The organism is Streptomyces hebeiensis (assembly GCF_052983195.1).
In genome coordinates, this window is record NZ_CM129812.1 from 3,506,009 (window position 1) to 3,563,679 (window position 57,671).

The 57,671-nt window shown below is 69.2% G+C and carries 39 protein-coding genes and 2 pseudogenes (2 of these 41 running past the window's edge); 18 read left to right on the forward strand and 23 right to left on the reverse strand.

Features of this window, described 5'->3' with window-relative positions:
• The 3 genes from ACU6P3_RS15330 to ACU6P3_RS15340 form a co-directional block, all read left to right on the forward strand.
• Positions 1–9, forward strand: the end of a protein-coding gene (locus ACU6P3_RS15330) for a helix-turn-helix domain-containing protein (protein ID WP_447197591.1). The gene continues 1,212 nt to the left of window position 1, outside the view; only the last 9 of its 1,221 coding nucleotides appear in the window; its start codon lies off the left edge, out of view; its stop codon occupies positions 7–9.
• 10 nt (positions 10–19) lie between these two features.
• Complete coding sequence (locus ACU6P3_RS15335; protein ID WP_447197592.1) at positions 20–502, forward strand: NUDIX domain-containing protein; 483 nt, start codon at positions 20–22, stop codon at positions 500–502.
• Between the two features lie 625 nt (positions 503–1,127).
• A complete protein-coding gene (locus tag ACU6P3_RS15340) occupies positions 1,128–3,716 on the forward strand; it encodes a GmrSD restriction endonuclease domain-containing protein (protein ID WP_447197593.1) in 2,589 nt (862 codons plus the stop codon).
• Between the two features lie 105 nt (positions 3,717–3,821).
• Here ACU6P3_RS15340 and ACU6P3_RS15345 read toward each other — a convergent pair whose 3' ends face one another.
• The 6 genes from ACU6P3_RS15345 to ACU6P3_RS15370 form a co-directional block, all read right to left on the reverse strand.
• Entirely contained in the window at positions 3,822–5,972 is a 2,151-nt protein-coding gene (locus ACU6P3_RS15345; protein ID WP_447197594.1) for a UvrD-helicase domain-containing protein, read from the reverse strand.
• Between the two features lie 116 nt (positions 5,973–6,088).
• Positions 6,089–7,441, reverse strand: coding sequence for a hypothetical protein (locus tag ACU6P3_RS15350; RefSeq protein WP_447197595.1), 1,353 nt, complete (start codon positions 7,439–7,441; stop codon positions 6,089–6,091).
• A gap of 119 nt (positions 7,442–7,560) precedes the next feature.
• Positions 7,561–8,331 carry a DISARM system phospholipase D-like protein DrmC gene (drmC, locus tag ACU6P3_RS15355; protein ID WP_447197596.1) on the reverse strand — a complete coding sequence of 257 codons (771 nt, stop codon included), beginning with the start codon at positions 8,329–8,331 and terminating at the stop codon, positions 7,561–7,563.
• A gap of 13 nt (positions 8,332–8,344) precedes the next feature.
• A complete protein-coding gene (gene drmB, locus ACU6P3_RS15360) occupies positions 8,345–10,279 on the reverse strand; it encodes a DrmB family protein (RefSeq protein ID WP_447197597.1) in 1,935 nt (644 codons plus the stop codon).
• Positions 10,276–14,118 carry a DISARM system helicase DrmA gene (gene drmA, locus ACU6P3_RS15365; RefSeq protein WP_447197598.1) on the reverse strand — a complete coding sequence of 1,281 codons (3,843 nt, stop codon included), beginning with the start codon at positions 14,116–14,118 and terminating at the stop codon, positions 10,276–10,278. Before drmA ends, drmB begins: the two co-directional genes overlap by 4 nt.
• A 353-nt stretch (positions 14,119–14,471) precedes the next feature.
• Complete coding sequence (locus ACU6P3_RS15370; RefSeq protein WP_447197599.1) at positions 14,472–15,251, reverse strand: site-specific integrase; 780 nt, start codon at positions 15,249–15,251, stop codon at positions 14,472–14,474.
• Between ACU6P3_RS15370 and ACU6P3_RS15375 the strand changes: the two genes are divergently transcribed.
• Positions 15,186–16,244: a type IIL restriction-modification enzyme MmeI gene (locus tag ACU6P3_RS15375; protein ID WP_447197600.1), complete on the forward strand. Its 1,059-nt coding sequence runs from the start codon at positions 15,186–15,188 to the stop codon at positions 16,242–16,244. The two genes, ACU6P3_RS15370 and ACU6P3_RS15375, sit on opposite strands and share 66 nt — an antisense overlap.
• Positions 16,245–16,251: 7 nt before the next feature.
• On the opposite strand, the gene ACU6P3_RS15380 is transcribed toward ACU6P3_RS15375, so the two are convergent.
• The 3 genes from ACU6P3_RS15380 to ACU6P3_RS15390 all read right to left on the reverse strand — a co-directional run bounded on the left by ACU6P3_RS15380 (position 16,252) and on the right by ACU6P3_RS15390 (position 25,584).
• The gene (locus ACU6P3_RS15380; protein WP_447197601.1) at positions 16,252–20,550 is read right to left on the reverse strand and encodes an Eco57I restriction-modification methylase domain-containing protein; all 4,299 of its coding nucleotides are present in this window, start codon (positions 20,548–20,550) and stop codon (positions 16,252–16,254) included.
• Positions 20,550–23,798 (reverse strand): DISARM system SNF2-like helicase DrmD, encoded by a 3,249-nt coding sequence (gene drmD, locus ACU6P3_RS15385; RefSeq protein ID WP_447197602.1) that lies wholly within the window; start codon positions 23,796–23,798, stop codon positions 20,550–20,552. Before drmD ends, ACU6P3_RS15380 begins: the two co-directional genes overlap by 1 nt.
• Before the next feature lie 130 nt (positions 23,799–23,928).
• Complete coding sequence (locus ACU6P3_RS15390; protein ID WP_447197603.1) at positions 23,929–25,584, reverse strand: serine/threonine-protein kinase; 1,656 nt, start codon at positions 25,582–25,584, stop codon at positions 23,929–23,931.
• 594 nt (positions 25,585–26,178) lie between these two features.
• On the opposite strand from ACU6P3_RS15390, the gene ACU6P3_RS15395 reads away from it, so the two are divergent.
• Positions 26,179–26,934, forward strand: a complete 756-nt coding sequence (locus ACU6P3_RS15395) for a hypothetical protein (RefSeq protein WP_447197604.1) — start codon at positions 26,179–26,181, stop codon at positions 26,932–26,934.
• A gap of 84 nt (positions 26,935–27,018) precedes the next feature.
• Here the strand turns inward: ACU6P3_RS15395 and ACU6P3_RS15400 are convergent, their stop codons facing one another.
• Positions 27,019–27,489, reverse strand: a complete 471-nt coding sequence (locus ACU6P3_RS15400) for a DUF5615 family PIN-like protein (protein WP_447197605.1) — start codon at positions 27,487–27,489, stop codon at positions 27,019–27,021.
• Entirely contained in the window at positions 27,486–28,130 is a 645-nt protein-coding gene (locus ACU6P3_RS15405) for a DUF433 domain-containing protein (RefSeq protein WP_097251353.1), read from the reverse strand. The genes ACU6P3_RS15400 and ACU6P3_RS15405 overlap by 4 nt, the downstream gene beginning before the upstream one ends.
• Before the next feature lie 233 nt (positions 28,131–28,363).
• On the opposite strand from ACU6P3_RS15405, the gene ACU6P3_RS15410 reads away from it, so the two are divergent.
• The 5 genes from ACU6P3_RS15410 to ACU6P3_RS15430 all read left to right on the forward strand — a co-directional run bounded on the left by ACU6P3_RS15410 (position 28,364) and on the right by ACU6P3_RS15430 (position 38,085).
• Positions 28,364–29,998: a TIGR02677 family protein gene (locus ACU6P3_RS15410; RefSeq protein ID WP_447197606.1), complete on the forward strand. Its 1,635-nt coding sequence runs from the start codon at positions 28,364–28,366 to the stop codon at positions 29,996–29,998.
• Positions 29,995–31,320 (forward strand): TIGR02678 family protein, encoded by a 1,326-nt coding sequence (locus ACU6P3_RS15415; RefSeq protein WP_447197607.1) that lies wholly within the window; start codon positions 29,995–29,997, stop codon positions 31,318–31,320. The genes ACU6P3_RS15410 and ACU6P3_RS15415 overlap by 4 nt, the downstream gene beginning before the upstream one ends.
• On the forward strand, positions 31,317–35,555 hold the full coding sequence (locus ACU6P3_RS15420) for a TIGR02680 family protein (RefSeq protein WP_447197608.1): 4,239 nt from the start codon (positions 31,317–31,319) through the stop codon (positions 35,553–35,555). The genes ACU6P3_RS15415 and ACU6P3_RS15420 overlap by 4 nt, the downstream gene beginning before the upstream one ends.
• Entirely contained in the window at positions 35,552–36,832 is a 1,281-nt protein-coding gene (locus ACU6P3_RS15425) for a TIGR02679 family protein (protein ID WP_447197609.1), read from the forward strand. The genes ACU6P3_RS15420 and ACU6P3_RS15425 overlap by 4 nt, the downstream gene beginning before the upstream one ends.
• A 650-nt stretch (positions 36,833–37,482) precedes the next feature.
• Positions 37,483–38,085: a hypothetical protein gene (locus tag ACU6P3_RS15430; RefSeq protein ID WP_447197610.1), complete on the forward strand. Its 603-nt coding sequence runs from the start codon at positions 37,483–37,485 to the stop codon at positions 38,083–38,085.
• Between the two features lie 45 nt (positions 38,086–38,130).
• On the opposite strand, the gene ACU6P3_RS15435 is transcribed toward ACU6P3_RS15430, so the two are convergent.
• Positions 38,131–38,784 (reverse strand): DUF4232 domain-containing protein, encoded by a 654-nt coding sequence (locus tag ACU6P3_RS15435; RefSeq protein WP_447197611.1) that lies wholly within the window; start codon positions 38,782–38,784, stop codon positions 38,131–38,133.
• Positions 38,785–39,098: 314 nt separating this feature from the next.
• On the opposite strand from ACU6P3_RS15435, the gene ACU6P3_RS15440 reads away from it, so the two are divergent.
• Positions 39,099–40,241: a PQQ-dependent sugar dehydrogenase gene (locus ACU6P3_RS15440; protein ID WP_447197612.1), complete on the forward strand. Its 1,143-nt coding sequence runs from the start codon at positions 39,099–39,101 to the stop codon at positions 40,239–40,241.
• A gap of 224 nt (positions 40,242–40,465) precedes the next feature.
• Here the strand turns inward: ACU6P3_RS15440 and ACU6P3_RS15445 are convergent, their stop codons facing one another.
• Positions 40,466–41,005 (reverse strand): ATP-binding protein, encoded by a 540-nt coding sequence (locus ACU6P3_RS15445; protein WP_447197613.1) that lies wholly within the window; start codon positions 41,003–41,005, stop codon positions 40,466–40,468.
• A gap of 180 nt (positions 41,006–41,185) precedes the next feature.
• Between ACU6P3_RS15445 and ACU6P3_RS15450 the strand changes: the two genes are divergently transcribed.
• The 3 genes from ACU6P3_RS15450 (at position 41,186) to ACU6P3_RS15460 (ending at position 43,402) form a co-directional block, all read left to right on the forward strand.
• The gene (locus ACU6P3_RS15450) at positions 41,186–42,100 is read left to right on the forward strand and encodes a helix-turn-helix domain-containing protein (protein WP_447197901.1); all 915 of its coding nucleotides are present in this window, start codon (positions 41,186–41,188) and stop codon (positions 42,098–42,100) included.
• On the forward strand, positions 42,057–42,194 hold the full coding sequence (locus ACU6P3_RS15455; protein WP_447197614.1) for a DUF397 domain-containing protein: 138 nt from the start codon (positions 42,057–42,059) through the stop codon (positions 42,192–42,194). Before ACU6P3_RS15450 ends, ACU6P3_RS15455 begins: the two co-directional genes overlap by 44 nt.
• A 284-nt stretch (positions 42,195–42,478) precedes the next feature.
• Positions 42,479–43,402, forward strand: a complete 924-nt coding sequence (locus tag ACU6P3_RS15460) for a hypothetical protein (protein WP_447197615.1) — start codon at positions 42,479–42,481, stop codon at positions 43,400–43,402.
• Positions 43,403–43,421: 19 nt separating this feature from the next.
• Here ACU6P3_RS15460 and ACU6P3_RS15465 read toward each other — a convergent pair whose 3' ends face one another.
• The 5 genes and pseudogenes from ACU6P3_RS15465 to ACU6P3_RS15485 all read right to left on the reverse strand — a co-directional run bounded on the left by ACU6P3_RS15465 (position 43,422) and on the right by ACU6P3_RS15485 (position 47,385).
• Entirely contained in the window at positions 43,422–44,078 is a 657-nt protein-coding gene (locus ACU6P3_RS15465; protein WP_447197616.1) for a class I SAM-dependent methyltransferase, read from the reverse strand.
• Positions 44,079–44,148: 70 nt separating this feature from the next.
• Positions 44,149–44,379 (reverse strand): annotated as a pseudogene (locus ACU6P3_RS15470) (hypothetical protein); the annotation flags it as partial.
• A 173-nt stretch (positions 44,380–44,552) separates the two neighbouring features.
• The gene (locus tag ACU6P3_RS15475) at positions 44,553–45,584 is read right to left on the reverse strand and encodes an ABC transporter substrate-binding protein (RefSeq protein ID WP_447197617.1); all 1,032 of its coding nucleotides are present in this window, start codon (positions 45,582–45,584) and stop codon (positions 44,553–44,555) included.
• Between the two features lie 8 nt (positions 45,585–45,592).
• Positions 45,593–46,360, reverse strand: a complete 768-nt coding sequence (locus ACU6P3_RS15480; RefSeq protein WP_447197618.1) for an ABC transporter ATP-binding protein — start codon at positions 46,358–46,360, stop codon at positions 45,593–45,595.
• A 2-nt stretch (positions 46,361–46,362) separates the two neighbouring features.
• Positions 46,363–47,385 carry a FecCD family ABC transporter permease gene (locus tag ACU6P3_RS15485; RefSeq protein ID WP_447197619.1) on the reverse strand — a complete coding sequence of 341 codons (1,023 nt, stop codon included), beginning with the start codon at positions 47,383–47,385 and terminating at the stop codon, positions 46,363–46,365.
• Between the two features lie 636 nt (positions 47,386–48,021).
• Between ACU6P3_RS15485 and ACU6P3_RS15490 the strand changes: the two genes are divergently transcribed.
• Positions 48,022–48,231: a hypothetical protein gene (locus ACU6P3_RS15490; protein WP_447197902.1), complete on the forward strand. Its 210-nt coding sequence runs from the start codon at positions 48,022–48,024 to the stop codon at positions 48,229–48,231.
• A 39-nt stretch (positions 48,232–48,270) separates the two neighbouring features.
• On the opposite strand, the gene tatA is transcribed toward ACU6P3_RS15490, so the two are convergent.
• Positions 48,271–48,549, reverse strand: a complete 279-nt coding sequence (tatA, locus tag ACU6P3_RS15495) for a Sec-independent protein translocase subunit TatA (RefSeq protein WP_447197620.1) — start codon at positions 48,547–48,549, stop codon at positions 48,271–48,273.
• A 155-nt stretch (positions 48,550–48,704) separates the two neighbouring features.
• On the opposite strand from tatA, the gene ACU6P3_RS15500 reads away from it, so the two are divergent.
• Complete coding sequence (locus tag ACU6P3_RS15500) at positions 48,705–50,267, forward strand: LCP family protein (RefSeq protein ID WP_447197621.1); 1,563 nt, start codon at positions 48,705–48,707, stop codon at positions 50,265–50,267.
• Here ACU6P3_RS15500 and ACU6P3_RS15505 read toward each other — a convergent pair.
• The 4 genes and pseudogenes from ACU6P3_RS15505 to ACU6P3_RS15520 all read right to left on the reverse strand — a co-directional run bounded on the left by ACU6P3_RS15505 (position 50,178) and on the right by ACU6P3_RS15520 (position 55,078).
• Positions 50,178–53,141 (reverse strand): HAD-IC family P-type ATPase, encoded by a 2,964-nt coding sequence (locus tag ACU6P3_RS15505; RefSeq protein ID WP_447197622.1) that lies wholly within the window; start codon positions 53,139–53,141, stop codon positions 50,178–50,180. The genes ACU6P3_RS15500 and ACU6P3_RS15505 overlap by 90 nt on opposite strands.
• Before the next feature lie 175 nt (positions 53,142–53,316).
• Positions 53,317–53,628: pseudogene (locus ACU6P3_RS15510) on the reverse strand (ArsR/SmtB family transcription factor); the annotation flags it as partial.
• Positions 53,629–53,867: 239 nt separating this feature from the next.
• Entirely contained in the window at positions 53,868–54,128 is a 261-nt protein-coding gene (locus tag ACU6P3_RS15515; RefSeq protein WP_447197623.1) for a twin-arginine translocase TatA/TatE family subunit, read from the reverse strand.
• Between the two features lie 248 nt (positions 54,129–54,376).
• Positions 54,377–55,078 (reverse strand): hemerythrin domain-containing protein, encoded by a 702-nt coding sequence (locus ACU6P3_RS15520; RefSeq protein ID WP_447197624.1) that lies wholly within the window; start codon positions 55,076–55,078, stop codon positions 54,377–54,379.
• A gap of 232 nt (positions 55,079–55,310) precedes the next feature.
• Here ACU6P3_RS15520 and ACU6P3_RS15525 point away from each other — a divergent pair, with 232 nt between their 5' ends.
• Both ACU6P3_RS15525 and ACU6P3_RS15530 read left to right on the forward strand, forming a co-directional pair.
• A complete protein-coding gene (locus ACU6P3_RS15525; RefSeq protein ID WP_447197625.1) occupies positions 55,311–57,215 on the forward strand; it encodes a prolyl oligopeptidase family serine peptidase in 1,905 nt (634 codons plus the stop codon).
• 120 nt (positions 57,216–57,335) lie between these two features.
• Positions 57,336–57,671, forward strand: the 5' portion of a protein-coding gene (locus ACU6P3_RS15530) for an SURF1 family protein (RefSeq protein WP_447197626.1). It continues 417 nt past the right edge of the window; the window shows 336 of its 753 coding nt (coding positions 1–336); the start codon lies at positions 57,336–57,338; its stop codon lies off the right edge, out of view.

Consider the following 57,671-nt stretch of genomic DNA (forward strand, 5'->3'; position numbering starts at 1 on the left):
GCCGGTTAGAGTCCGTCCCGTGAGCGAGAACGAGCACGAAGCGAAGATGGCCCACCCGCGCATGGCAGCCGGCGCACTCTTCTTTGACGACGCCGACCGGGTCCTGCTCGTCGAACCCTCGTACAAGGACTACCGCGACATCCCCGGCGGATACGTCGAGCAAGGGGAGTCCCCCCGACAAGCCTGCGTGCGCGAAGTCGAAGAGGAGCTGGGCATCAAGCCCCACATCGGCCGCCTGCTCGTCGTGGACTGGGCGCCGAATCCAGGGGAGGGAGACAAGGTCCTCTACCTCTTCGACGGCGGCCGTCTCAGCGCGGACCAGCGCCAGAAGATCGCGCTGCAAGCCGACGAGCTCCGCAGCTACGACTTTCACCCCGCCGAGCAGCTGCCAGAGCTCACCATCCCCCGCCTCGTACGCCGGATCACCGCCGGGATCCAGGCCCACGCAGCCGGCCTGACTGCCTACCTGGAACAAGGGGTGTCGCCAGAAACGGGGGCTTGACCAGGTGGCGCCTGGCCCGCGCCAGCATCCGGGAAGGTGCGGGCGATCGGCTGGGAGAAAGCGCTGGTGCTGGTCGATGGGGAAGGCGCCGAAGGCGCTTACTTCCAACCGAAGTTGGCGCTCGGGAAAGAGCTCCGCGTTCAAGGACAGGACATGGGCAGCCGTTACCGAATGCGGACCACGTCAAACGTAGACAGATAGGCCCGCTCTGCCACCATGCTCAGGACGTATGCCTGACCCTCGTCTGCCAGACGGTGCCGGTCAGTGAACTCGGCGGCCCGGTCCGCGAGCGTTCCCCGCCGGTCTACGAGTGTGTTGTCGAGGTCGAAGAAGACCAGGAGCGCCGCACATCTCGCACCGTAATGCTGCAGCGCGTTAGTTCGTCGAGGTCATGTCTCCTGTAGTGACGTAGTCGCGCCTTCTACGGCTAAATCGGCCGGTCATGTGGCTTTTGCGGAGTCCTGCTTCGAGCCCGAAAATGTGTGGCAGCGAGCCCTTGCGCAGCAGGGAGGCCCGGCTCCCGAGAGACACGTAACCGCTACTGATGCAGTCTAGGACGAAGACACTCCCACCCTCGATAGTGGAAAATAGGTCGTCCGGGACTCGGCGGGGGGGAAAGACGCGCGTGCACGCTCAGGAGACCACATTCAACGAGCTCGTCCAGGGAGAGAAGCAGTACCAAGTGCCGCTCTATCAGCGCACCTACAGCTGGCAGCGGGATGAGCTACGGCAACTCTGGGACGATGTTCAGGAGTTGGTCGAGGAGCACCTGGAAGGACGGCCCCCCGCGGCGCACTTCCTCGGCTCCGTTGTGCTGGCCCCGGGACGGATCACCGCCGGCGGCATGCAGCGTTGGCTCGTAGTCGACGGCCAGCAGCGGCTCACCACTCTCATGCTGGCCTTCACGGCGTTGCGCGACCGCCACCGGGAACGCGGCGCGGAGCAGAAGGCCGAGCGCATCCACGACCTCGTCCTCGTCAACAAATACCGAAGCGGCGACGACCACTACCGGCTTCTGCCCACGCAGGCGGACCGCGACGCCTTCACTGCCTGTGTCGAGAGCTCACCCAGGGCGGGCGGCCCCGGCAACGTGGGCGCCGCCTACCGGTTCTTCCTGGGCGCCCTCTCAGAAGGCGAGGAGAACGCCGGTGAGACGTGGACGGACGCGGTGGAGACCGTGCTGAGCGGTCTGCTGTCGATCGTGGAGATTACCGCGTCGGAGGGCGACAACGTCTACCGGATCTTCGAGTCGATCAACAACACGGGGGTCGGACTCAGCCAGAGCGACCTCCTGCGCAACTACCTCTTCATGTGTCTGCCGACCCGGGGCGAGTCTGTCTACCAGAATCTGTGGCTGCCCATGCAGGAACGGCTGGGCCCCGCCAACCTCGAACTCCTCGTCTGGCTTGACCTGGTGGTGGCCGGCAACAGCCGGGCGAAGCAGAGCGAGATCTACCGGGACCAGAAGAAGCGCCTGGAGCCCCTGAGTTCCGACGAAGCGGCCCTGGAGGCCGAGATCGCCTCCCTGGCCCGCCGGGCGGAGCGTCTGATGCGGATCCTGGAACCCGAGCGGGAGCCCGACCCGGAGCTGCGCGAAGTTCTGGAGAGGCTCTCCCGGTGGGGTGGCCAGACCCACTACCCGCTGGCACTCCATCTGCTCGACCGCGTGGACGACGGGCAAGCCACACCGCACCAGGCCGCCCGCGCACTGGTATACGCCGAGAGCTACATGGTGCGGCGCCTGTTCACCGGGCACTCCACCACGGGCAGCAACCGGGTGTTCATGGAGATGGCCAAGGAGATGGAGAAGGACGACGACCCGGCCGAGGCCGTAAGCCGCTTCCTGTCGAAGAGCAAGACGGGTGCCCGCGTCTGGCCCGACGACAACGCCGTCCGCGAGGCGATCCGCACCCGGCCCTTCTACAAGGCGGGCCGCAGCAACCAGCGGTTCCAGGTGCTGCGCAGACTGGAGGAGAGCTACGGAGCCAGCGAACCAGTCGACTACGCCAAGGCGCACCTGACCGTCGAACACGTGCTGCCGCAGAGACCCGCACACCAGTGGCTGGACCTGCTGGCCGAGGAGACCGAGGACGGACAGGGCCCCGAGGAACTCCACGCCCTACTGGTCCACACCCTGGGCAACCTGACCCTCTCGGCCGACAACGCGAAGCTCTCGAACCATCCGTTCCGCCGCAAACAGGAGATCCTGGACTTCAGCTCCCTGCGGATGAACCAGGAGATCGCGGGGCGGGAGCGCTGGGGCAAGGCGGAGATCCTTGATCGTGCCGCTGCCCTCGCCGACCGGGTGGTACGGCTGTGGCCCGGACCCGTCGCGGGCACGGTCCCGCTGGACGACGAGTGGTCCGGCTGGAAGGAGCTGCGGGCTGCGCTTCTCGCCATGCCGGCCGGGACGTGGACGACGTACGGTGATGTCGCGGCGCTGATCGGCACCCACGCCGTCCCGGTCGGCCAGCATCTGGCGTCCAAGGTGGGCCTGCACGGCGCCTACCGGGTGCTGACGGCGGACGGCCGCGTCTCGGCGGGCTTCAGGTGGCCGGATGGCCAGGACCTCGGTGATGTGCGAACCCGTCTGGAGGCCGAGGGAGTTTCCTTCGACGACGCGGGCCGGGCCCGCCGATCCCACCGGCTGACGACCTCCGACCTGGCGGCCCTGCTTGGCAAGGACGTCGCCGATGATGAGGCCGAGCCGTCACCGCAGGCCGACGGTGACGAGCAGCTGTCAGCTTCCGGCCGGTTCGAAACGCAGCTGCGCGACAACCAGACCGAGGAGACCGTCGACGGCGTCCTGGACGCCCTGCGCTTCTGGGAGCAGCAGGGCGGTCATCTCGCTTACGGCCGAGCGAGCGAGACCAGTTGCTTCCCCACAGTGCGTTTCGGCAACGCCCCCGCTTCCCGAGAGCTGTGGCCCCTGGCTCTCTACCCAGTCTCCGGCACCGTCGAGGTCGTGTTCCAGTATCTGAAGAAGCGTCCCCCGTTCGATGACGAGCCGCTGCGGCGCGAGTTGATGAACCGCCTGAACGGGATCGATGGCATCGACCTGGCCGAGGCGAAACTGGACCTTCGCCCGTCCTTCGCGGTGGAGGTCTTCGCCGCGCACAGCGAGGAGATCTGCGCGGTGCTGGAGTGGTTCGCGCATACAGCGGCCCTGGCAGAGGCCCGCCGTATGGTGGACGAGAACCCGGGCACTCCCTGACACCCTCCGTGCCCCCTCAAGTGGGGTGTGGGGCGACGACACCCTCCTGGCCCCACGCACGTCATGCATGGGGCCGGCAGCCATGGCGTGCGGGATCTACGAACACTACGGGCGCGGGTTGACGACCGGCGCCAGGAACGGGCTCGGCGCCCCGTGCCAGGACACCCGCAGCGCCTCGCGCGCCCGCGTGCACGCCACGAACAGCAGGTTCAGCTCGCCGTTCAGGTCCTCCTGGTGCTGCTGGGCGTCGACCTCGACCGCGGTGACGGCCGACTTCATCGGCACGGTGCCGTCATTCACCCCGGCGACGGCGACGCAACGGAACTCCAGCCCCTTCATCCGGTGCATAGTGCCGATCCGGACACCGGCGCCACTGCGCCCGGCACCGAGCAGGCACGCGGCAAGTCCGGCCTGCTCCAGGGCCAGGGCGATGTCCCGCCCCAGATGGACGTAGCGCACTGCCACCCCGATGTCCTCCGCCTGCACCCCTGCGCCGGTCCAATCCCGCACACGGGCCACCAGCGCCTCGATCTCCTCAGGCTTTGTGGCATACCTGACCGTCTCCGGCCGCTCTCCGTGCATGGTGGAGCGGTATCCCGCCAGCGTCTCGCTCCCGCCGTCCATGTCGTCCGGTTCCTCACCGGTCAGCAGTGAGGCCGACCAGGCCAGGATCTCCTGCGTGGTGCGGTAGTTGATCCGGAGTCGGTGCGAGCGGCCGACGACCTGGACGCCGAGCGAGCGCAGCGACACCCGGTTCCCGTAGATCCGCTGGTAAGTGTCACCAGCGAGGAACAGATCGTCCTGACCGGGAGCGACCAGGGCCCGCAGGAACCGCCACTGCGCGGGGTGTAGGTCTTGCGCCTCGTCGATCACGACATGGTGGTACGGCCTCTGTTCCCGGCCGTCCAGGAGACGTGCCGCCTCCGCACACACCTGAAGGAACGTCCACTCGCCGGCCTGGCGCAATTGCTCCTCGAACGCGGTGACAGCCCGCCATACTTGAAGGCGTTTCAGCGGCGGGAGCGCGGTGCCACGGCCGGTGCGCGGCGCCTTCAGGTACTCCTCCGGTTCGGTCAGGGCCTGCGCGAGGACGATCTGACGCCACTCCTGGTCGAGAAAGACGTCCGTGAAGTCGATCCCCAACCGCTGCGCGATGCGCGTCCAGCGGGCGGTGATCTCCTTCTGGTCGGAGACCAGTTTCAGTGGGGCGCCGCCGCGCTCCGCCCGGACGATCTCGTTGGCCAGGGCGTCGACGTTGACCACCCGGATCTTCGCTCGGACGTTCTCCTCCTCGACCAGCAGCGTCAGACAGCGCTCCAGCTCGGCCGCAAGATCCCTGGTGAAGGTGGTGAGCAGAACGCATCCGTCGGGGGCCTCCTCGGGCAGTTGCCGGGCCAGGTGGTACGCCCGGTGCAGGGCGACCACCGTCTTGCCCGTGCCAGGCCCGCCGGTGACCCGGGCCGGCCCGGCGTAGCCCTCGTGGTACGCCACCCGGTACTGGCTCGGGTGCAGAAAGACCCGCCAGGCGTCGAACGGCCGCTCCAGGATTCCCTGCAGTTCGACGGGGCCCGACACGAGCGCGACCCTGCCGCGGGAACGGGCCATCGCGGTGCCCAGCTCGTCACCGTCGTCGGCCGCGGGGGCCCGCGCAGCGGTCCGGGCGTACGCCTGCACCAGTTCCCGGTCGATCGCCTCGGGCTTCATGCCGGTCGCGAGCCCCAGCAGTACGTCGTACTGATGCTCCGGCAGCACCTTGTGCAATGCCTCCAGATGATCCTCGTCCGGGATCAGCCGGATGATCGGCAGGATCTCCTCGTCCACACCGAGGCTGCGCAGCACCTTGTCCGGGTAGTCGGAGGCGGGGAACAGGCGGGTCGGTTCCTCGACGGCCAGCGCTCGCAGCCCCGCCGTGGCCCGTTCCAGGGCCACGTCGTTGCGTATCTCGATGCCTTGCGTCGCCTCGTTCACCGACGCGCGGTGCTTGGCGGCCCAGTCGTTGGCCTTGTCATGGGGAAGCACCTTGAGCAGCAGGTAACTGTCGCCCGACTCGCCCCTGAGGACGACGCCGCGCCAGAAGCCGGTGATGCGGATGGTCCGCAGCCGCGGATCTTTCTGGTGAGTCAGCTTCTCCAGGTGCAGCCCAGTGTGCGTGGCTGCCGCGAACTTCTCGAACACCTCGAAGACCCGCTTCTGGACTGGTTTCTCCAACGCCGCGAACTCCAGCAGGAAGTCCCGGTGCATCCCCAGCGTCGCCATCCGCGCCCCCTCCAGAAGACTACGATCACCTTACTGACCGGCTCCGATTCGCGAGACCGGTCCGTACGTGCCAGGGCAGCCGGATCGCCTCGATCGCCGTCCGCCTGCGGCGCGGGTCAGTTGACTCGGCGGTTGCCTGGCGGAACCTCGCTCCGGTGCATCCCCACGACGACGGAGCCCGGCCCGTTGGCGGACAGGCTCTCGCGTATTAGGTCGATGACGTAGTCCCAGCCGGTGCCGCGCGTGCCGATCCATCCGTCCCTGAGCAGCGTGGTGAAGGTGGTGTTGTTCAGGTACCGGGGAACCGACTCCTCGACGATGCGTGTCCCGCCGGACGGCCCGTCGGCCTCGGGGCGTTGAAGCAGTTCCTGGAAGTGCTCCCGCGTCAGATACATGCCGGGGATGAGGGCGGCGGAGTTCATCATGAAGGGAGTGGTTCGGCACAGTTTGACCATGCTGGGCGTGGGGACCAGGCGTGGATCCCCCAGCGTCGTCGGCCCCTCCTGGCTGGTCCGAGCCCACTCGTCCTCGGCCTTGCACTGGTCGTCGACGGTCTCCATCCGCTTCAACTCCCGCTCGCCGGTGGCGTCGTGCCAGTACACCCAGCCGGGCCCGCTCTGACGCATCCGCTTGTACTGGACCATGGCCACGCTTCGGGCGTGCTCGTTCACGTAGATCATGTCGACGCCCATGACGGTCTCGGCGTTCGTGCGGTTGGCGTTGTACACGAACAGCCGATGGTGGGACTCGGAGCTGCGGCGGTAGATCCGCCAGCCGACCTGCACGGCGTCTTCACCCTCCATGCCAGGAAAGCGAAGGTAGTCGTGGACGATCTGCTGGTCCTCGATCTGTCGGAGGGCGGGCATCCCTTCGATGAAGGGGACGGACCGGGAGCGAGGATCGTCCCCGCCGAGCGGCTGCTGCCACGCTTCGAGTGGATCGCGGTCCGCGCCGAACGTCTCCATGACGGTACCCAGCGCGTCCTTCTCAAAGCTTCGCTGTTCTCCTTCCCGCCCTGTCGGAGGATTGGCACCCAGGCTGTTCTCCAGGTCGTCCAACGTCTCGTTCAGTTCCGGCCGCAGGTGCCGGATGGCGGCGAGCAGATTGTCGCCGGCCGCGGGTGACAAACGACCGTCGTCCTTGAGAAATCGGCGGCTGGCCCCCATCGCGCCCTCAAGGTCGACGAGCGGCAGCGGAACACGGAGTGCGGTGAAGTCGCGCGCGAGCAGGGCGCGTTCGTAGGTACCCGACCGCCTGCCCGGGAAGACGCCGCCCACCCCGATGATCCTGCGCTGCTCATAGCGGGCGTGACGGTCCGTGAAGAAGGCGAGGCACCAGACGCGCGGCTTCCTCCAGTCTTTGTACGGATACGCGAAGGTCCGCTCACCGCGGGTCAGCCATGCCGGAGGCTTTTCGGGGAGCCGCTCCGTCATCAGCGCGGTGCTGTGCACCAGAGCGACGGCGACCATTTGTGACCTCCTGCATCATGTGAAACCGGAGGCTCAATTGTTGGCCAGGTTCCGGCCTTCAGGGCTAAGTGGCCGTCAACCGGCCATGCAAATGGCGGTGATTCGCCGGTGACGGAACTTCATCGGGTGCCTGGCCACCGTGCGAGAACCCCTCGGCGCTGCAACTCCCTTATGTGTTCCGCCATCCGTCCTGGCATGGGGCCACCGTTCAGCAGGACGCCCGCCTCGATGTTGCGCTCGGCGCCGGCCGCAGTGAGGTTGGCGCTGGAGAGGAAGAGGATCCGGTCGTCGGCCACCGCCAGTTTCGCGTGCAACCGGCTTCCGGGAGTGGGGCGTTGACCAGTCGGCCAGTGCCAGAGCCGCAGGCCCGGTACGCGGGAGAAGGCATCGGCCGGCTCACGCCCGGAGAGTAGCCCGCCCGCGCCTTCCAGCGTCTCCACGACGATGTCCACTGTGACGCCCCGGGCCACGGCCTCGGACAGCGCTGCGGTCAGCGGTGCGTACGAGCGGGCCGAGTAGGTCACGGCGACGAGCCGGTGCTCTGCGGCGCCGACCACCTCCGTCAGCACCTGGGCGGTGGCGCGGCTGGGTGTCCCAGGCGTGGAAGGGCCACTCCACACCGCACGGGCCTCGGTGTCCTCGCGCTGTCGGGTCCAGGCCGCTGCGTAACCCCGCAGATACGCCGCCGTCTCCGCCGAGGGAACGCCGTCCTCGGTCATCGACGCCAGCAACGCCGATACGGCTTCCAGCGCGGCCGGCGTCTGGAGCCTGCCGAGGATGTACGCCGGGGAGCGGCCCTGGGAGAGGAGCGTGGCCAGCGCCTTAGTCCGTGTGGGCCCGAGCGAGGCGGCGGCCGTCGCTGCCGCCGCCTCGAAGCGTCTGCGGCTCACCGAGTCGATCCGCTCACCCGAAGTCCGGGATGAGGGCCAGCGTTTTCGGGTCGCCTGCCAGGTGGGTGATGAACCGCCGGTCCAGGAACCGGTTGCCGCGCTCGCACGTCGTCTCGGACACGAACAGGCAGGAGTGGCAGGCGGCACCGTGCAGGAAGTCCTCCGGCGCCTTGGGAAGACGCTCGCCGCACAGCGGGTCCGAGGAGCACCGCCCCGCCTTGTACAGCGCCGTCCGCACGATCCTGGCCAGCCGGTTCTCACCGGTGCTCGGGTCCTGATCGGCGAGGGAGACCAGCCCGCCGAGCGTGCCCTCCGAGTCCGGGACGGCCGTGTAGATGAGGATTCCGGTCCGCCGTTCCTCGGCGTCGCCGCTGTAGATCCGCTCGGCCAGACTCGCCGAGTTGTAGCCGCACTCCATCGCGATGGTGCGGATGAGCAGATGGGAGAGCGTGTGAAGGGCGATGTAACGACTGCCCGGCCAGCCTTGCATCAGGTCGGAGGCGTCCTGGATCCGTTCCGACCTGCGGTGCTCACGGAACCGACCGAATGCCGCGGCGTGTGCGGCGAGGGCGTCGCTCGACGCGACCCGCTGCTCCCACTGCTCGATCAGGTGATCGTCCACCCGCAGAAACAGCCCCTCGCCACGCACCTCGCTGGCTGGCACCCAGTCACGTTCGCGCCGCCCCAGGTCGACGCGGGTGACCAGGCCGGGGTCCTCGGGATCGGGGGCGTCCAGCCGAGTGAAGCCGATGAGGGCCCGCACCTCGCGTAGCCGCTCCACCTGCCGCACCTGGGAGAAGACGGTGGACAGCGGCCCACTGAGCGAGGCGTCCACGAGCGCGAAGTCCTCGGTCGGATCGGCGGTCTTCGCCGCGGACAGCACCTGCCACTCGGGGGTCAGCAGGTCCGGAGGGCCCGGCGGCTGCTCGGTGTCGCCCGCATCACCCGACAGGGCCGCGCGGTAGGCGGAGATGGCCTGCCAGACCTGTGCCGGCTCGTAGTCGCGAAGGTAGCGGTGGTGCTTCGACTTCTTGGCGAACATGGCGATCTCCGCCTCGTCCTCGAAGTCCTCCAGATCCGGCCAGCGTTCCTCGACGAGCTTGCGCAGCGAGTCGGTCCCGGTGTCGGGCAGTGCCAGTGCGCTGAGCGTCACGGGGAACCACTGGTTGGACGCGCCCACGACCAGCAGATACGGCGTCTCGTCGCAGGTGTCGTAGACGCCGTCCCACTGCGGGTGCCGGCCACGGCAGCGGGGCAGGTTCTCTCGGCCCTTGTCGCCCATCGCGTCCCGGATGTTGCGTTTGGCCTTCTTGCACACGAGGCATTCGAGGGAGACGTTGGCCGCGAGGTTGCCTCCGTTGTCGCGCATCCTCAGCGTCGGGTACGTCGTGTCGGGGCAGGCGCGGCCCTCGTGCACGAACTCCGTGTACGGGAACTCGTCGAGGTGGCCCTTGGTGCAGGCGAGCGCGAAGCGGGCGGCCACGGCGAGGGGCTTGCGGCCCTTCTTCTTCCGGTAGCAGGTCTCGTGGTAGAACCGCGCCTCGTCAGGGCGGCGGGCGTTGTTGTTCTCGAACCCCCACTTGCCCGAACCCAGGGAGGCCAGCTCATTGCACGCCGTACAGCGCAGCCACTGCGGGAAAGGGGTCACGGGCACGCCGATCCGTGCCGCGTTCCCCTTCGGGTCTGTGTCGGTGCCGGGGATCCACGGGGCGGCGCGCAGTTCGCCCACCTGGTTCGGGCCGTAGCGTCGCAGGGCCCGGTTGACGGCCCCGCGGAGCCGGGGCTCCTCGATTACCGGATCGGGCACACCGGCGTAACTCCAATGGTCGAGGCCCTTGACCATGACGGAGAAGTTGGGCAGGTCGACGAGGGCGCCGACGCCGCCGGTGAACATGAGGTGGCTCGGCCGTACCGCCCCCACCCGCCTGAAGTATCCACCGCTGCTCATGACCGCCGCCCCCTGGCCGTGCCGTTGTCGTCGCCGTTCCCGTCCGGGTCCGGCACCTCGCCGAGTTCGTCGCCGCTCGCCGTATCTGGGCCGTCGCCGTTCTCGGCGGGTGGTCCGAACTCCCAGGCGTTGCCGGCCGGGGCCGACAGCACGGTGTCGGCGGACAACAGCATGTTGATCTCGTTCTCCGTCTCGCGCATCGACTGCGGGACGGTGAGCACGTCCCATCCGCTGCCGTCCGCGTTGCGCAGCAGGCCCAGCACCGTCTGCTTCTGCCGGGTCTGGCCCCGGTAGCCGAGCCTGCCCTGCTCACCCTTCTTGGCCGTCCAGGCGTCACGCAGGGCGTCTATGCGTTCGGCAAGGTAGCCGCGCGCCCGGTCCCCGTCCACGGCCTCCGCGCGAGCAAGCAGCCGCCGCTCGACGTCCTGCACCCGAGGGTCGTCGAGGTCCACCCCCTCCGCGTCCACGTTGTCGGAGAACTCGTCGCACGCCTGCCGCACGGCGGAGACGTACGTGGCGGTGGTGCCCCGGTCGAGCGCCCGCCGCGTGAACGGGGTCACCGACAGCGCTTCGACCTGCCGGTAGAACGTCGCGTGGTAGTGCTCGAAGTCCTCGAAGTGGGCAAGATCCCGGGGCCGTGCCCAGTTGTAGAGCGTGATCACGATGCCCGGTCGCTCGGCCTGACGTCCGACACGGGAGGACGCCTGAATGTATTCGGCGGTGTTCTTCGGCTGCCCGGTGACGACCATCAGGCCGAAGCGGGAGACGTCCACGCCCACCTGGAGCATCGACGTGGCCAGCACGTGGTCGACCGGCCTGCGGTGCAGCGGGGCGGGCAGGACCCGCGGCTCACGGGCCCTCCCGGCATCCCTGAGCTCGTCGACAATCGCCTTCTTACGCACCGACGTGTCGTGCTCCGGGTTGAACCCGATCTCCAGCCGCTTGAGGGTGGCGCTGATCTCCGCCGACGAGATACGGGAGGTCAGCTCCTGGAGGTTGAGCATGTCGGTGTCGCGCAGCAGACGGTTGGCGATGCCCCGGCGGCGTCCGTTGGCCCGCAGACGGCTCGGCACGTCGTCGTCCAGGACCCGCCGCATACCGGCGAGTTCCTTGGTCGCGTTGAAGTACCCGACCACCGTCATGTACGGATCGGCGGGAGCGCCGTAGAGGTCGAACATGTGCTGCCCGGCGAGCAGGAGGATCTCTGCGACACGGATCTCGGCGGCCTTCATACGCACCCCGTGCGCGCAGACGCCGTAGTAACGCCTCCCGGGGTTGTCACGGGTGACGTCGACCTGTTGGGAAAAGAAGGTGTCGCCGACGTCGACCACCTGCGGCGGGAAGATCGCCAGGTCCCGGGCGAACACGCCAAGCACCTGCGCACGGGCATTGCGAGTGGTGGCTGTCGACGCGACGATCTTCGGCCCGGTGTCCCTGAGCTGCCCGTGGGAGTCCTTCGCCCGCCAGGTGCACAGCTGGTCGACGGCCGACTCGAACAGCCCCACTGTGGTTCCCAGCGCCCCGGAGATCAGGTGCAGCTCGTCCTGGATGATGAGATCCGGGGGCCGCAGCCGCCGCGGCATCGGTCGGCTGGTCACGGCCTTGTGCCGGTCCTTGGCGTTGTGCCGGGACCCGCAGCCGATCTCCTCGTCGAGGTCGTCGTGGCGGTAGCCATGCCGATCGCAGTAGGCACTCACGCGCCCGAACAACATGCCCGCATAGCCGCGCCACGGCAGCTGGGCGAGCTTGTCCACAGTCGCGATCAGCAGGCTAGGCACCAGCCGGTAGATCTCCTCGTCGACTGTGAGGATCGGCAGCCCCTCACCCCGCGCCCGCATCCGGGAGAACGGACAGGGTTCCGCGTCCTCCCCACGCGGGCAGTACACGATTACGCGCCGCCGTACGTCGTCCGGTGCCACGTCACGCCACGCGCGCAGTTCCTCGCCGCACCATGGGCAGGACAACACCTGGAGGACGTTCGCATGACGCCCTGAGGCGGACTCGTTGGCCTCGGCGATCTGCTGCGCCGCGTCCCCGTACCAGTTTGGCGAGACACCGGCACCAACCCACAGCCCGATACGGAACGGCCTGCGGCCCCAGATCTCCTCGTCCTCCCTGCGGAGCACCTCCGTCGCACACACCAGGGCGGAGGCCCGCTGGAACTGCTGGGCCGTCAGCAGCCGCAGCGTGTAGCGCATCAGTACGGCAACGCCGTCCCGCCCCTCGCGGGCGTCCTCGCCCTCCCCGACGACCTTCTGTAGCCGCCGGATAGCGAACGTGTAGGCCGTGAGACCGAGATACGCCTCCGTCTTGCCGCCACCGGTCGGGAAGAACAGCAGGTCAACCGTGGCGGTGCTGTCCGCCCTGCGCTCCTTGTGCGCGGGGGCGGTGAGGGAGCACAGGTTGAGCAGCACGAACGCCAGCTGGAAGGGGTACCAACTCGCGGCCACAGGACCGCGCGCATCGACCTCAGCGTAGGCCGCAGCGTAGGTGGGCGGCTTCTCACCGCCCTCGGCCCGCAGCGCGGCCGTCGCCGTGGCCCGCCGCTGCATGGCCATGGCCCGGTTGGCGAACCGGAAGGCCCGCAGCGCGTCGCGGTCGGTGTGCAGCAGCTCGATGCCGAGGGCGATCCGGCCGCACGCGTCGCGGGCCTCCTCGACCGCCCGCAGCGCGGTGGTCCGCAGTTCGCCCGACAGCGACTCCGCCTTGGCGGCCTGCTGTTGCAACCAGCCGTCGTAGCCGTCGGCCAGCGGCTGCAGGGCCTTCAACAGCTCGTCGCGCCGCTCCCAGACGGCCAGTTCGGCGAGCTTGTCCATGCTCACCTCAAGACCGGCGAGCAGCGGCTGCCGAGCCGTGTTCGGCGCGACCGTGGCCGGCACGTCCTTTACCGGCAGCCAGGTCGTCTCCAACCTGACCGCGCGCCGCCCCTTCGGCAGAACACTCGCGTGCACGGCGACGTTCCGCCCGTGCGCGTGTTTCAACTCCTGCCGGTACAGCAGCCGCAGATGCTGTTCCTCGGGGTTCTCCAGGATGTGGCCGGGCTCGTCGGACAACGGGTCGTCGATCGGCAGGAAGACGCTGGACTGCCCGTCGAAGGAGGTGACTTCCAACTTCGTCTGGAACAGCCACTGCCCGTCCCGCAGTTCGCGGGACTCCTCCAGCGCATTGATCAGCGATACGTCGACGAAACGCAGGTTGTCCGCGCCGTCGACGGTGCCGGGGCGCTCCCGTACGTGAACGCTCAGTCGGATGCAGGGAAGGTCGGGGTCGCTGTCGTCGACGCCCTCCAGAACCTTGTGGACGGTGCCCGGCGAGTCGACGGGAATGTCCACCTCGTACCGGACTGGCTCCCGCGACCACGCTCGCACCGGTTTGCCGTCGTCGGTCTTGCTGTCGCTCTGCCGGTACCGGCCCCAAGAGGCGATGACACTGAGCATGCCCACATCGGCCGGCACCAGGAAGCTCAGCCCCATGGACGACGCCCACAGCCGTCCGGCGGCCTGCGGGGTGAGCCGCTCTGCGAGCTCCGGGTCCCGCCCGTCCCCCTCAGCGCTGACCTCGGTCTCCGCCTGACCCGCCGCGACCTTCACGGGAGCGTCGGTCGGCGCGGGCCGGGGCCCTAGAAGCCCGACGAGGTACCGGTCACGGGGCCCCGCACTGTGCGGCGCCAGCGCCTCGGTCTCGTCCCCCCACGGCCCCAGCAGATCCCGCGAGATCAGCCCGCCGAGTTCCTCCCGGACGTCGTACGACGTCCGGGACTGGAAGGTCTGCGGGACCTCGTCCACGGGGTGGGGAACGCCCGGCTCCGGAACGGGGGCGTTCTGTGGTGACGACGGCATGCGCGTATCCCTCCCTGGGTGCGGACCGGCAACCGCGAACAACGATAGAGCGGTCCACTGACAGAGAGGGGTCACGGCAGAGAAGGCAGCCCAGTATGACGCGCTACGCACGCAGTGCCGGAGCTACTCAGAGACGACCGTGCTCTTTCAGCTACACCCCAGCACACTCCGCTGAGAGTTGAGGAACTCAGACTAGGGGACAAGCGATCAGCGGTTGGGTTCGTGAGCGCATTGAGCGGTACGGCGTGAGCGGGAGCAGACGATCGCGTTGCTTGCCCCAAAGGCACGCGACAGCGTTCTCGTTCCCCAGTGACGGCTGCAAAGGCTCCTCGTATTGCGGCCAGGTGGGACGCTCAGGCTCGTGCTTCCTGTCGGCACGACAGGCACTGCTTCGTTGTCTTCCGCCCCTTGGGCCGTGATGCGCCAGGGTCAGCTCCTGGAAGGTCATGTACGACCACGTGAACACGATCGTCCCCGATGGCCGCGTACCCGGCTGTGGTCGCTGGAGAGGCGTGGCGCATCAAGCGCTGAGTCATGAGCAGATCTCTGCCGGACGAGCGGTAAACCATCGTTCCGTATCGGTGTCTCAGCTGGTGGTACCGCATGCGGATGCCGATCTTGGCTGCGATACCGGCAACAGTACGGGAGACTGATTCAGGACGTGTACCTTCCCAGAATCTGCCGTTTCCTGTCATATCGAGTGCCTTCATAACGACCGGCGGTACAGGGATAGTGTCCGTGCGTCCACCCTTTCCTGTGACGCGGAGAATTGCTGTGCCATCATCGAGGACAGAGATGTCGCCCCGGGCAAGCTTGGCTGTTTCGTGCGCACGAAGCCCGCAGAAGGCTCCCAGCAGCACCCACACCTTGGGCACACCTTGTGTGTAGCTCATGATCCGGGTGAGATCTTCCTCCGGTAGCGGATGCGGCGTAGATCGCGGAATGGCAGGTTTTCGTATTCCTGCTATCAGATCAGCCCCGAGCCATTTCCCGAATGCCTGGAGGTGGTTCAGATAGGTTCTACGCGACCACGGACGCAATGGGCGTGTTGCGAAGTAGGCGATGACGTGATCGACCTTCAACAGCTCGACGGCTACGCCGGCGAAGCGAGCGATGGCCTTGATGCATCGCACACGGGCCCCGATGGTGCTGGCCGAATAGCCGTCTGCACGCTGCGCCTCGATGAACCTGTCGAGTGTCATGTAGAGATTTGTTCTGCCGGAGGCGCTACCGCTAACGTGGCGAGTAGAGCTTGGCTGATTTTATTCGAGAGCCGTCCAGAATCACCTTCTTTCCAAATTCCCCGCTCGCCTGATATGGCGCAACTTTCGTCCTTATTGGGTCGAAATGTCGAGAAAATCGGCTACTCGGAAGTTTTTGCCATCGTCGAGAGAGACGTCAAGCCCGAACGACTCAAGAACAACCGCAAGACCTATCGTGACTATTGGTGGCAATATGCAGAAAAGCGACCTGCCATGGTCGGCGCAATCAAGGGGCTTGACCGTGTTCTGGTGGTAGCGCGGGTGAGCAAGACTGGGTTGCCGCTCTTCGTGCCCACTGGTCAAGTCATGAGCGAACAAACCGTGGTCTTTGCAACTGATCGGACTGCGCACCTAGCGCTACTCAGCAGCGGTATCCACTACGCCTGGGCGATTGCACGAGCGTCAAGCCTCAAGGGAGATCTTCGGTACACCCCATCTGATGTGTATGAAACGTTGCCACAACCGCAGGCGACGGAGCGCATGGAGGGTGCGGGCGAGACATTGGAAAATTTCCGTGGTGCGACCATGATGGAGCGACAGACGGGCCTGACAAAACTGTACAGTCTAGTCCATGACGCATCTGTCCATGACAGCGACATTGTCGCGTTGAGGCATGTGCATCGCGAGATCGACGAAGCGGTACTGGAAGCGTACGGCTGGCAAGATCTCAATCCCTCACACGGCTTCTACTCGACACGGCAAGGTGAACGGTTCACGGTCGCTTCTCCCGTTCGGTCGGAAATTTTGGATAGAGTGCTGGAACTCAATCACGCATTCCATCGCTCTGAATCTCCCGCGCGCCCCACAACGGTCACAGCATCAAAAAATGCAGGCCAGGGGAGCGCGAGTGACACTTTGTTCTAATGAAGACTCAGAACAATGCATCCGAAATCGATTCCGGCGCTACCCCTTTTTGTGCAGATTTCTTCTGGCGGTTACTCCCTACTTTTGTTCCTCCCTGCATCATTTCATGATTCAGGGAGAGCAGGAAATCGAGCGCTTCAACGGACCATGCCGGTGCAATAGTGTAGCGGACACCCTGTCGGGTTTCGTAAAATCCATGAATAAGATTCACGTCAGGGATTCCGTAGGTTTCAGCGACCGCTTCATCAATAGTCCGATGGATTTGACGAATGCTTTCGATGTCGCCATCCCTCACGTTTGGGTCATGAATCAGGTTGTAAAGCTTGGTTAGCCCTAGATGGCGCGTCTCCATAGCTAGCGAGCGGCCCTTGTTGAGCTCCTCTCCGAGATTCCCCAGGCTGGAGAATTCTTCCGGAATCGGAAATGTCTCAAAGCAATCGGAAGGAGTGTATTGCAAATCAGATTTCAGTGTCGCTGAATACTTCCATGCCCATTGGGTGTGAATGTTCGAGTTCAGCAAGGCCAGCCATTTGAAATCGTCGGTCGCGAACACCACGATCTTCTCGTTCAGTACCTGACCTGCGGGAACCATAGTCGCAACAGCGGTTCGGCTCACCCGCGCTACCACCAGAACACGGTCCATGTCTGCGATGGCCTGGTACAGCCTGGGAGCTCGCTCGGCATATTGCCACCATCTCTCACGTCGCACCTTGCGGTTGTTCTTGAGTCGTTCGGGCTTGACGTCTCTCTCGACGATGGCAAAAACTTCCGAGTAACTCCGGGCCCGCTCCTCGCTCCAGTCATGGAAGTTGATCACCCAGCGGCTGGCTGAGCAGTCTGGGCGGGAGTTGAGGTCCTCGCCGTTGAGGTAAGGGAAGAGGACGTCCTTGTTGCGTGGGTCGCGTTGGATGAGGTCGTGGGCCTGTTCGGGGGTGAGGACGAACCCCTTCCCCAGGACGTTGGCTCCCTGGAACGACTTGCCCTTGTTGGCTAGCAGACGGTACGGCCGCCCCGAAACCCGAGACCGCGGATCAAGCGACGAAGTGATACCCCGGACCACGACATCGTCCAGTACCCGAGTGGCCTCAGCGCCCAACCCCGGCCTGGTAGTCCAGACAGCGCAGTACTCCAGTGCCGCAGACCGCGAAGGCCAACGCGCGCTCTTCACCGCTCGGCGAACCTCGATGCCGTCGTCGAGTAGTTGGTCGAGTCCGACCTCCCGAGTGTCGCCCTGGGCAAGGGTGTTGGTAGCGATCAGGCCCGTCTGACCGCGCTCGCTCAGCAACTGGTGGGCTCGGAGCTCGAAGTACGCGACGAGGTCCGCGCTACCCCGCTGCCCACGCCCCAGCCCAAGCACGAGGTACTCGCGGTATGCCTGACCCAGAGTCCCCGTCAGTTTCTGGCCTCCGAGGAAAGGAGGGTTGCCGATGATCGCGTCGAAGCCGCCCTGCTCGGCCTCAAAGACCTCGGGGAACACGAGAGGCCAGTGCACGGGCAGACGGACGAAGCCGTCCGCGGGGAGGTCCTTGCTCAGCCAGTTGAGAGCCCGCGTCCGAGCATCGTGGATCACGGGGTCGGAGTCACGGACCGATTCAGAGGCGACCATGCCGGCCAACTCCGCAGCCTGGATGTAGGTAGCGCTCTGCAACGAATCGCCGCCACCCGCAGAGGCGAGGCCCGCCCCCGTCGTCAGGTCACCGATCAGCCGCAGGCGTTGCAGGTGCTCGTTGGTGGCCGCGAGCAGGCGTCGCTTCTCATCGAGGTCGGCGATGGAGTCGCTGTGGATGCCAGCGATGGCCTGCCGGTTGTCTGCCGCGCCGTGGACACGAGCGCGCGCCCGCTCGGTCCACCCCTCTTCGAAGGTTCCCCGGTGGAGTTTGCGCCCCGCCGCCGGATCGAGATGCACGCTCTCGATTTGCTCCAGGTTGGCGATCCCAAGCAGCGAGTCCCCCGCCACCAACCGGTCGTCCAGAAACGTGAACGGGCGTTCCGGGTCCATGGAGATCAGCCACAGCGACAGCTTGGCCATCTCCACTGCCATGGGGTTGATGTCCACCCCGTACAGGCAGTGTTCGATGATCAGGCGCCGGGCGCGGACCATCACCGGGTCGCTCTCCGCGTCCGCCGCCGTCATGGCGCCCGTCTGGTCGCGGTGGCTGCCACGGAAGGCCAGGGCCTCCTCGTCCTCCGCCTCGACCCAGGCGTCGACCAGACGGTCGGCAAGGTAGCGACAGGCGGCGACCAGGAAGGCGGCCGACCCCATCGCGATGTCGGCGACCTTGAGCTTCAGGATGTCGTCTGCGCCGATGAGCTTCCACTGCTTGTCGTCCGCCGTCTGGAGCGGGCCCGGGCGGTAGACGAGTGGCTCCAGTGCTCCCACGGCGACCTGCTGGGCCAGGACACGCGGCGTGTAGTGGGTGCCGGTGTTCTTGCGGAGGCGGGATTCTGTGACGTACAGGCCGTCCTCCGGGATCACCACCGGCAGGCCGCGCAGGTCGTCGCGGAGGAGACCGTGGAAGGGAAGGATGCGCTCGGCGAGGTCGCGGTCGTTCTCGGTGACCGCGAGCAGGCGGTGGACGGCCTTGCCCCGCGCCTGGTCGTCGCCGGGAGCGAGCAGCTTCTCCATCTTCGACGCCGCTGCCGGCGGCTTGGGGTCCTTGAGGTGCTCGTACAGCTTCTTCGACAAGCCCGGGAGGTTGGGCTTTTGGCCGAGGACCGCGCGTGCGCCCACTCCGAACGGGGCGGCCAATTCCTCCAGTTCGGTCAGGCTCACCTCGTGTTCCAGGCCAGGCTTGCCCATGAGCCCGAGCACGGTGTCCTGGGCGCGCTTGCCGTCGTACGAGAGGAGGCCCTCGTACACGTAGCCGATTTGCTCGACGTCGAGGGCGCGGAAGGTCAGCCGGCGCCGCTCCCTGTTGACGACGACGAACTGCACCGAGTCGAGGACGTGCAGGACGGTGCGGTCATCGATCGGGAGGAGGGAGGTGTGGCCGTCTGCGGCCCGCGTGGCGTCGTCGTCCGTGGCGTCTGCGCCCTCCGGCACCGCCTCCAGCCAGGGAAAGCGCTTCGGGTCGAAGATCGAACCGTCGTACGCGGGCAATGTGAGCAGCGGGTGGTCCACTCCGCCGTGGACGGCATGGAAGAGGGCGATCAGCCGATGCCAGGCGGCGGTGGTGTGGTCCAGGGAGTCCTCGCCGTCCGCGCGGCGGCGTTTGTCCAGCGTTTCGTAGAGCCGGCCGGCCGAGTACGCCTCCGCGTACAGCTCGTTGTCCGCGGGCAGCAGGCCCCGTTCCTCGGCGAAGAGGAGGAAGACGACGCGCATCATGACCGCGACGGCGCCCCGGTAGACCTCGCTCGCCGGTACGCCTGACAGTCCCTTGCCACCGCGTTTGACCATCCGGGCCTCGGCGCGGCCGATGGAGTCCACCAGGAGTTCGACGGCCTGACGGACCTGGATGCCAAGCGCCTCGGTGACGTCTTCCTGACCGTCCAGACTCTCGCGCAGCAGCGCAGGGAGCAGTTCGTCCGCCGGCCGTCCGAAGAACCGGCCGCGGCGGAGGAGGGACACCCAGGCGCGGACCGCCACCAGGTCGGCCGCCTCGTTCCAGGCGATGGTGTCGAAGGTGGCGCTCGTCGTGACGCCGCCGGGCGGTGCCCAGACCAGGGACCACCAACGGCCGTCGGTGACCAGCCCCAGCTCGACGCCATGGTGGCGCAGGACGTGGGCGAGCCGGTCGACTCCGCTCGCCGCCCAGGAGTCGTCCCTGATACGGCGGGTCGGCACGGTGTCGGGCGGGAGGACCAGGCCGAGGATCGGTACGTGCTGGGCGGTGCCAGCAGTATCCGGTTCGGCGGTGGGGTCGGTTCCGGGGCGGACGAGCGCGAAGTCGGGGCGGACGGTGGTGTCGGACCCGGGCGGGCTGACGACGAACCGGTCCAGCAGCGTGTCGTCCTCGGCCAGGCTTTCGCCGCCGTCGCCGAACTGTCCGGCGCCCTCCCGCAGATGCAGGGCGTCGTCCCATTCCAGCAGGGTGCGCAGCTGGAAGCCGATCCAGTCGAGGCGGCCGGCGCCCTTGCGGTCGTCCTGCCAGATGCCGTGGTGGAGGCGGATGTCGGCGCGGCGCCCGCTGGGCACACCTTCCAGCTGTGGCCAGCTGCGCAGCAGGACCGGCAGGGTGAGAAACGGGCCGGACACCTCTACGAGGTTCAGCCAGTCCAGGTGCTGCTGCTTGCCGTCGGACGCCTTGGCCGCACGGATCGCGGCGGCGGAGGGGCGGCGGCCGCCGGAACGGGGCGCGGGGGTCATCAGTAAGCCTCCTTGGCAGGGATGACGAAGACGACGGCGACAGGGAAGAGATGATCCTGCGGCTCGCGGTAGCGGGCGGCGATCGCGGCGAGTTCACGCTCGCGTTCGTCCTCCACGCCGTCGAGCCGGGCCCGCCAGCGTTTGCGGTCGTCGGCAAGCTGGCGGCGTTCGTCGGGATCCTTCAGCTCGTCCAGGCCGAAGAGCGTGTCCATCCCGGCCGTCGGGGAGGCCGCCGTGGCGGAGGTGGTCTCGCCGAGCCGGTTCCGCAGAGTGCGCTGGAGACGGTCGAGGGTGGCGTTGATGCGCTGCTCCTCATCGGCCTGGCGCTCGGCCAGCCGGTCCATCAGGGACGCCTTGCGTTCCTTGCCGCGCGCGTCGACGGATTGGGTGAGGCCCTCGTACGTTTTCGGCCAGCTCTGCTGGAGGCGGTGGAGCAGGCGCTCCTTGGCGGGGCGACCCTCGGTGAGCGCACGGTCCAGGATCGAGGCGACCGCCTCCACGCCGCGCAGCCGTCGCTGCCAGCCGTTGTCGCCGAGCCAGCCGCCCGCGTGCAGGATCTCCTCGTGGAGGCGCTGCCCGTCCGTGCCGACCAGCACGAAGCGGGCGTACGCTCCGACGAAAGTGGTCTCCAGGGCCGGGTCGTCGCTGACGACGGCCGTGATCCGGCGCAGGTCGACGTTGTCCGCGTTCCATACGGCCGCGCGCAGGAGCCGCGTCGACATGGCGACGAGCGGATGGTTCAGATGAGCCAGCACGATGTCGGGGCGTCCCGAGGCTGCCTGCGCATCGAAGGTGACCGGGCGCAGGACGTCGGGGCGCAGCTTGTCGGGCAGGCCACGCGTGGCGCGCTCCCAGGAGCCGGTAAGCGGCGGCACGGTGTACAGGCCCTGCCGGAAGTCGTCTTCGGACGGCGCGTTCTCGTCGAGGCACGGTACGAGGGGCTGCTGGCGGGCCAGGTTCAGCGCGGTGTTCACCACGCGGGCGACCCGGTCCGGGGTGATGCCGAGTTCCACGGTCGTCTGCTTCAGCTGGGCGCTGAGCCGTCGCACCTGCTCAGTGACGTTCTGTTCGGCATCCACCTTGCCGCCCGTGGGACGACCCTTGATCTTCTTCGCTCGGGCGTGCTCGATGTCGAAGTCGCTGAGCTGGCCCGTCATCCGCAGCTGTACCTTCTCGGCGAGTACGGCGTTGACCTCGCCGAGGTCCTCCTCCATCTGCGCGACTTTCCTCGCGATGCGGGCGAGGAACTCCAGGTCGGCCTCGTACACGTCCGTCCTGGCTTTGTCCCAGGCGGCGCCGACGAAGTGCATGATCTGCGGGTTGTATCGCTGGCCGTAGCGATCGATGCGGCCGATGCGCTGTTCGAGCTTGTTGGGGTTGAACGGGATGTCGTAGTTGATCAAATGTCGACAATGATCTTGGAGGTCGATTCCCTCGCTTGCGGCGTCAGTGGCGATGAGGATGCGTACCGTGCCCTCGGGGCTGGTGGGCTGTTCCTGGAAGGCGAGCCTGATCTGCTCGCGCTCGTCGGCATTCTTCCCGCCGTGGAGGGTGAGGACGCGGCCCTCCTGGGCCAGGCCCTCCTGCTGGAGCAGGTTCAGCAGCCAGTCTTGGGTGTCGCGGTACTCGGTGAACACGACGACCCGCTCGTTCCCCCAGGTCCCGCCGGTGAGGCAGATGGCCTTGAGGGTCTTGACGAGCTCCTTGGCCTTGGCGTCAGGGGACGCCTGGTGGGCCTGGCCCCAGCGGGCCATCCGCTCCAGCAGCTCGGCCTCTTCCTCGGAAGATCCCGGGGTGACCGTGGCGGCGCGGGTGATCGCGTCGTGCTCGGCCTCGGCCAGCTCCTCGTCGTCGAGCTCGGCGGCGTAGTCCTCGTACTGCGTGATCCACAGCGGGGTCTCGACCGGGGCCGGAACCTCTTTTTTTCCGCCTGACTTCGCCTTGGCGCGTACCGATTCGAGGTGGACGCCGACGGTGTGCGCGAAGGCGGCGGGAGAGGAGAACAGCCGCTTCTTCAGCAGCAGGGTGACCAGGTCGACGGCCTTCCGGCCGCCGCGCCGGTCGGGGGTGACCCGCTTCTTGCGCAGTTCTGCGTAGCGGGTGAGGAGGGCGTGGATCTCGCGCTCGGTGTCGGGGTACTCGACAGGCAGCGCCTTCGACTCGCGGACGTGGAAGCGGGGGTTGCCCTCCTCGTCGGTCACGGAGGTCTTCAGACGTCGTACGACGGTGTCGTCGAGGGCGGCCTTGTCCGGCTCGCCGCCGCGGAAGAAGCGCTGGTTGTCGATGAGTTCCAGCAGGGCGGTGTACGACTCCTGGTAGCCGTTGTGCGGGGTGGCGGAGAGGAAGAGCCGGTGCTCGAAGTGGGGGGCGAGACGCCGGATCAGCTTGGTCTGCTGGGAGTCGACGGCGTAGATCTGCTTGGGCGCGCTCGGGGCGACATGGTGTGCCTCGTCCAGGATCAGCAGATCGAAGGTACGGCGCCCGGGGCGCCCCGGCAGCTCCGTCGACCCTCCCGGGGGTAGCACCTCGTCGATAAGCCGCTGCGCCTTGGGCGTGCGCAACCAGGGGAGGCTGACGATGGTCAAGGGGAACACTCGGAACGGGTTGGCGGCGCTGCTGTGCGTGCGGCGCAGTTCAGCGCAGCAGGCAGAGTCGACCACGGTGAAGTCGAGGCCGAACTTGTCGGCCATCTCGTCGCGCCACTTGAGGGTGAGCCCCGCTGGGCAGACAACCATGACGCGATGGGCCCGGCCGCGCAGCCGCAGCTCCTCGGCGACCAGTCCGGCCTCCACGGTCTTGCCGAGACCGACATCATCGGCGAGCAGCAGATTGACGCGGGGGGAGCCGACGGCGCGAGCGACCGGTTCCAGCTGGTACGGCTCGATGGCCACCCCTGACCGGAAGGGGGCCTGGAGCGTCTTCACGTCAGCGGAAGCGACGGCGGACCAGCGGACGGCGTCGAGGAAGGCCGCGAGCTGCTCCGGCGGGTCGAACGTTCCGGTGGAGGCGTCGGGAAGGGAGCCCGCGGGGAGGACGCGGCGCCCCGGCTCGACCTCCCATATCACGGAGAGGGTGTCGCCGTAGCGGCCATCGGCAACGGACTGTAGATGCACCACGGTGACGTCGCCAGCCGGGGCGGCTTCGACTCCGGACACCACCCAGTTCTGGCCGCGTACCTGGACGAGAGCATTCTCCTTCGGCGGCGCGACGATTGCGGAGGCTTCGGAAGTACGGGTGGTTCCGGGCATGCGGACATCCTCCACTATCACTATCGGCGAGACGGCGGTGCCTACCGGAGTGCCTCATATTGACGAGCGATTCGTTCGTTGACCTAGATCACATACTTTCCCTCCTGGTTGTGGACGGGGCGTCGGCGAGTCACTGCGGGAGGCGGAGCGCGCGGGTCAGTCTGCCCAGGCGGCTGACCAGACGCTCCACCTCGGCATGGGCGGGATGGTCGGGAGGCAGCGCGGTCCGTTGGTCGTCGGCGAGGTGGCGCAGAGCCTCCAGGGCTTCACCAGCCGAGCCTGAGCCCGCCAGGAGGGTGGCGATGTCCCGGCGGGTCTCCAACACCTCCGGATCCAGCGGGGGAAGCACCTCCTTCTGGAGATCGAGTGCCTCGCGAAGCTCCAGGAGGGCGGCGGAGTTGTGCCCGAGCCGGCCAAGGCAGCGGGCCGCCATCACCCGGCAAGCCGCGAGGTCCGCGTCCGGCGCGGAACGGGTCGACACGAGGGTTTCCGCGAGCTCCAGGCAGCCCTCGCGTGCCGCTTGCAGTTCCTGCCCTTCGAACTGCAAGCGGAGGATGGCCAGTCGGCGGGAGACGACCTCCGGATGGGAGGAGTCGAAACGGGGCAGCACCTCGTTGAGATCCCTGCCCAGCAGCTCCAGTGCCTGTGACAACCGTCCCTCTGCCGCAAGGCGTTGCGCGCGCTCGCGCAGGTCCGCCGACTCCGCGGGCGACCCGGCCCCGGAGGTGGATGGCGGTTGCGCTGGCCGAACGGAAGGTTGTGCAGTTGCGAGCGGGGCCGGGGCCTGCTCCGGAACGGATGCGTGTGCTTTGTCCGAAGGAGGATCGTTCGGAAGGTCGCTACCATCGTGCGGCAGGCGCGCGGTGGCCTTGCCGGGCCTCGGCGTTCCGGCGCGGGCGGCCTTCGGCACCGCCTGCTCGGCCCAGGGCGCGAGGGTCTCCCGGACTTCGGCTGCGTCCGCCGGCCGGTCCTCCGGGCGCTTCGCAAGTAAGCGGGAGACCAGGTCGCACAGTTCGGCTGGTGCGTCGTCACGCAGCCGTTGCAGTGGTACTGGAGTATCGGCGATGTGCTGGACCACCAGGGCCAGCGGCTCGTCGGCCGTGAACGGCGGTCGTCCGCCCAGTATCTCGTACAGCACGCACCCCAGTGCGTACAGATCACTGAGGGGAGTGGCCGCCTGCCCCTTGCCTTGCTCTGGAGAGATGAAGCCCGGAGTTCCGGCCACCATGCCCGCGTCGGTCAACCGTGGCCCGTCCGGTGGTTGCAGGGCGGTGGCGATACCGAAGTCGAGGACGCGTACTGTGCCGTCTGTAGTGAGCATCACGTTGCGGGGCGTCAGATCCCGGTGGACGAAGCCGCGTCCGTGAGCCTGGACCAGCACGGAGCACACCTGGGCGCCCACCGCGGCGGCCCACTCCACGGGAAAGGGTCCGCGCTGGGCCACCAACCGGTCCAGCGTGTGTCCGTACACGCGCTGCATGACCAGATAGAGCCGACTCGCTCGATGGGTGCCCGCATCATGGATGACCGGTACGTACGGATGCTCCAGCTTGGCCATCAGTCGTGCTTCTCTGGTGAAGCGGACGACAGCGGGGTCCTGCGGATCGAGCCTGCGCGGCATCTTGGAGACAGCCGTCCGTGGCGTCAGCAGTTTCACCGCCACAGACCGGTCCAGCCGCTGATCGTACGCCGCCCACACCTCGCCCATGCCACCTCTGCCCAGCAGCTCCGCCAGCTCGTAGCGGCCGTCGATCAGTTCGCCCCTCGTCAGGTGCTGGTCCCTCATCGTCTTCCCCGCGCCCTTTTGTCGCCCCGGGTTGCCGGTGGTCGCGGAGAGGCCGAGCCATACGGGGCCTCCCCAAGGTGTGTACGCACCCGGTCCGCCTCGAACCATCACGGTGGGTGCATGGTCGCTAACGATCCTAGGTCAGCACGAGAGGACCGGGGAGCGGACGAGTAAACCGAAGGTCTCGAAGCTACCGAAATCCTTCACCGGCGCCCCGCTCCACGAGAGTTCCCTGCACTCAGGAGCGGTGTACGACTCACGGTGCTACGCCTCAAGGGGACGGGACAGAGTACTGGGGACTTTCACAGACGCGCCGCGTGTACAGGTTCGGGGCAGGTCGCGGGCTGGCGAGATTGGCCCTTGCATCGTGTGCCCTGTTGTCCGTGCTCTCTACAGTGCGGCTCCTGACCACGTATCAAATCGGGAACCTCCGGCTGTCCGCTCCAGACGACACCAGTCGTCTGAAGGCCGCTTGCGGTCCAGGTCCGGTCACAAGTCGTCATCCGGCACACGGGCAGCCGGCACACGGGGCGGCCACGCCAGCATGGATTCCACAGTCGTGCACGAGAACACGGTGCAGCGAAGGGTGAAGCCATGGCCAAGCTCACGGAGAAGCAGAAGCGGCAACGAGCCGCCAAGCGTGCTCTGCGCTCGGCCCTCGAAGCCGAAGCGGATGACCGGCGACGCCACGAGCGGGATGAGCAGTGGGAGCGAGAAGGTACACGCCTCAGCTGGGCGGAGTACGTGGCTGGTGAGCCCTGCCGCGGTTGCGGACTGCCCATGACGGATGAGCTGGGGAGCTGGCCACCCCTCTTGAAGTTGTCCGAGGCGGAGAAGCTCGAATACGAGGAAGCCAACCAGAAGTTCCGGGAGCGGCATGTCGACTGCCGGGACGCCCGGTGGACCGTCAGCGGTTCTCGGGTAACGCACTGCTGTTTCTGCTGCCCGCCACCACCGATGGGGCCGAAGCAGGTGGAGAAGCTCGCAAGGTTGTTCGCTTCCTGGCCCTCACGGGAGGAACGCAAGAAGGATCTCGATACTTGGGACCTCACTCTCCGTTGCGACCATATGGTGCCACACATTCAGCATCGCGAGCACAGCTACGTTTCTAGCAGCGTCGTCGACTGCCCAGAGTGCGGGGAGCGTCGCGGCGTAGTGAGCAGTGAGCGGGTAGGGCCGGCATATCGCGATGACGGGACCATCCGTGAGCGGGCGGCAGCTGATCAAGAGAGGCTCGCCCAGGAATTGGCGGCCGCCGAGGCGAAGTTGACCCGTCAGCAGAAGAACGCGGCGGCAACCCAACGCCGCATCGCCGAACTCCAGGAAGAGCTCGGCAGTGAGTCTTGGTGATACGAAGCGCAGGCGGCGGTGCCAGATCATTTCCCGGCAACACTTCCATGGGGTACCGGCCGGGAACCCTCGTGTATCGAGGCGTCAGGACTTGGTGGTCGAATCGCGGCCAGGCCAGTGCTTCGGCGGGGCGACGGCCGGGTCCGTGATCTGGAGGCGCTTCTGCCGGGTTGGGTCGATCGACGTCAGAGAGACGAGACGCTGGCCGTCAGCTGCTTCGAGTTCGGACAGGGCGTGAGGAAGGGCCGCGCAGACGGTGGCGATCGCCGTGCCCAGGCCCACCAGGCCACCATGCTTGTTGTTCTGGCGGTACTCGATGCGATGCAGGCCCGACTGTGCGATGGCCGCCACTTCGAGTGGCCGGCTGAGCTGCTTGGTGTCGTTGGTGATGACGACCTCGAAGCCGTCGGCCTTGGCCTTGGCGTACAGCTCAATGTCCTTCGTGCCCGTCCAGCCCTTGAGCTCGTGGACGTGGACGACATCATGTGCCTTCAGCAGGATGCGCACGATCTCGGCCATGGGACGGGGCACGTTCTCGTCGAGCAGCAGTTTCAAGCGACAACCTGCCGGGGCTCGCTGCTGCCATAGCTGTCGACGTACTCGCTGAAGTCGGCGGCGTCCCGGGCGGCCTCGGCCGTCACGCCTGGGTAGAACTCACCGATCTGGTCCGGCGGGATGCCGTCTCTTACGAGAGCAGCGACATCTGAGGCTGGGATCCTGGTGCCTTGGATGACCGGTTCTCCGCCGCGGACCGACTCGTCGACCGCGACGTGCTCACGGGGGGTGAGCAGAGCGGGAATGCTACGGCCGTCCTTATAGAAGGGCGCGAGAACATCCACCATCTGGTGGATGACCACGTTGCCCCCCTTGATCAGGTCTACGGCGTGGTCGGGTTCAGCCAGATAGATCGTGTCCGGGCCCGCGACGAGTTTGTACGAGGAGAGGTGCTCCCACTCCCCGAGGTCTTCCCGAAGCGTGTTCAGCGCACGGCGGATCTTCTGCAACGAAGCTTCTTCGCGCAGCTGCACGCAGATGCGGAGTGCGACAACGTCGCGGAACGAGTAGAGGATCGGCCTCTCGCTGGAGATCTCGGGGACGAGCACGGCGCCTTTGGGCCCGGAGGCTCGGCGCCAGTGGGACAGCTGGCGCAGAGTCGCGCCGGAAAGAGCCGCGGCGAGTTTGGGTTCGTATGACACCGCGTGCCTCCTTCCGTCTCCCGCCCTCATCGATATCGGCCTGAACGTACCCCATTCTCCTGGAGGCCACGCGGCACAGAAACCGAAGGGCCCATTCAGGGTGAGCCGGGGACGCCTGACGCCCCCCATGCCGCACAGGCCGCTGCCCGGGAATCGCCACGGGCCGGCACACGTCCGTGGCATTTTCGGCCACCCACCGGCGGCGCTTAGTTGCGCCGCGTAACCTCACGGGCATGGGGGCATCAGTATCCGGTGCAGGTCAGGACGCCGACGAGGAGGCGCGGCGGCGGCTGAACGCGTACACGTACCTCAGCGCGCCCGAGCGGCTGGAGCACGTCGCGATCATGCGGGTCTTCTGCGGAACGCTGCTGGCGGATCTCGCCGTCCCGGACATCATGGCGAAACTGCGCCAGACCGGTGCTTCCGCCGCAGGACTCGACGCCGACACCCTCACAGTCCGACTGGAACAGCTGGTCCAGTGGGGAAACCTGCTCCGCAGCAGCCACACGGTGAACGCGTCCAGCATCAGCGAGTACCAGCGTTCCCGCTCGCGCTACCAGCTGTCGAAACTGGGCGAACGTATCCAGCGGGACGCCGACGGGGTCCTGACCGAGGCCGACGCCGCCCGCGAGGTGAGCAACGAACTGCTGGCCCTGGTCGAGCGCGGACTACGGGAGCTGGCCGACCTCGTGACCGCGCCGGGCGGCGTCGAGCCGCAGGACGGACTTGAGCGGATCAGCACGCTGTTCGTGCAGTTCACCGAGTTCGCGGACTCCATACGCGACTTCTACGCCTACCTCGGCCAGGTGCTGTCCCGCTACGACCTGGACAGCGCCGAGTACCAGGGCTTCAAGGAGCTGCTCCTGGACTACGTTGAGGCGATCACGGAGGACGTGGCGTTCCGCGCGCCCCGGATTTCGGCGGCGTTGGACACCCTGTGGCCGCACATCCCGGCTCTGCTGGACCGGCTGGACTCCCACGCCCAGGGGCTCACCGGGCTCTCGACGCAGGCGCAGGCGCAGGGCGAAAGCCGACCGGACGTCCGGATCCAGCGCAGCCGGGGCCGCGAATTCGCGGACTGGGAGGGCCTGCGCGGCTGGTTCAGCAACACCGACGGCCAGGGCAGCCAGGTCGACCAGCTACGCGATGCCACTCTGCGCGCGTTGCAGTCGCTGCTCGCCAACGCCAAGCGGATGCTGCGGTCGGCCACCGGGGAGATGTCCCGGCGCAAGGATCTGCTGCGGCTGGCCCGGTGGTTCGACGAAGCGGCGCCGCGGGACGCGCACGACATAGCCGTCGCCGCCTTCGGGCTGTACGGCGCCCGCCATCTGGGCATACCTCCGGCCACCGACGAGGTGGTGCCCGCCTACACAAGCTGGTGGACCGGTCCGGTGGTCGAGGTACCGGTGGCCCTGCGTGAAAGAGGCAGCCGCGCCCAGCGGGGCCGGGCCTCCGCGGTGGAGGACCACTCCGCGCAGAAGCAGCTGCTGAGGGAGGCCGCACGGCAGCGGGCAGCGGCCAGAGCAGCGGCGGCGGACGAACTGCGCAGCGCGTCCGGCCGGTTCGCCGAGGTACGCCTCACGTCAGCGGCGCTCGGCCTGCTCTTGGAGCTACTGGCCACAGCGCTCGGAAACGCACAGCTCAGCAGGCCCGTCAGCACGGACGGGGAGAGGACGGCGGTGTTCGACCTCAACTCGGCCAGCAGTGAAGACGCCGAACTGCGTATCCGTCTCACCGTGCGCCGGACGGCGGGCACGCGAACGGTGCTGTACTCGGCCGACGGCGACCTGCTGCTGGACGACCTGGAGCTGGACATCGGTCGCACCTCCGCCGCGGTCGGCGGCGAAGCGGAGGCGAGCGTGTCATGACCCTCCCCTCGACTCACGACGTAGCCCTGGCAGCTGAGCGCCGCACCGCCGCCCGGCTGCTGCTCGCCCACCCGCTGATCGCATCGGACGGCCCCCACGCCGACCTCTTCCCGCTGATCCGTAGGCACGCCGACTGGCTGGGCAAACGGTTCCAGCAGGTGCTCGGCTACCGCCTGCTGGTCGACAGCTCCTACGCCCGCCTGTTCAAGGCGGGGCTGGGGACGGGTTCGGGTCATCGGCTGGAGCGCTCCACCGGCACCCCGTTCACCCCACACACGTACGCCTGCCTCGCGCTCGCCCTGTCCGTGCTGGTGACCGCGCCCGAGCAGATGCTCCTGTCACACCTGGTCGCCGATATCAGGGCTGCCGCAGCCGACGCCGGAATCGAGCTGGAGGAAACGGGCCGGGCGGCCGGGAAGCGGACCCTGGTCGCGGCTCTGCGCCAGCTCGTCGACTGGGGCGTGCTCATCGAGACCGAGGGCCATGTGGCCGTACTTGCGCAGGAGGCGGGCGGAGAAGCCCTGATCACGATAGACCGGGAGCTGGCACGCGTGGTCGTCGCCGGCCCGCTCTCCCAGGCACGGGACGGCGCCGACCTGGTCCGGCGGGCAGCGGACCCGAGCTTCGGCGGACCACGCACCTACGTGCGCCGGATGCTCGTCGAGACACCCGTCGTCCACCTCGACGAGCTGACGGACGCCGAGCGTGACTGGCTGCGCACCCGGCAGCGCCGGGAGGCCCAGGCTTTCTCCGAACTTCTTGGTCTGGAGATGGAGATCCGTGCCGAGGGCGTGGCGCTGATGGACCCCGAGGAAGAACTCACGGATCTGCACCTGCCGGGCACGGGGACCGTCGCACAGGCCGCGCTGCTGCTGGCGGAACGGCTCGTGGAACGCCTTCGGCCGCAAGAACCGGGGCATCCGGCGACCGGCGGGACACTCATCATCGGGGTGGCCGTCCCGGACGGCCTCGTGGACGAGGTGCTCGCCGAGCTCATCACCGAGTACGGGCAGCGCAGCAACTGGCAACGCGGCTACCTGGAAGACCTTCCCTCCCTGCGAGAGGCCGTACTGGACCTGCTGGTCCGCATGCGGCTGATGGCCCGCGCGGGCCGGCTGCGCGCCGAGGGCAAAGGACTGCCGGAGGGGTACGTCGAAGAGGCGTCGGAAGGACGCACGGTGACCGATGTCCATGACGCACGGCCCGGCGGCGACGGCTGGGTGCTGCTGGCAGCAGCGGCTCGCTACGCCACCCAAGTCATGGTGCGCCCGGCCACCGCAGCCGGCAAAGGCACTGACGTTCAAGAGGAGTTGCCGCTATGACCACCGACGCGCGTGGCCTCGTTCCGCTGCCGCGTTCCGGCCCCGCGACGACCACCGGCGCGCGCTTCCGACTGCACCGGGCGGGCATCCAGAACGTCTGGCAGTACGACGAGCAGGAGTTCTCCTTCGGCGACGGGCGGCTGCTGCTGCGCGGCAAGAACGGCGCGGGCAAGTCCAAGGCCCTGGAGATGCTGCTTCCGTATCTTCTGGACGGCGACTCCCGGGCACTGGACGCGACCGGCACCGGCCGCACCACACTTCCCTGGCTGATGCTGGACGGGTTCGAGCAGACCAACCGTCTCGGGTATCTGTGGGTGGAGTTCCGGGGCACGGCCGACGACGGCGGTCACAACCATCTGACGCTCGGTGCCGCCATCCGCGCCTCGAAGTCGACGCAGAAGGCGCTGCCGACGTTCTTCGTCACCCCGCTGAGGATCGGTGAGGACCTGCACCTGGTCGAGGCCGGTAAGCCGCTACCGGTCGACCGGCTCAAGGAGATCGTCGGCTCCGACAACACGACCGACCGTGCGGTCCAGCACCGCTCACGTGTAGCCCGGGACCTGTTCGGCATCACCGACGCGACGCGCTACCGCAATCTCACCCAGCTCCTCCACCGCCTGCGGCGCCCGACGGTCGGCGACCGGATCGAACACGGGGGCCTGGTCTCCCTGCTGAGCGAGACCCTGCCGGGGCTCGACGAGGACGTGGTCGAGAAGGTGGCGCGCAACCTCCACGACCTCGACGCCGTACGGGAGGAACTCGGCCGCCTGGAACGCACCGACGCGGCCTTGCGTACGTTCCTCACCAGTTACCGCGGCTACCTGGCCGGGGTCCTGCGCACCTCCGCCAAGAGAGTGAGCCACGAGCTGGGCATCCTCGCTCAGCGGCGCCGGGCGGCCGGAGACGCCGCACAGCGGACGAGCGACCTGAGGACGCAGGAGGAGGAGTCGGAGGGCCGACTGGAGACCCTGCGCGAGGAGGAACAGGCAGCCAGGACCGACCTGGCCGCCCTGCACGCCAGTCACGCTTACCGCAGCCTGCGCGAACTGTCAGAGCGCCGCGGCACGGTGGAGGCGCTGCACACCGCCGCCGTTGCCGCGTTCACCACCCTGCGCAACGCCCACGACGCGGAGGAGGGCTCGGCGGAGCGGCTGGCCGAAGGCGTCGACCACCTCGGAAGCCGGCTGGCCGAGCTGGGAACCGAACACCGGGAGTTGCTGACCCAGGCGGAGAAGGCCGGGCTTCCCACCGGCCATCTCGGCGAGGCGGTGGCTCTGCCGCGCACGGTTCTCGCCCAGGCCACCGAGACCGAGCTGACGACTCCGGACGGGGAGACGCGCACCGTACGGCACCGGTCGGTGGCCCGAGTGGACACGGTCACGGCGCAGGAAGGGCTGCGGTCCTGGCAGAACCAGTTGGAAAACGCCGAGTCGGTCGCGAGAAACCGGGCCCGGATGGTTCAGGAGGTGACCCACCTCATCTCACGGGCGGACGAGGCCCGGGCCGGGGCAGCCCAGGCTGATGCCGAGCGAGAACGGCTGGAAGGCGAGGCAGAAGACGCCGCCGGCCATCTCGACGGCAGCCGTGAGAAGGTCGCTGAGGAGAGCGGCGCCTACTCCCGGCAAGTCGCTGAGTGGGCGGCACGCACGCGGAATGCACTGGGTGCCGACTGCCCGTCGCTTGACGCCGTCCACGCCGTCGTCGGCCTCGAGACTTCTACCGATGCGCCGTTCGCGGACCGCACGCTGCCGCCCGATATCGACAGCCAGGCGTGGCTGACCGCTCAGGCCGCGTTGGAGCCGTACGGCGAGAAACTCACCGAACGCCGGGACGCCCTGGTACTCGGCGTCAGCCGACTCGGCGAGGAACTCGACCGCCTGGCGGAGCAGAAGCGGGACTGGGAGCAACGTACCGACCCCGAGCCACCGGCCCCGCACCATCGCGCCGCCGCGAGGACGCCGGGCAGTGGAGCCCCTTTCTACCGGCTCGTGGACTTCGCGGACGACCTGGCTCCGGCCGACCGAGCCGGTCTGGAAGGGGCGCTGGAGGCGAGCGGAATCCTGGATGCGTGGGTGAGTGCGGCCGGCGTCCTTCTCAATCCATGCACCCAGGACACCCTTCTCCAGCCGGGTCCCGTGCTATCCGACGGGCCGACTCTCGCCTCGGCCCTGCGCCCAGCCCCTGAACCGGATTGCGGCGTCACCTCCGAGCAGGTGGGGAGTCTCCTGGCCACCATCGCACTCGCATCGACACAGGAGACCTCCGCGCACAACGCGGTCTTCTACGACGGCAGTTGGCGTCTGGGCGTACTCAGCGGTCGTCATGACAAGGGCGCCACCGAGTACGTGGGGGCGGCCGTACGCGCCGAGACTCGGCGACGCATCCTCGCCGAGCTGGAGGAGCGGATCACGCATACGGAACAACGGCTGGCAGATGTCCGCGAGGAACTCGCCGTAGCCGATGCCATGCGTCGGGCTCTCACGCTCGCGGAACGGGATTTCCCCAGGGCACGGAATCTCGCGGATGCGTGGAGCAGGACTGAATCAGCCGAGCGGACCCTGCGCGACCTGACCGCCAAGGCGGCCCGGGCAGCGCGGCTGGCCGAGGAGACACGCGCTCTCGCGGTATCGGCGCGGACCGAGGCGGATGCCACCGCGACCGCCCACGACCTGCCCGGCGACCCCGCCTCCCTGGACCGTGTGCGCACCGCACTGGCTGGTCTGCTCAGCGGTATCGGACATTTGCGCAGGGCTGTCAGCGGCACGGGCGAGCGGCTCGGTACGAACCAGGCCGATGCCGACCGGTACGGACGCGCCCGCGAGGATCGCCTGGCCGCGGAAGAGAGCTACCGGGTCCACCTCACTGGCCTGCGCACCGCCGAGCAGGACCTGCGCACCCGCGAGGAGGCCATCGGGTCGTCCGAGGAGGAGATCCTCTCCCGCGAGCAGGAGACCAAGCAGCGCATCGCGAACGCCGTCCAAGCGCTCCCCACTGCACAACGAGCTCGCGACGATTTCCACGACCTGCGCGTACGCGCGGAAGAGGACGAAAAGCGCCTGCGCGGGAGCCTGGTGGATCAGGAGACCGCGGTCATCGACGTCGGCAGCGCTCTTCGCGGCGCTCTCAGCCGACCCGAGGTGGTGCGCGGCGCCGGGCTTGACCGGGCTTCACTGCCCGAGTACATGTCGGACGATCCCGGCGCGGACGTGCGCAGCCGTCTGCGAGCACTGCGGGCCCTCGCCGACGCCGTGGAACATGCTGTCGGCCGCCCGAAGGGCGAGGTGTCGGACAGTACCCTACTCAACCGCCACACCGATCTGCGTGACCAACTGGCCGGCGGATTCGACGCGCAGCTGGAGGAGCGAGACGGGATCAAGGTGTGCCGTCTGGTCGACGACCATGGGTCCCATGACGTCGCGGCCGTGGGCGAGCGGATCGCAGTCCAGGCGGCGGAGGCCCGGGGACGGCTCACCGAGCGCGAACGCGAAGTGTTCCAGCGGTTCCTGACCGGTGAGCTCGGCGACCACCTCTCGGCGCAGGTCATCACCGCGGCGAACCTGGTCGCGGCTCTCAACGACACCCTGCGGACCGTGCGCACCTCCCACGGCCTCGGTGTCGAGCTGCTGTGGAAGCTGGACGAGGACGTGGACGCGGATGTGCGCGCGGCCGTCGAGCTGCTGCGCAGTCCGTGGAGCCTCAGGACGCGCGACCAGACCGAGCAGCTACGCGAGGTGCTGCAACGCCGAATCGAGGACGCCCGCCGTGCCGACCCGTCAGCCGGTTACGCCGCCCATCTGCGGACCGCACTGGACTACCGCGACTGGTTCCGCTTCCACACCTTCGTGGTCGAGGACGCGGCTCCGGGCCGCCGTAGGAAACTGACCGGCCGGACCGGTCTCAGCCAGGGCGAACAACGGGTCCTCTCCTACCTCGTGCTCTTCGCCGCGGCAGCCGCCCACTTCACCAGCCTCGCCGAGTCGGCACCGCATGCGCCACGCCTGATTCTCCTGGACGACGCCTTCGCCAAGGTCGACGAACCCACCCACGGCCGGCTGGGCCGTATCCTCGTCGACCTCGATCTCGACTTCGTCCTCACCAGCGAGCGGCTCATGGGCAACTGGCCCGAGGTTCCGTCCCTGCACATATACGAGTGCCTCCGTGATCCCCACGTACGCGGGGTGGCCACCCTTCACTACACCTGGAACGGCCGGCACCGGCGTCTGGTGTCCGTATGAGCGGGCTGCCCGCCGCGACGCGCGACTGGCTGACGGGACCTGGACTCACCCGGCTCTGGCAGGGGGCCCGCAAACGCCTGGAGAGCAACGGCGTACAGGCCACGGGTTCGCTCCGACTGACCGCGATGAACGCCCAGGAACGCAACGACCTGTCTCTCCTGCTGGGCAAACCCCTCACAGGTGCCGCCGTGACCATACGGCTCGACGTGCTCGACGCACGGCTACGCGCCTCGGCCGCCGGACTCGGCCTCAGACAGACCCTGGAGGAACTCGGCCCGCCACTCACCGACCGCCGTGCCGCCCGCGCGGACGTGGCGGCACGGCGGGAACAGGTGTGGTCGTCTCTTGCTTCGTCACTGGACGCCTCCCCACTCGCCGACCAGGAATGGCCCCGGCAGTGGTACGACCTGCTGCGCCGTTCCGGTGTTCCGAGAGGAGTGACGCCCGAAGCGGCGATATGGACACTCCAGCAGGCGGTCCAAGTCCTCATCGCTCTCCTCGGACCCGACGGACCTGAACGCAACGGCACACGCGGTCGAGGAGAACTCGCCGTCATGACGACCGGCTCCGCGCACGGACTGGACGACGGCACCTGGCTCGCACGCCTCGTCCAACGCGGGGTCGCCCTCGCCCACGGCACCGAGTTCCCCGACGACGCGGCCGGCCGACGCGCTCTGTGGCGGCTGGTGTCCGTCACGCCGGACGAGGTCTCCAGCACGGTGCTGACGTACGGACTGCGACCCGACGGCGAGGGCTGGCGGGAGCGTGCTCTGCGGGAGCGAGCCGACCATCACGCCGAAGTGCACGTCACACCACGCGACCTGCATGGCCTCCGGCTGCAGCTCCCCGCCGGATCGCTCATCCACATCTGTGAGAACCCGCGCGTGGTGGAAGCCGCGGCGGACGCGGCCTGCGTCCAGCCCCTGGTGTGCACCTCCGGCAGCGCGGCCACCGTGGTCTTCACTCTTCTCGATGCCCTCGCCGCCACGGGTTGCCGCTTCGCGTACCACGGCGACTTCGACTGGCCGGGGATCGCTCTGGCCAACCGGGTCATCCGCCGCTACGAAGCCCGGCCGTGGCGCATGGGCACCGCGGATTACGAGCACCTGGCCGCTCGCAGTCAGGCCGAGGGCATCCCTCAACTGGCCCTCGACGGCCAGCCGGTCGACGCGGACTGGGACCCGGATCTCGCCCCCGCCATGACCGCCCTCGGCGTCGCGCTCCATGAGGAGGCGACCCTCGACCTCCTGGTGCACGACCTGTCACGCCGGGCGTAGGGACGCCGACGCCTCCGTGTCGGGTTCTGGGAGCCACCTGGGAGCCGACCCACTCCCCAAGCCCCTTCCACACCACCCGAGACCGCCCCACCCCAACGCCCCGACCAGGCAAAACATCAAACCACCCGGTGTCGATCTTGGCGGAACCTCATTCGGGACTAAGAGGTCGTGGGTTCAAATCCCGCCACCCCGACAGTGAAGTACCAGTTCAGGGGCCTGATCCGCAGTGCGGGTCGGGCCCCTGAGTGGTTTGGGGCTCATCTGGGAGCCGAGTGCGGCAGAGGGCTCCCGAAACGCCGACTCACAGGCGGCTCGCCACCAGGCGATGGGACCGCCACCACTCATCGCCGTCACACGTCACCCCCAGTGACGTGGGTGGAGGAGAGCGTTGAGCACGCCGACGGGAGAGTCGAAACGTATCGACAAGCGTGCGGCGAGCACCGTCTCCCACTGCTCGGGTCAGGCCGAGCGTCAGGCGTTCACGCGCGCCAGGGGTGACGTGGGCGTTGCGCACCGGGGCCGAGCCGTCGAGGCTCACAGCACCGCCGCCCGCGCCCGGCCCGTCCCGAAGGCCGACTTCCCAACTCCGTTGTCACTGGCTGATGTCAAGCTGAGCGTTACGAGCCGCCAGCCGTCCTCCGGAGGACAACATGAGCAACGCCGACCTCGGCCCGCTGGTCATCACGCGCCGCAGCGGCGACGAGCCGATGCGGGCCAACGGTGAACCCGTGAGCACGCTCGGCGAGTTCTGGAGCTGGGCGTGCTCCGACCTGGCCAGCAACACCATGCGGGGTGTCCTGGCCGAGTACCTCGTTGCCACGGCGCTGGGCGCCACCACCAGTACCCGTACGGAATGGGACACGGTTGACATCCGTACGCCCGAAGAGTGGCGCGTCGAGGTGAAGTCGGCGGCTTACCTGCAGTCATGGGCACAGCTCCAGCTGTCGGAGATCGCGTTCTCCATTGCGCCGGCCTCCGGCTGGGACGCCCGGACCGGCCTGACCTCCGCCGACGTGCTGCGCCGCTCGGACGTGTACGTCTTCTGCCTGCTGCACCACCAGCACAAGCAGACCCTCGATCCCCTGGACCTGGACCAGTGGACCTTCTATGTCCTGCCCACCCGTCTCCTGGACGAGCGGTGTCCGAGCCAGAAAACCATCAGACTTTCCAGTCTGAAGCTCCTCGACCCGCTGAAGACCGACTTTGCCGGCCTCCAGAAGGCAGTCGCCATGTGCGCCGAAGGCGCGCGATAGCCGGACAAGGCGGTTGGCCACCAGCCTCGGCCGCGCGCACCGCCCTTACTCGGTCGTGTGCGTGGGGTAGACCTGGACGTCGGTGTAGGCGCCCTTGATGTCCCCCGCGCCCGAGGGCCACTCCAGGCTCACGGTGTGGGTCTCGTTCGGCGGCGTCACCAGGATGTTGGTCGGGGACGCGAGGCTCTCGCCCGTGTTGTCGATGTCGTAGGCGAGGTTGAAGACAGCGGCGTCACCGGGCTTCAGAGTGGTGACGCGCGGCTGGGCCTGGCCGCGCTCGATGGGGTTCGAGGTGTTGTCGGCGTCCTTGATGTCGACGCCCGCGAAGCCCGTCGCCGAGCACGTGGTCGAACCCCGGTTGATCATAGTGATGTCGATCCTGCCGGTGGTCTCGTCGGGCGCGGCGTCCCTGGCGTCGATGGCCAGGTCCTCCGTCTTGCAGAACGTGACCTTGCTACCGGTCTTCGTCGCACCGTTCGCGGCGCCGGCGCCGGCGCCGGCGTGGGCCTCGGTGTTCTCACCGGAGTCCGTCTTCACGTTGCCGGCCTCCCAGTCACCAGCGCCCGAGGACGAAGAGGACGAAGACGAGGAGCGCTTGGAGGACGAGTCCTTCCCGGAGCCGTCGCTGCCACAGGCGGTGAGCGAGAGGGTGGCGGCGACACCGATGGCGGCGAGAGCGGTGAGGCGGGTGTACTTCATGGTGTCCCCCAGGACTGGCGCGGTGCGTGCGGTCGGAAGTATTTGTATCTCGCACCGAGTTACAGGCGGTCCACCGCGACGTTCTCGTTCTGTCACAGGGACCCGTGCTGGAAGCCGCCACGCGGGAGGACCGCGTTGGAAGCCTGCGTGCGGGGCCCGGGGGTCTACGCCAAAACGTCCTGTCCCTCTATCCTCATCCATGGCCAGTGGCACACATTCCCCCCACCCAGGTTGCGTGCTGGCGCGGGCGACGCCCACACAACTCTGCCCAAGCAGCCGGGTTCCCCCGATTCGCTGCCTCTAGGAGGGTCACGGTGAAAGTTCGCACGAAAAGCTCGGCGATCATCGGCACCATCTGCATGGTCGCCTCCCTCACGTTAGCCACGGCGTACGCCGACGAGTCCGGTGCCCCGCGCCAGGCACGGGCGGCGGAGGTCACGCTCGAGGAAGTGGCCACCGCCCGGAATCCGGTCGCGGGCACCGCCGGCCCCGGTGACACGGTCTGGATCGCCGAACGCGCGGGCACCGTAAGGGTCCTGGACGACCAGGGGCTCGGTGAGCCCGTCCTGGACATCTCCGGCGAGACCACCACCGACGGCGAACGCGGCCTGCTGGGCGTCACGTTCGACAAGGAGTTCGCACACTTCTACATCTCGTTCACCGACCGCGAGGGCACCAGCACCGTCGACGAATTCGCCGTGCGGGACGGCAGGATCCAGCCGGACACCCGTCGCACCGTCCTCACTCAGACGCAGCCGTACGCCAACCACAACGGCGGCGACATCCAGTTCGGCCCCGACGGCTACCTCTACATCGCGTTCGGCGACGGCGGCGCGGGCGGTGACCCGCACGGCAACGGGCAGAACCTCGACACGCTGCTCGGCAAGCTACTGCGGATCGACCCGAGCGGCGGCGAGCCGTACGCGATCCCGTCGGACAACCCGTTCGTGGACGACCCGAACGCGAAGGACGAGATCTGGGCATACGGGCTGCGCAATCCGTGGCGGTTCTCCTTCGACTCGGGCACGGGCGACCTGCTGATCGGCGACGTCGGCCAGAACGCCTGGGAGGAGATCGACTGGGCCCCGGCGAACAGCAAGGGCGGCGAGAACTACGGCTGGTCCTCGATGGAGGGGAACCACCCCTTCCGGGGCGGCACGGAGCCCGCGAACCACGTGCCGCCGGTCCACGAGTACGACCGTAACGGGCTGGGCTGCTCGGTGACCGGCGGATACGTCTACCGCGGTGAGGCGATCCCGGATCTCGAGGGGCAGTACGTGTTCAGCGACTACTGCGACGGCACCGTCCGCGCTCTGCGGATGGAGAACGGCAAGGTGACCGGCGAGAGCGACCTCGGAGTCAACGCAGGCCAGGTCGTCTCGTTCGTGCAGGGCGGTGACGGCGAACTGTACGTGCTGGACATCGGTGGCGGCGTCTCCCGCATCGCCCCGGCGTAACGGCAACCACCGCCGGCCGAGGAAACCAGCGAGCGGCCGCATTTGATCAGGGTGCCGCGCAGTGCCAGGTCAGGGGCCTGATCCGCATCGCGTGTCCATCGCGGGTCGGGCCCCTGGCTCGTTTCCACCGCATCCGCGCAGAGCCGGCTCCGCCCGGCCTCCGCACGGCCTTGGCCCGGCCTTCGCCCAGTGGGCCGCTCCGGCTTCACCGGGGTGCCCCCGATTCACTCTGTCCCGGCGGTGGTTGGTGAGGGTGAGGGGGAGGGTACGGAGATCTCCGCCCATACCGTTTTGCCCAGCGGATGACGTGGTGCCGAGCCCCAGCGCACGGCCAGGACGTCCACCAGGAGCAGCCCCCGGCCCGACTCGCCGTCGGGAGCCGACGAAGGCGGGGCCGCGGGGAGCCGTTTCGCGGAGGCCGCGTCCGCGACCTCGACGCGGACCAGGCCCGCCGTCGTATCGAGAGCGAGTCGGAGGCCGACGTCGCGTCCGGGCACACGGGCGTGCCGCACGGCGTTCGCGGCGAGTTCCGCGACGACGAGGGCGACCGCGCACGACGCGTCCGACGCCGGCGGGTACCCCCACTCGTCCATGCGCCGTACGGCGCGCCGCCGGGCCAGTCGCGCCCCCTGCGGCGAGGAGGCGAACTGCGCGGCAAGGGGTGGCCATTCGCTCTGTACGCCGGCGGGGGCGCCCGCCTCGGCCGGCAGTGGCTCGGCGCCACGCCTCGGTTCGTCCGCCGGGACGGTCGTTTCTGTCAGCACGGCTTGTTCCGTCCTTGTTTCGTTGAGCAGTGAGGTGTCGCACGGTGTGCGCGATCCATGACGTTCCGCACTCAAGAATCGGCCGACCGCCCTACGATCAACAGGCGACACGGCATTACTTTTCTCCCCGTAAGGAACGGAAGTGACGCTATGGCCCACGCAATTGATCCCAGCGCGTCGATGGCCGCACTGTTCGGTGCGCGGGTCCGCAGACTCCGTACGGCGGCCGGACTGACCCAGGCCGAACTGGGCGACAGAACGCACGTGGTGAGCACCCGGATCACCCAGATCGAACGGGCGTCCGGGGCGAAGCCGACCCTGGAGCTGGCGCGGGCGCTGGACGTCGCGCTCGGCGCGGACGACCTACTGGTGGAGCTGTGGCCGTACGTGTACCGGGAGGCGTTTCCGGACTGGTCGCGGAAGTTCATGGCGTACTCGGAACGGGCGGTGCTCATCCGGCAGTACGCGGCGCATGTGGTGCCGGGCCTTTTGCAGACCGAGCCGTACGCGCGGGCGGTGCTCAGTCTGGACGCGCTGCTCGACGGCGAAGAACAGTTGAAGGAGCGAGTCACTGCCCGGATGGGACGGCAAGGGCGCTTGAGCTCGGCCGACCGCCCGGAGCTGTGCGTCATCCTGGACGAGGCGGTGCTGAGGCGCCCCATCGGCAACCATGGTGTGATGCGGCAGCAGTTGGCGCGACTGCTCGGTGTGGCAGCGGAACGTCACATCACCGTGCAGGTACTGCCGTTCGACCAAGGCGGACACGAGGCGATGGGTGGCTCGCTGACGATCCTGACCCTGCCGGACGGCCCGGAAGTGGCCTACACGGAAGGCTCGGACTACGGCCAACTCATCGAGGAACCGGCCCATGTCAACCGCTACAAGCTGACTTACGATCGGCTGAGGGCGGCAGCGCTGCCCCCGCTCATGTCGCTCGACATGATCCGGTCCACCATGGAGGGCAACTACCGTGGCGCGAATCTCCCGTCCCGAACTGAACGGCGCCGACTGGCGCAGGAGCAGCTACAGCAATCAGGCGGGCGGCGACTGCGTGGAGGTCGCCGACGGGTTCCAGGCCGTCGTCCCCGTCCGTGACAGCAAGGTCCCGCACGGCGCGGCGCTGTGCTTCGAAGCCGCCGCCTGGGCCGCTTTCATAGGCGAGTTGAAGGCCGGACACCGCCGTCCCTGAGGCGGCCGGGCTCCGGTCGCCGTCCGCGCCCCGGGCTCACCGGCCCCCTGTCCGCGAGGGCCCGGCGCGCCGCTGACCTCCTCAAAGAACCTGGGGAAAGAACTACCCGCCCACCCACCCTCCCCTGGCTGCCCAGCCCGCGTCACTCGTCCGAGTGACCGGCTTGCAGGCGTGGGATTCGAGCGGTTAGGTTCGCCGCGACTACCGCCCACAGACATCGGCCCCCGGCCGGGACTGGCATCCCGATCGAGGGCCTGACCACCCAGGAAGCGAACCCCTTCCCAATGGCTGATCCGCAGTCTAACGCGCGCCTGCGCGCCTCCGCCGGAGCTCCGACGTCCGGCGTGATCCACGTCCGCACCCGACTCACCGCCGACTTCACCGTGATCTCCAACGCCCTCGCGCAACGGCGCGGCAGCGCGGTCACGGTCGGTGTCGCGGCGTACATCCTCTCCCTGCCCGACGGCGCTCCCGTGACCATCGCCGCCCTGTGCGAGCACTTCAGCGAGGGGGAGATCCTGATCTCGCGAGCGCTCAGGGAGCTGGAGGAGGCCGGGTACCTGGAGCGCCGCCGCGAGCGCCTGTCCTCCGGGCGGATCCGTACCCGTACGTGCTTCTACGACGTCCCCGGCGACGGCGGCGACGGCGACGGCGACGGAACCGGTGGCCCGGACGGGCCGGATGAACCGCACGGCTCAGACGGGCCGGACGGTCCGCCGAAGCCGCCCCGGCCACGCAGGCGGCCCGTCGGCGAGGACGCCCCGTTACCCTCGGCACCCGCTCCCGCTCCGGATACGCAAGAGCCGGCCGAGGAACCGGCACCGCTCGCCGACGCCGACCCGCAGGCCGTCGCCGTACTGTCCACACTGCGCCGCGTCGACCCCCGCCTCGTCCTGTCCGCGCGCGAGGCCGCCCGGCTGGCCCCCGCCGTCTCCGAGTGGCTGGCGGCCGGGGTCGGAGCGCGCGAGATCACCGAACTGCTCACCACGCGACTGCCCGACCGCTTCCGGGCCCGCCCGGCCGGCATCCTCGCCTTCCGCCTGCGGGAGAAGCCGCTGCCCGTACCAGTCGACAACGCTGAACCCCCCGCGCCTCCGGCGGCCGTGTCCATGCGGAACTGCGACGGCTGCGAGCGGGGTTTCCGTTCGGCGGAACACGACCGTTGCCGGGACTGCCGTTCCCGGGCCGAACTCCCCGCAGCCGGCTGAGCCACACGTACGCAGTCGGTCACGATGCCACCGCGCGAACGAGGAGCGTACCGATGTGGCCAGGGTGCGGGGCATCGAGTACCTGGGCGTCGGCCGTGAGGAATCCGGCCCGGGTGAGCAGGCGCTCCCACACGGCCGGGCGGTAGCTGTAGCGGTAGGTGAACATCGCCTTGCCCGCGAAGCCACCCTTGTACATGCCCTGCGGCCCGTAGGCGCCGGGGATGGCCGGCGGCTGCGAGAACACGAAGACGCCACCCGGCTTGAGCCGCTGGTGGACGAGCGGAAAGAGGCTGCTCGGGTCGGTGAACCAGGCGGCTCCGAACATCGAGTAGACCGCGTCGTACGTCTCCTCATTCTCGCTCAGGTACCGCAGGACCTCGGAGCAGACGAACTCCGCGCCAGTGCCGGCCCACCTCGCGGTGGTCTTCTTGACCATGACGGGAGACAAGTCAACCCCCCGGGCGGCGATGCCACGCTCAGCGAGGTGGGCGAGGGCGCGACCGGTACCGCAGCCGACCTCCAGGACGGAGCGCGGGTCGCCGAGCAGCTCTGGGCCGGGCCCGTGACCGGCGTACTGGGTCCAGCAGAAGCTCGGCTCCGCGTCGTCCTTGAAGGCGGACTCGGCGAAGGTGTCCCACAGCTCGGTCTCGGCGGAGATGTCGTGTTGTGCGGGCAAGGCGATTCCTCTTCGAAGGGTCGGCCCCTGTCATCCTGAGGAGCGAGGGCAGGGGCCAGAGTAGGGCCGTTCAGTGGCTGTCGGGCACCTTGTTGTCGCACGGTGAGCAGTCCGTGCCGTCGATCGCCCACAGCTCCTCGTCGATGTCGAAGCCGATGGACTTCAGGAAGTCCGCCGTGCGCAGGCACAGCCCGTCGCGGCGACGCTCGATGAACGGGGCGTGGTGCTTGTACCGGCCCTCGTTGTACGCATCGCACAGCGCCCACCACACGGGCGTGTCGAGGATGAGCCGACGCCGGCCAGGGCGGTGCAAACTGACCCGCACACCCCAAGCTGCTCAGGCCACTGTCCAAACACTCGCCGATGCGGAAGGCAAAGTCCACACACCGGACTTGGCGGCGAAGTCGCCGACGGAGTGCTCCCGAAAGGCCGCCGGGTGAGCAGGGTCCCGCGGTCGGAGCACGACGGCAGTCCTCACTGCCCCTCGGCCGCCGTCCGCAGGTACGCGCCGAGCCGGGCGATGGCGGACGGGTTGCGGGGGCTCTCCACCAGGTCGGCGTAGTCCAGGACGAATATCCTCCGGTGCTTGACCGCGGAAACGTTCCGCAAGGGGGCGTACGACAGCAGGAACTCCCTCTTCCGCTCCGCGCCGACGTCCCCGTAGTCGCAGATGACGATGGCCTCGGGGTCCCGCTCCACGACGGACTCCCAGCCGACGGCGGTCCACGAGTCCTCGATGTCGTCCATGACGTTGACCCCGCCGGCCTTGCTGATGATCTCGCCGGGAGCGGCGTAGCGGCCCGACGTGAAGGGCTGGTCCTCGCCGCTGTCGTAGAGGAAGACCCGGGGGCGGTGGGCGGGCGCCTCCGCCTCGGTGGCGGCGATCCGCTTCTTGAAGCCGGCGATCAGCGCGGCGGCCCGCTCCTCGACGCCGAAGAGCCTGCCGAGGTTGGTGAGGTCGGCGTACAGGGCGTCGAGGGGCGGCATGATGCCGCGCGAGGTCTCCGTACGGCCGTTGCGGCAGGACTCGGTCAGGACGTACGTCGGGATGCCGAGCTGCTTCAGGGCGTCCGGTGTGAGGCCGCTGTCCTCGCTGAAGCCGTAGTTCCAGCCGGCGAAGACGAGGTCGGCGCGGGCGTCGAGCACGTTCTCCTTGGTGAGCCTGGACTTGGAGAGCCACGGGACCTTGTCGTAGCCGCGCTTCCACGGCACGTCGGTCAGGTCGCCCTTGTCGTCGGGCATGGCGAAGCCGGCCATGCGGTCCTCCAGGCCGAGGGCGAACATCAGCTCGGTGATGCCGATGTCGTTGGTGACCACGCGCTCCGGGACCTTGTCGTACGTCACCTTCCTTCCGCAGTTGGTGACGGTGACGGCGCCGGTCTTCGCGTCCGCGGACGACGACGACTCGACATCCGCACCGCAACCGGTGGCGGTGGCACCGGCTACGACGGCGAGGCACAGGGCGGCGGTGAGCAAGGGGCGCGTAGGGGTCCTCAAGGGGCGCATACCGGTCCTCACTTGGCGGGCGGAAGGAGGTCGAACAGGAGCTGTACGGTGCCCGTCTCCGGGTGCCGCACAGGATGGGCCCGTACTCCGAACACCTCGGCCAGCAGAGCGGGTCGGAGAACGTCGTGCGGCGGCCCGGAGGCCACGATCCGGCCGCCGTCGATGACGTACAGCAGATCGCAGTGCGCGGCGGCCAGGTTCAGGTCGTGCAGGGCGGCGAGCACGGTGAGGCCGCTGCCGCGGACCAGGGCGAGCACGTCCAGCTGGTGGGCTATGTCGAGGTGGTTGGTGGGCTCGTCGAGGACGAGGACCCGGGGCCGCTGGGCGAGCGCGCGGGCGATGAGGACGCGCTGCTTCTCGCCGCCGGACAGGGCGAGGAAGCCACGGTCGGCGAGGTGGTCCACACCGGTGCGGGCCATGGCCCGCGCGCAGACGGCACGGTCCTCGGCGGACGTGCGGTTCCGGTGCGGCAGCCGCCCCATCGCCACCACCTCGGCGACGGTGAAGTCGAACTCGGCGGACGACTCCTGCGGCAGAGCGGCCAGTTCCCGGGCGGCGGCCCGTGGCGCCATGGCGTGCAGGTCGTCCCCGTCGAGGCGGACGGCTCCCCCGGCCGGGCGCAGCGCACGGTACACGCAGCGCAGCAGCGTCGACTTGCCGCTGCCGTTCGGGCCGACGAGCCCGACGAACGCGCCGCTGTCCACGGCGATCCGGACGTCCTCGACCAGCCGGGCCCCGGCGGCCTCGACCGTCACGTCCTCGATGTCGAGCCGCATCGTCACCGGCCTCCGAACGCGTAGCCGCCGCGCCGCATGAGCAGCAGGAAGGCGGGGACTCCGACCACCGCGGTGATCACTCCGACAGGCAGTTCGGCCGGCGCGAGCAGGAGCCGGGACAGCAGGTCCGCCCACACCAGCAGCACGGCTCCGGCGAGGGGCGCCACCGCGAGCACCCGCCGGTGGTCGGCCCCGACCAGTATCCGTACGACGTGCGGCACCATCAGCCCGACGAAGCCGATGGCCCCGCTGACCGCGACCACGGTGCCGGTCACGGCTGCGGTGACGAGGAACAGCTCCCGGCGCAGCCGGGCCGGCTGGACGCCGAGGGCGGCGGAGGTCTCGTCGCCCATGGCGAGCGCGTTGAGCTGTTCGGCCCGCCGGCGCAGCCAGGACCACCCGGCCGCCACGGTCACCGCGGCGAGCGGAACCCGGGCCCAGGTCGCGCCGCCCAGGCTGCCCAGCAGCCACATCATCGCCGAGCGGGCCGCCTCACCGCGGGCCGCGCCGAACACCATGACCGTGGTGACGGCCTCGAAGCCGTACGCCAGCGCGGTCCCGGTCAGGATCAGCCGTAACGGGGTCAGCCCGTGGGGCGACCGGGCCACGGCGTACACCAGCGCCGTGGCAGCGAGCGCCGAGGCGAACGCCGACACCGACAGTGCCCACACCCCCAGCCCGGCGAACGCCCCGAGCAGGATGACCGCGTTGGCGCCGACCGCCGCCCCCGAGGAGATGCCCAGGACGAACGGATCGGCGAGCGCGTTGCGGACCATCGCCTGCACGGCCACCCCGACCGTCGCGAGGCCCGCCCCGACGACCGCGCCGAGCACGGCGCGCGGCAGCCGGATCTCCCAGACGATGGTGTACGCGGCGGCGTCGGCGGCCGGTACGGTCCCGCCGGTGAGCCCGGCCCACAGAAACCGGAACACGTCCGCCCAGCCGATCCCGGCGGCCCCCAGCCCCACACCGCACACGAGCGAGACCAGGAGCAGCAGCCCGAGCGAGGGCACCAGGACGGGCACGGGTATCCGCCCGGGAGCGGATAAGCGGGCAGGAGCGGGACTCCGGCCGGGAGCAGGGCCACTTCGCCCGGCAGCGGAGTCACGCCCGGGAGCGGGATGTCGGCGCACGGTCGGGGCGCTCCTTCGCCTCGGGCCGCCTGGGAAGCGTCACACGAGGAGACAGCCCGTACGGTGCGAAGGCCGCGCGGTCCCCTCTCGCAGTCCACGGCGAGCAGTCATCGGGTCGGCGCCGTCCACGGGCGATCGGGCTCACGCGGACGTTCGGGGGACGCCGCGCACACCGTTGCGGGTCAGCGCCGGACTCTCACCGGACTTCCCCCGCGGGAGGCGTCGGGGAGCCTAACAGAGGCCGGCCGGCCGCCGGCAGACGGTCGGTCCGGCCCCGCTCCGTGAAGTGCGCCGCGGGTTCTGTCGCCGAACTGGACCACCCCGGGGGCCGGACAGCGATCCGGCAGGGGCGGCGCCCCGGGACGGGACGGTGTGCTGGGGCACCGGCAGCCATGGTTTATTAGTTGCGCAAGCTTTAAAGTATTAAGTATGAGCGATCACAGCAGGACGGATACGCACGGGCCGCACGGGCCGCACGGGGCGCGCGAGCCGCACGGGCCGCGCGAAAGGCTCGGAGAGTACGACGGGATCGCGGAGGTCGCCGTACTCGACGGCGGCCCGGCGGACGGGGTGCGGATGCGGGTCATGGACCGGCCCTCGGTGGTGCAGGTGACGTATCCCTGCGAGCCCAACGGGCCGACGGGTGGGGCCGAGGTGAGGGCGTTCTACGTGTACCGGCGCGACCCGCGCGTACGGGAGTCGCCGCTGCGGTACGGGTACGACCGGGCCAGCCCGTGACATGACCGGCGGCGTAACGCGACCGCCGACGCGCGGATGTCAGGGCGTCTCGGAGGTCCGCTCCTCGCGCGGTACGGTCCCGGTCGCGGCGGCGGTCCCGGTCGCGGTCCGCGCGAGCGGCGCGTCGGGGGACGGCGCGTCGGGGGACGGCGCGCGCTCGGCGGCGTCCTCCTTCATCGCCTTCGTCTCGCTCTTGAGAATGCGCAGGGACTTGCCCAGCGAACGGGCCGTGTCCGGAAGCCTCTTCGAGCCGAACAGCAAGATGACCACGATGGCCACGATCAGCAGGTGCCAGGGCTCCAGCCCGTTTCGCAGCATCCGCGCCCACTCTCCCTCTCGTCCATCTCATCCGTCACCCGCGCCACCGGCCGGGGCCGCGGGTACCATCACTCCATAAGATTGCTACATTGCGCAACTGTACAACCGTTGGACGGGTCCACCGGGAGGTGGGTCACGGCGATGAGGGTGGGCGGATGGCGGGCAGCCGACGGCGGAAGCAGGAGCGGGCGGCGCCCGTACGGTCCGGCCTCCGGGTTGCCCTGGCCCTCCTGGTCCTGGCCTCGGCCGGAGTCGGCTGGGTCTACCTCCGGCTGAACGGCAACATCAGCACCTTCGGCGCGGGCGGCCTCTCCGACAACCGCCCCGCCGGCTCGTCGGAGGGCCAGAACGTGCTCGTCATCGGCTCCGACGCCCGCACCGGCGGGAACGAGGAACTGGGCGGCGGCGACAAGGACGACGTCGGCCGCTCCGACACGGCCTTCCTGCTGCACGTCTACGGCGACCGCGAGCACGCCGTCGCCGTGTCCGTACCGCGCGACACCCTGGTGGACATACCCCCCTGCCGGCTGCCGGACGGAAGCTGGACGGAGGAGCAGACCAACGCCATGTTCAACTCGGCGTTCTCCGTGGGCCAGACGCCCGAGGGCAACCCCGCCTGCACCCAGAACACCGTCGAGAAACTCACCGGCCTCCGTGTGGACCACACCGTCGTCGTGGACTTCAAGGGCTTCTCGAAACTGACCGAGGTCGTGGGCGGAGTCCAGGTGTGCGTGCCGCAGGACATCTACCAGCAGGACCTCAACCCGAACCGGACCACCCGGGGCGAACGCATCTTCTCCAAGGGCCCCCAGGAGGTGTCCGGTCAGAAGGCGCTGGACTACGTACGGATACGGCACGGAATGGGCGACGGCTCGGACATAGGCCGGATCAAACGCCAACAGGCCTTCGTCGCGAGCCTGATGAAGAAGGTGAAGAGCGACGGCCTCACGCCGACGAAACTGCTGCCTCTCGCGGACGCCGCGACAGAGTCCATGACGGTCGATCCCGGTCTGGGCTCAGCGGACAAATTGATCAGTTTCGCAATGTCCCTCAAAGACATCGATCTGCACAACACCAAGTTCGTGACCATCCCTTGGCGCTACGAAGGGTCACGCGTCGCGGTCGTCGAGCCGGACGCGTCCGCGCTCTGGGCCTCGTTGAGGGCGGACCGTACGATCGACGGCACCGACGCGAGCGGCGGGAAGGCGAGGAGCGGCCCTCCGGACGACAGCGGCCCTCCGGACAGCGGTACCGGCGCCCCGTCCGCCGATACCGGGGCGTCCGGCGGCGTCGTGTCCGGTGACGGCATATCCGTCGCCGTCTACAACGGCACCACCGTCGACGGCCTGGCCGCTCGCGCCGCCGCCGCGCTGACCAGCCACGCCTTCACGGTGACGGACACCTCGACCGCGAGCACCCAGGCCCACGGCACCACCCTGGTCGAGTACGGGCCCGGCCATGAGGAGGAGGCGCGCACCGTCGCCCGGCTCTTCCCGGGCGCGGAGCTGCGGTCCGTGTCCGGCACCGGGATCAGTGTCGTGCTCGGCACGGCGTACGTGAACCAGCCCGCGGTGGAGGACACCCCGGCGGCGCCGGCCCCCGGATCGGATCCCGGTTCGGCCGCGTCGTCATCGGGCTCGTCGTCCGTGCCGTCCGGTGTCGCCGAGGACGCCCGTTCCGCGGACGACGATCCCTGTTCGAACCTCTCCTACGGCTGACAACGGCTGACCGGGAGCCGGGACCGCTACCTCGCCGTCCCCCTTCGCCTCGCCGTCCCCCTTGTCCTCCCCGCCCTCGCCCGCCTCCGCGTACCGGCGTTCGTAGCGGTTCCTGGCCAGGGACAGCCCCGCCGCGTACAGCCCGAGGACCGCGGCGAGCAGCAGGTAGTAGGGCAGGGGAAGCGCGGGCATCCCGAGCACCGGGCCGAGCGGCGAGAGCGGCAGCACCAGACCCGTCACGGCCAGCACGGCGGCGGCCCAGCGGACCGGGCCGGCCGCGCGGAGAGCGGCCCTTCGGCCGGTCGTCCGGTCCTTTGTGGCCGGCCCGCCGCCGCGTACGCCCGGACGCAACAGCAGCATCACCAGCGCCTGGGTGAGCAGGTTCTCCGTGAACCACCCGGAGTGGAACGCCGCCTGTCCACCGTCCCCACCCGCCGTACCCGCCGCGTCCGCCGTGCTCAGAGCCAGCGCGAGGACCCCGAACGTGGCCAGGTCCGCGACCGCGTTGAGCAGGCCGAAGCCGGTGATGAACCGCAGGAACGTACGGGACCGCAGCCGCGTCGGCCGACGCAGCACCTCCGGCCGGGCCCTCTCGTACGCGAAGGCGAGCTGCGCCGCGTCGAAGCACAGGTTCTGCGCGAGCACCTGGGCCGGGAGCATCGGCAGGAACGGCAGCGCCAGCCCCGCCACGAGCATCGCGAGGACGTTGCCGAGGTTGGAGGAGAGCGTGATGCGCAGGTACGTGGCGATGTTGCCGCTGGAGTGGCGCCCGGCCCCGATCGCGTGGTCGATCGCGGTGAGGTCCTTCTCCGCGAGGACCACGTCCGCGCTCTCCCGCACCACGTCGACGGCGTCGCGCGGGCAGAGCCCGACATCGGCGGCGTACAGCGCGGGCAGGTCGTTGACGCCGTCCCCGAGGAAGCCGGTGGTGTGCCCGTCGGCTCGTACGGCGGCGACGATACGGGCCTTGTGCTCAGGCGTGCAGCGCGCGAAGACGGTCGTACGGCGAGCGATTCCGGCGAGTTCGTCATCCGTAAGGGCGTCGATACGGTCGGCCGTGACCACTTCGGCGTCCTGAAGGCCGAGATCCAGACAGGCGCGGACGGCCGTGCCCGGGTGGTCGCCTGTGAGGATCTTGACCGTGACGCCCCGGGCGGCGAAGACGCCCAGCGCGTCGGCGGCGGTCGGGGCGAGCGCGTCGCGGAACGCGACGAAGCCCACGAAGTCGAGTCCCCGTTCGTCGGCCGGGGTGTGCGCGCGGGCACGGGCCGGACGCTCGGCGGTGGCGACCGCGAGCAGCCGCAGGCCGCCACGCGTCTCCTGGGCGGCGAGGGCGGTGAGACGGGCGTGCTCCGCCTCGTCGAGCGCGCACCGGTCCAGGACCGCTTCCACGGAGCCCTTGACGACGAGGGTGTGGGTGCCGAGGCGGCCGGGGCGGCGTACGACCGCCGTGGACAGCCTTCGTACCGGGTCGAAGGGGAGCGTCGTCACGCCCTCGTAGCCGTCCCCGCCGTCGTAGCCGTCGTCCCCGGTCTCATGGAGCGCCGCGTCCAGGATCGCCTCGTCCAGAGCGTCCGGGGCGGGCAGATCGGCCAGGTGCAGGGTCCACCACGCGTTGACCGCGGCCCAGCGCAGTACCTCGGGGTCGTGCGCCCCCCGCGCGTCCAGGGTGCGCTCCACCACCGGCCGGTCCTGGGTGAGCGTGCCCGTCTTGTCCAGGAAGAGGACGTCCATCGCTCCCAGGTCGTGCAGCGCGGGCAGCCGCTTGACGATGATCCCGTGTCCCCGTGCGAGGCGGGCCGCGCCTCGGGCCAGCGCCGTGGTGACGATCACGGGCAGCATTTCCGGCGTGAGCCCGACCGCCACCGCCACCGCGAACGGCAGCGTCTCCAGGCCCCGCCCGCGCAGCGCGGCGTTCGCCATCAGGACGAGCGGCGGGGTCAGCAGCATGAACCGGATCAGGACCCAGGAGATCCCCCGCACCGACCGGTCGAAGGCACTGGCGGGGCGTTTCCCGGGCCCGCCGCGCGCCGCCGCGAAGCGGGTAAGGGCCCCGGTCGCGACGACGATCGCCGTACCGCTGCCCGAGGCGACACTGCTGCCCTGGAAGCACAGCTCGGGCTGTGCGAACACCCCCCGGTCGCGGTCGGTGCCGGCAGCGTGGGCGGCGTGAGGAGCGTGGGCCGCCTCGACGGCGGCGCCCGCGTCGACCGGGTACTTGGCGACCGGCGCGGACTCCCCCGTCAGCGGCGCCTGATGGACCGTGAGGCCGCTCGCGCGCAGCAGTCGTACGTCGGCCGGGACCAGATCGCCGGGACCGAGGCGGATCACGTCGCCGGGCACGAGCTGGTCGACGGGGATCTCCCGGGCCCACGCCCGGCCACGCGGATCGGTTCCGTACGCACCCTGGCCGGACGTTCCGGTCACGCCCGGGTCCGAACCGAACGTTCCCGGTTCCGATCCCGGTCCCGTTCCGCGCTTTCCGTCGGCCCCGGGCGCCCCGGGACGGCGCAGCACCGTCGCCGTCGTCGCCACCAGCTCGCGCAGGGCGGCCATGGAGCGGTCGGCCCGGTACTCGCCCGACGAGCGCAGGAGGCAGCTGACGGCGACGAGGGAGAGGATGACGAAGGCGGTGCCCCAGGCGGCGACAGCCGCCGAGACGAGACCGAGGCAGAGCAGGACGGCGGTGAAAGGATCCCGCAGGCTCCGCAGGAACCGGCGCGGCCAGGACGCCGTGCGCCACTCGGGGACGATGTTCTCGCCGTAGCGGAGCAGCCGCTCCTCGGCCTGCGCTTCCGTGAGACCGCGTGGACCGCTGTCGAGACGCCGCAGGACCTGGAGGGAGGTCGCCGCGGAGTCAGGCACCAACGTCATTGACGCGCCGTACCGAGGCCGGTGCCGGTGACCGGTCTTGTGGCCGCGCGGACGCCTGAACCTGGCCCTGGCCCTGCGCCTGCCCGAGCCCGCGTCCGTTCGCCTGCCTCTGCCCCTGCCTCTGCCCCTGCGCCTGTGCCTGTGCCTGTGGCACCTGGGCGTGGGTCCGGGCCACGCGGTCGGTCAGCTGGCCGACCATGAGCCGCACGACCGTCACCACATCGGGGTCGTCCACGAAGTACACCTGCCGACGGCCTTCCCGGCGCGACCGTACGAGACCGGCCAGCTTCAGCTTGGTCAGGTGCTGGCTCACGGCGGGGAGCGCGCCGCCCACGCGTTCGGCGAGCCCGCTCACGTCGCTCTCGCCCTGCGACAGCACCCAGACGATGTGCAGCCGGGCCGGGGACGCGAGCAGCCCGAACGCGGCGGCCGCCTCCGCCAGCACTCCGGCGGGAGGGTCCCCGAAGCCGCCGACATCTGCCGTCACGATCACTCTCCCGTCCCACGGGCCACCGGCCGGCCCGTCCGCTTGCCCGCCCGGCCCCGACTGACCGGAACCGGCCACCCAGTCTAGGGCGCGCGTCGGCGCCCCACGCCGGACCGGGCGGCTGGGGATACGGGGGGCGCGACGCGGTGCCGCGCCGGTACGGGAGCGCCGGGGCGCCGGGGCCGGGCGCCGGGGGCAACGGCGGAGCCGGGCGCCGAAACAGCACGCGGCCGGCCGGTTCAGGAGCGCGCGGGCGGGTCCTCACGCTCGACGACACGGCCGGTGATGACGTGCGATTCGCCCTGCGTACCACCGACGGCCCGGCCGGCGCCGGGGTCGTGCGCGGAGTCCTTCTTCCCCTCCTCCTTCATGGCCTTCGCCTCGCTCTTGAGGATGCGCGCCGACTTGCCCGCCGCCCGGGCCAGTTCGGGCAGCTTCTTCGCCCCGAGAACCAGTACGAGAACGATGAGGATCAGGGCCAGTTCGCCAATGCCGAACATGAGGTGTGCTCTCTCCCGGAAGAGGCGGGCCCCGACGAGGGGCGGGATCCGTAATGGGGCGGGGGCCGATGCGTCCCGCTCGCGGCACATCGGCATCTACAGGTCTGTAGAAGTATCGCGCACCCGGACGCGGCCGGACAAGCCCGCATCCGGCCGCATCCGGGTCCACATCCGGTCCGCCGCCGGCCCGCGTCCCGGCCTTCACGTCCCGGCGGCCTCCCGTTCAAGAGCGCGCCGCTGTTCAACGGCTATTCAGCGGCGCACAGCGCCTTCTTGACCGCCTTGTAGCGCGCCCGCAGCGCCGGGCGCAGCCAACGCACCGTGACGGGAAAGCCATTGATGATCCGCTCGTACCCCGCGACCGGCTCCGGATCCCCCATCAGACCGAAGACCAGAGAGGGCCCGGCGTGCGGGGCTCCGTCGAAAACGGCGCTGCGCAACTGCGCGACGTCGTCGTCCGGCACCTTCGGGAACAGATCGAGCAGCACGGGTTCCTCCGCGTCGGCGTGCCGTTCCATCGAGGTCCGAACGGTCTCCACGGCGGGCAGTCCCGTGAGCGCCGCCGCGCCGACGATCCCCAGCACGGCCTCACGCTCCCCGGGGACCTGGGGGATGTCGATCGCGTCCACCGCCCTGGCGAGCGCGTGCAGTTCGACTTCGAGCGTCTGGTGCTTGGCGGTCAGGAGGTCGATGTCGACCGCCCGCTCGGGGAAGCGGTCGCGCAGCACGGGCCACAGCGTCTGCTCGGCGCTTTCGTGGTGGCCGTGGATGAACGCGATCAGCCACCGGGTCGCGTTGATCAGAACCCTGACGTCGACCGAATAGCCGTCGGCGAGACGCGCGAACGCCTCGGACACGAGGGCGGTACCCCGGCGCATGATCGTATGCACGGCGAGCAACTCGTCACCGAGACGCGATCGCTCGGCCTCGAGCGCGGGTGAAACAGCCATCACTCGTCCCTCAAACACACTCAAATGAATTAAGCAGAAATATCGCTGTCAATTTCATTTTCATGCCCATATCCCCGAATACCCATAGGATGATCACATTACGCACCTCATGCGCCTTCCAGGCGAGTCGATACGGATTCCTAACGGCCGGGCCGGTCACCCGGCGGCCGAGTTGTCCACAGGCTGGGGCCGGCCCCGGCGGAATGTCGGAGGGCGGGCGCAGAATGGGGGCATGACTGAGATCACCGGTTCGATGCCGGAGTGGGAGAAGCGCTTCCGGGCGCCGCGGGTTTCGCTGCCCGACTGGGCGGAGGACGCGCCTGAGCGGGCGCTGTTCGTCTCCAACGCGACGGGGACGTACGAGCTGTACGCGTGGGACCGCGCGACGGGCCGGCAGCGCCAGGTGACGGACCGGCCGAACGGGACCACGGACGGGGTGCTCTCGCTCGACGGCGAGTGGATCTGGTGGTTCTCGGACACGGACGGGGACGAATTCGGGGTCTGGATGCGCCAGCCGTTCACCGGGCGGCCGGCCTCGTCCGGGGCCGTCACACCCGAGGCGGCCGACGCGCGCGAAGACGCCGTCACGCGCGAGGACGCCGATGGTTCGGACGCCGTCGGGGCGGGGGCGCAGGGGCCGGACGAGCCGGCGGCTCCGGGCCTGGCTCCCTCCTATCCGGCCGGGCTGGCGCTCGGCCGGGACGGCACGGCGGTGATCGGGCGCTCGACCGACGAGGACGGCTCGACGATCCATGTCGTGCGGCCCGGACAGCGGCCCGTGGAGATCTACCGGCACCGCGAGTCGGCGGGCGTCGGGGATCTGTCGCACGACGGGACGCTGCTCGCGATCGAGCACACCGAGCACGGGGACGCGATGCACTCGGCGGTGCGGGTGCTGCGGCTGGACGGCTCCGTGGTGAACGAGCTGGACGACACGGCGGGCGGCACGCGCGAGCTGGGCCTCGAAGTGCTGGGCTTCGCGCCGGTGCCCGGCGACAACCGCCTGCTCGTCGGCCACCAGCGACGGGGCCGCTGGGAGCCGGTCATCTGGGACCCGCTGACCGGAGTGGAGACGGAGCCGGCGATCGAGCTTCCCGGCGATGTCAACGCCGAGTGGTATCCGGACGGCTCGGGGCTGCTGATCTCCCACAGCTTCGAGGCCCGGGGCGAGCTGTGGCGCTACGACTTCGCCAAGAGCGCGCTCGTCCAGGTGGAGACCCCGGCCGGGACGGTGTCGGGGGCGACGGCCCGGCCGGACGGGAGCGTGGAGTACCTGTGGTCGTCGGCGGCCCGCCCGCCGGAGGTCCGGTCCACGGCGGGCGGCGTGGTCCTGGATCCGCCGGGGCCGAAGGCGCCCGCGTCCGTGCCGGTGGAGGACGCCTGGGTCGAGGGGCCCGGGGGCCGGGTGCACGCGCTGGTGCAGCGGCCGGCCGGCGAGGGGCCGTTCCCGACGGTCTTCGACATCCACGGAGGCCCGACGTGGCACGACAGCGACGCCTTCGCCGCGGGCCCGGCCGCCTGGGTGGACCAGGGGTACGCGGTCGTGCGGGTCAACTACCGGGGCTCGACCGGATACGGACGGGAGTGGACGGACGCGCTCAAGCACCGGGTCGGGCTGATCGAGCTGGAGGACATCGCGGCGGTCCGGGAGTGGGCGGTGGCCTCCGGCCTGGCCGATCCGGCGAAGCTGGTCCTCTCCGGCGGCTCGTGGGGCGGCTATCTGACGCTCCTCGGCCTCGGCACCCAGCCCGACGCCTGGGCCGTGGGGCTGGCGGCCGTGCCCGTCGCGGACTACGTGACGGCGTACCACGACGAGATGGAGGCCCTCAAGGCGATGGACCGCACGCTGCTGGGCGGCACGCCGGAGGAGGTGCCGAAGCGGTTCGAGGCGTCGTCTCCCCTGACGTACGTCGACGCCGTGAAGGCGCCGGTCTACATCTCGGCGGGGGTGAACGATCCGCGCTGCCCGATCCGCCAGGTGGAGAACTACGTGGACCGGCTGGCGGCCCGCGGAGCGGTCCACGAGGTGTACCGGTACGACGCGGGTCATGGCTCGCTGGTGGTGGAGGAACGGATCAAGCAGGTGCGGCTGGAGCTGGACTTCGTGGCACGGCACCTGGGGAAGGGGACGGCCTGACGGCGCGGACACACAGGGAGGAGCGGACGGTGAGCACAGGGGAGGTGAGCACACGCGTTCGGGCTCGTGGGCCCGGGCCCCGCCGCCCGGGCGCGGGGCGGCGTTCCGTACCTTAGAGGGGTGTACCGGTTCTTGGTGACTCCGCGCTGGTGGGGAATCAACGTCTTCGTCGTGCTGGCCATCCCCGTGTGCATCTTCATGGGGACCTGGCAGCTCGGCCGCTTCGAGGCCCGGGTGGACACCCACCGGACGGCCGAGCGGCAGCCGGATCCGGGAAAGCGCGCGGCGGTCCCGGTGGAGACGCTGCTGCCGGTCGACCAGGAGACCTCGGGACGGCACGCCACCGCGAGCGGCCGGTACGAGGACCAGTTCCTGGTGCCCGACCGGAGGCTGGACGACGCGACGGGTTCGTACGTGCTGACCATGCTGCGCACCGACAGCGGCAAGGCGCTGCCG

What these genes read in the sequence shown, in the direction of transcription:
- ACU6P3_RS15345 (WP_447197594.1), bottom strand. Translation starts at nt 5,972, where the DNA reads ATGGCGACGCTGGGGATGCACCGGGACTTCCTGCTGGAGTTCGCGGCG.
- ACU6P3_RS15350 (WP_447197595.1), bottom strand. Translation starts at nt 7,441, where the DNA reads ATGGTCGCCGTCGCTCTGGTGCACAGCACCGCGCTGATGACGGAGCGG.
- drmB (WP_447197597.1), bottom strand. Translation starts at nt 10,279, where the DNA reads ATGAGCAGCGGTGGATACTTCAGGCGGGTGGGGGCGGTACGGCCGAGC.
- drmA (WP_447197598.1), bottom strand. Translation starts at nt 14,118, where the DNA reads ATGCCGTCGTCACCACAGAACGCCCCCGTTCCGGAGCCGGGCGTTCCC.
- ACU6P3_RS15380 (WP_447197601.1), bottom strand. Translation starts at nt 20,550, where the DNA reads ATGACCCCCGCGCCCCGTTCCGGCGGCCGCCGCCCCTCCGCCGCCGCG.
- drmD (WP_447197602.1), bottom strand. Translation starts at nt 23,798, where the DNA reads ATGCCCGGAACCACCCGTACTTCCGAAGCCTCCGCAATCGTCGCGCCG.
- ACU6P3_RS15390 (WP_447197603.1), bottom strand. Translation starts at nt 25,584, where the DNA reads ATGAGGGACCAGCACCTGACGAGGGGCGAACTGATCGACGGCCGCTAC.
- ACU6P3_RS15395 (WP_447197604.1), top strand. Translation starts at nt 26,179, where the DNA reads ATGGCCAAGCTCACGGAGAAGCAGAAGCGGCAACGAGCCGCCAAGCGT.
- ACU6P3_RS15410 (WP_447197606.1), top strand. Translation starts at nt 28,364, where the DNA reads ATGGGGGCATCAGTATCCGGTGCAGGTCAGGACGCCGACGAGGAGGCG.
- ACU6P3_RS15415 (WP_447197607.1), top strand. Translation starts at nt 29,995, where the DNA reads ATGACCCTCCCCTCGACTCACGACGTAGCCCTGGCAGCTGAGCGCCGC.
- ACU6P3_RS15420 (WP_447197608.1), top strand. Translation starts at nt 31,317, where the DNA reads ATGACCACCGACGCGCGTGGCCTCGTTCCGCTGCCGCGTTCCGGCCCC.
- ACU6P3_RS15425 (WP_447197609.1), top strand. Translation starts at nt 35,552, where the DNA reads ATGAGCGGGCTGCCCGCCGCGACGCGCGACTGGCTGACGGGACCTGGA.
- ACU6P3_RS15430 (WP_447197610.1), top strand. Translation starts at nt 37,483, where the DNA reads ATGAGCAACGCCGACCTCGGCCCGCTGGTCATCACGCGCCGCAGCGGC.
- ACU6P3_RS15435 (WP_447197611.1), bottom strand. Translation starts at nt 38,784, where the DNA reads ATGAAGTACACCCGCCTCACCGCTCTCGCCGCCATCGGTGTCGCCGCC.
- ACU6P3_RS15450 (WP_447197901.1), top strand. Translation starts at nt 41,186, where the DNA reads ATGGCCGCACTGTTCGGTGCGCGGGTCCGCAGACTCCGTACGGCGGCC.
- ACU6P3_RS15460 (WP_447197615.1), top strand. Translation starts at nt 42,479, where the DNA reads ATGGCTGATCCGCAGTCTAACGCGCGCCTGCGCGCCTCCGCCGGAGCT.
- ACU6P3_RS15475 (WP_447197617.1), bottom strand. Translation starts at nt 45,584, where the DNA reads ATGCGCCCCTTGAGGACCCCTACGCGCCCCTTGCTCACCGCCGCCCTG.
- ACU6P3_RS15480 (WP_447197618.1), bottom strand. Translation starts at nt 46,360, where the DNA reads ATGCGGCTCGACATCGAGGACGTGACGGTCGAGGCCGCCGGGGCCCGG.
- tatA (WP_447197620.1), bottom strand. Translation starts at nt 48,549, where the DNA reads ATGCTGCGAAACGGGCTGGAGCCCTGGCACCTGCTGATCGTGGCCATC.
- ACU6P3_RS15500 (WP_447197621.1), top strand. Translation starts at nt 48,705, where the DNA reads ATGGCGGGCAGCCGACGGCGGAAGCAGGAGCGGGCGGCGCCCGTACGG.
- ACU6P3_RS15505 (WP_447197622.1), bottom strand. Translation starts at nt 53,141, where the DNA reads ATGACGTTGGTGCCTGACTCCGCGGCGACCTCCCTCCAGGTCCTGCGG.
- ACU6P3_RS15515 (WP_447197623.1), bottom strand. Translation starts at nt 54,128, where the DNA reads ATGTTCGGCATTGGCGAACTGGCCCTGATCCTCATCGTTCTCGTACTG.
- ACU6P3_RS15520 (WP_447197624.1), bottom strand. Translation starts at nt 55,078, where the DNA reads ATGGCTGTTTCACCCGCGCTCGAGGCCGAGCGATCGCGTCTCGGTGAC.
- ACU6P3_RS15525 (WP_447197625.1), top strand. Translation starts at nt 55,311, where the DNA reads ATGACTGAGATCACCGGTTCGATGCCGGAGTGGGAGAAGCGCTTCCGG.